The 55,551-nt window shown below is 74.6% G+C and carries 52 protein-coding genes and 1 pseudogene (2 of these 53 cut by a window edge); 30 read left to right on the top strand and 23 right to left on the bottom strand.

Going from position 1 to position 55,551, the window contains the following annotated elements:
• The 14 genes from ACZ42X_RS21585 to rfaE2 all read left to right on the top strand — a co-directional run.
• Positions 1-848: the 3' end of a S9 family peptidase gene (locus tag ACZ42X_RS21585; protein ID WP_468292367.1), read on the top strand. The gene continues 1,213 nt to the left of window position 1, outside the view; 848 of the gene's 2,061 nt are visible here — the last part of the coding sequence; its start codon lies beyond the left edge, outside the window; its stop codon occupies positions 846-848.
• Between the two features lie 146 nt (positions 849-994).
• Positions 995-1,996 (top strand): glycosyltransferase family 2 protein, encoded by a 1,002-nt coding sequence (locus ACZ42X_RS21580; RefSeq protein ID WP_468292363.1) that lies wholly within the window; start codon positions 995-997, stop codon positions 1,994-1,996.
• Positions 1,993-2,541 carry a D-glycero-alpha-D-manno-heptose-1,7-bisphosphate 7-phosphatase gene (locus tag ACZ42X_RS21575; RefSeq protein ID WP_468292360.1) on the top strand — a complete coding sequence of 183 codons (549 nt, stop codon included), beginning with the start codon at positions 1,993-1,995 and terminating at the stop codon, positions 2,539-2,541. Before ACZ42X_RS21580 ends, ACZ42X_RS21575 begins: the two co-directional genes overlap by 4 nt.
• Positions 2,538-3,548, top strand: coding sequence for a glycosyltransferase family 9 protein (locus ACZ42X_RS21570; RefSeq protein WP_468292357.1), 1,011 nt, complete (start codon positions 2,538-2,540; stop codon positions 3,546-3,548). The genes ACZ42X_RS21575 and ACZ42X_RS21570 overlap by 4 nt, the downstream gene beginning before the upstream one ends.
• Complete coding sequence (locus ACZ42X_RS21565) at positions 3,545-4,495, top strand: glycosyltransferase family 9 protein (RefSeq protein WP_468292354.1); 951 nt, start codon at positions 3,545-3,547, stop codon at positions 4,493-4,495. Before ACZ42X_RS21570 ends, ACZ42X_RS21565 begins: the two co-directional genes overlap by 4 nt.
• Positions 4,492-5,358, top strand: coding sequence for a glycosyltransferase family 2 protein (locus ACZ42X_RS21560; RefSeq protein ID WP_468292351.1), 867 nt, complete (start codon positions 4,492-4,494; stop codon positions 5,356-5,358). Before ACZ42X_RS21565 ends, ACZ42X_RS21560 begins: the two co-directional genes overlap by 4 nt.
• A complete protein-coding gene (locus ACZ42X_RS21555) occupies positions 5,355-6,251 on the top strand; it encodes a glycosyltransferase family 2 protein (RefSeq protein ID WP_468292349.1) in 897 nt (298 codons plus the stop codon). Before ACZ42X_RS21560 ends, ACZ42X_RS21555 begins: the two co-directional genes overlap by 4 nt.
• Positions 6,252-6,273: 22 nt before the next feature.
• A complete protein-coding gene (locus tag ACZ42X_RS21550) occupies positions 6,274-7,368 on the top strand; it encodes a carboxylate-amine ligase (protein WP_361423550.1) in 1,095 nt (364 codons plus the stop codon).
• Between the two features lie 185 nt (positions 7,369-7,553).
• On the top strand, positions 7,554-8,537 hold the full coding sequence (locus tag ACZ42X_RS21545; RefSeq protein ID WP_468292347.1) for an NAD-dependent epimerase/dehydratase family protein: 984 nt from the start codon (positions 7,554-7,556) through the stop codon (positions 8,535-8,537).
• Positions 8,538-8,634: 97 nt separating this feature from the next.
• Positions 8,635-10,302, top strand: coding sequence for a carbamoyltransferase family protein (locus tag ACZ42X_RS21540; RefSeq protein WP_468292345.1), 1,668 nt, complete (start codon positions 8,635-8,637; stop codon positions 10,300-10,302).
• Positions 10,303-10,318: 16 nt separating this feature from the next.
• The gene (locus ACZ42X_RS21535) at positions 10,319-11,284 is read left to right on the top strand and encodes a glycosyltransferase (RefSeq protein ID WP_468292341.1); all 966 of its coding nucleotides are present in this window, start codon (positions 10,319-10,321) and stop codon (positions 11,282-11,284) included.
• A complete protein-coding gene (locus ACZ42X_RS21530) occupies positions 11,281-12,564 on the top strand; it encodes a glycosyltransferase (protein WP_468292338.1) in 1,284 nt (427 codons plus the stop codon). The genes ACZ42X_RS21535 and ACZ42X_RS21530 overlap by 4 nt, the downstream gene beginning before the upstream one ends.
• A gap of 81 nt (positions 12,565-12,645) precedes the next feature.
• Positions 12,646-13,323: a D-sedoheptulose-7-phosphate isomerase gene (locus ACZ42X_RS21525; protein ID WP_468292335.1), complete on the top strand. Its 678-nt coding sequence runs from the start codon at positions 12,646-12,648 to the stop codon at positions 13,321-13,323.
• 5 nt (positions 13,324-13,328) lie between these two features.
• A complete protein-coding gene (gene rfaE2, locus ACZ42X_RS21520) occupies positions 13,329-14,729 on the top strand; it encodes a D-glycero-beta-D-manno-heptose 1-phosphate adenylyltransferase (RefSeq protein ID WP_468292451.1) in 1,401 nt (466 codons plus the stop codon).
• 46 nt (positions 14,730-14,775) lie between these two features.
• On the opposite strand, the gene ACZ42X_RS21515 is transcribed toward rfaE2, so the two are convergent.
• Positions 14,776-15,072 carry a hypothetical protein gene (locus tag ACZ42X_RS21515; protein ID WP_468292332.1) on the bottom strand — a complete coding sequence of 99 codons (297 nt, stop codon included), beginning with the start codon at positions 15,070-15,072 and terminating at the stop codon, positions 14,776-14,778.
• Positions 15,073-15,195: 123 nt separating this feature from the next.
• Between ACZ42X_RS21515 and ACZ42X_RS21510 the strand changes: the two genes are divergently transcribed.
• Complete coding sequence (locus ACZ42X_RS21510; RefSeq protein WP_468292330.1) at positions 15,196-16,038, top strand: alpha/beta fold hydrolase; 843 nt, start codon at positions 15,196-15,198, stop codon at positions 16,036-16,038.
• 74 nt (positions 16,039-16,112) lie between these two features.
• Here the strand turns inward: ACZ42X_RS21510 and ACZ42X_RS21505 are convergent, their stop codons facing one another.
• On the bottom strand, positions 16,113-16,445 hold the full coding sequence (locus ACZ42X_RS21505; protein ID WP_468292327.1) for an RICIN domain-containing protein: 333 nt from the start codon (positions 16,443-16,445) through the stop codon (positions 16,113-16,115).
• A gap of 382 nt (positions 16,446-16,827) precedes the next feature.
• Between ACZ42X_RS21505 and ACZ42X_RS21500 the strand changes: the two genes are divergently transcribed.
• Entirely contained in the window at positions 16,828-17,262 is a 435-nt protein-coding gene (locus tag ACZ42X_RS21500) for a glutamate synthase central domain-containing protein (RefSeq protein ID WP_468292448.1), read from the top strand.
• Between the two features lie 15 nt (positions 17,263-17,277).
• Here ACZ42X_RS21500 and ACZ42X_RS21495 read toward each other — a convergent pair whose 3' ends face one another.
• On the bottom strand, positions 17,278-17,427 hold the full coding sequence (locus ACZ42X_RS21495) for a hypothetical protein (protein WP_468292324.1): 150 nt from the start codon (positions 17,425-17,427) through the stop codon (positions 17,278-17,280).
• Positions 17,428-17,474: 47 nt separating this feature from the next.
• Entirely contained in the window at positions 17,475-18,710 is a 1,236-nt protein-coding gene (locus ACZ42X_RS21490) for an MFS transporter (protein ID WP_468292321.1), read from the bottom strand.
• Between the two features lie 419 nt (positions 18,711-19,129).
• On the opposite strand from ACZ42X_RS21490, the gene ACZ42X_RS21485 reads away from it, so the two are divergent.
• The gene (locus ACZ42X_RS21485; RefSeq protein WP_468292317.1) at positions 19,130-19,858 is read left to right on the top strand and encodes an SDR family oxidoreductase; all 729 of its coding nucleotides are present in this window, start codon (positions 19,130-19,132) and stop codon (positions 19,856-19,858) included.
• 74 nt (positions 19,859-19,932) lie between these two features.
• Here ACZ42X_RS21485 and ACZ42X_RS21480 read toward each other — a convergent pair whose 3' ends face one another.
• The 4 genes from ACZ42X_RS21480 to ACZ42X_RS21465 all read right to left on the bottom strand — a co-directional run bounded on the left by ACZ42X_RS21480 (position 19,933) and on the right by ACZ42X_RS21465 (position 27,078).
• Positions 19,933-20,964: a DNA topoisomerase IB gene (locus ACZ42X_RS21480; protein WP_468292314.1), complete on the bottom strand. Its 1,032-nt coding sequence runs from the start codon at positions 20,962-20,964 to the stop codon at positions 19,933-19,935.
• A gap of 94 nt (positions 20,965-21,058) precedes the next feature.
• Positions 21,059-21,397: a DUF3140 domain-containing protein gene (locus ACZ42X_RS21475; protein WP_468292311.1), complete on the bottom strand. Its 339-nt coding sequence runs from the start codon at positions 21,395-21,397 to the stop codon at positions 21,059-21,061.
• 80 nt (positions 21,398-21,477) lie between these two features.
• Entirely contained in the window at positions 21,478-23,898 is a 2,421-nt protein-coding gene (locus tag ACZ42X_RS21470; RefSeq protein WP_468292308.1) for a SpoIIE family protein phosphatase, read from the bottom strand.
• Positions 23,899-24,069: 171 nt separating this feature from the next.
• Entirely contained in the window at positions 24,070-27,078 is a 3,009-nt protein-coding gene (locus ACZ42X_RS21465) for a SpoIIE family protein phosphatase (protein WP_468292306.1), read from the bottom strand.
• A 201-nt stretch (positions 27,079-27,279) separates the two neighbouring features.
• Here ACZ42X_RS21465 and ACZ42X_RS21460 point away from each other — a divergent pair, with 201 nt between their 5' ends.
• On the top strand, positions 27,280-28,320 hold the full coding sequence (locus ACZ42X_RS21460) for a MurR/RpiR family transcriptional regulator (RefSeq protein WP_468292303.1): 1,041 nt from the start codon (positions 27,280-27,282) through the stop codon (positions 28,318-28,320).
• A gap of 306 nt (positions 28,321-28,626) precedes the next feature.
• Here ACZ42X_RS21460 and ACZ42X_RS21455 read toward each other — a convergent pair whose 3' ends face one another.
• Positions 28,627-28,854 carry a DUF5133 domain-containing protein gene (locus ACZ42X_RS21455; protein WP_361423500.1) on the bottom strand — a complete coding sequence of 76 codons (228 nt, stop codon included), beginning with the start codon at positions 28,852-28,854 and terminating at the stop codon, positions 28,627-28,629.
• A gap of 241 nt (positions 28,855-29,095) precedes the next feature.
• Between ACZ42X_RS21455 and ACZ42X_RS21450 the strand changes: the two genes are divergently transcribed.
• From ACZ42X_RS21450 to ACZ42X_RS21440, 3 genes are all read left to right on the top strand, one after another.
• Complete coding sequence (locus ACZ42X_RS21450; protein ID WP_361423497.1) at positions 29,096-29,287, top strand: DUF2795 domain-containing protein; 192 nt, start codon at positions 29,096-29,098, stop codon at positions 29,285-29,287.
• A gap of 316 nt (positions 29,288-29,603) precedes the next feature.
• Positions 29,604-30,539, top strand: a complete 936-nt coding sequence (locus ACZ42X_RS21445) for a glycosyltransferase family 2 protein (protein ID WP_468292300.1) — start codon at positions 29,604-29,606, stop codon at positions 30,537-30,539.
• The gene (locus tag ACZ42X_RS21440) at positions 30,536-31,039 is read left to right on the top strand and encodes a GtrA family protein (RefSeq protein ID WP_468292297.1); all 504 of its coding nucleotides are present in this window, start codon (positions 30,536-30,538) and stop codon (positions 31,037-31,039) included. The genes ACZ42X_RS21445 and ACZ42X_RS21440 overlap by 4 nt, the downstream gene beginning before the upstream one ends.
• Here ACZ42X_RS21440 and ACZ42X_RS21435 read toward each other — a convergent pair.
• The 4 genes from ACZ42X_RS21435 to ACZ42X_RS21420 form a co-directional block, all read right to left on the bottom strand.
• Positions 31,014-32,567 (bottom strand): DUF6056 family protein, encoded by a 1,554-nt coding sequence (locus ACZ42X_RS21435; protein WP_468292294.1) that lies wholly within the window; start codon positions 32,565-32,567, stop codon positions 31,014-31,016. The genes ACZ42X_RS21440 and ACZ42X_RS21435 overlap by 26 nt on opposite strands.
• A gap of 112 nt (positions 32,568-32,679) precedes the next feature.
• A complete protein-coding gene (locus ACZ42X_RS21430) occupies positions 32,680-33,525 on the bottom strand; it encodes an ATP-grasp domain-containing protein (RefSeq protein WP_468292291.1) in 846 nt (281 codons plus the stop codon).
• 35 nt (positions 33,526-33,560) lie between these two features.
• On the bottom strand, positions 33,561-34,286 hold the full coding sequence (locus ACZ42X_RS21425; RefSeq protein WP_468292288.1) for a class I SAM-dependent methyltransferase: 726 nt from the start codon (positions 34,284-34,286) through the stop codon (positions 33,561-33,563).
• A gap of 56 nt (positions 34,287-34,342) precedes the next feature.
• Positions 34,343-34,945: an NADPH-dependent FMN reductase gene (locus ACZ42X_RS21420; RefSeq protein WP_468292285.1), complete on the bottom strand. Its 603-nt coding sequence runs from the start codon at positions 34,943-34,945 to the stop codon at positions 34,343-34,345.
• Positions 34,946-35,091: 146 nt separating this feature from the next.
• Here ACZ42X_RS21420 and ACZ42X_RS21415 point away from each other — a divergent pair, with 146 nt between their 5' ends.
• Positions 35,092-35,946 (top strand): helix-turn-helix transcriptional regulator, encoded by an 855-nt coding sequence (locus ACZ42X_RS21415; RefSeq protein WP_468292282.1) that lies wholly within the window; start codon positions 35,092-35,094, stop codon positions 35,944-35,946.
• A gap of 5 nt (positions 35,947-35,951) precedes the next feature.
• Here the strand turns inward: ACZ42X_RS21415 and ACZ42X_RS21410 are convergent, their stop codons facing one another.
• Together ACZ42X_RS21410 and ACZ42X_RS21405 are read right to left on the bottom strand one after the other, a co-directional pair.
• Positions 35,952-36,305: a hypothetical protein gene (locus ACZ42X_RS21410; protein WP_468292279.1), complete on the bottom strand. Its 354-nt coding sequence runs from the start codon at positions 36,303-36,305 to the stop codon at positions 35,952-35,954.
• Complete coding sequence (locus ACZ42X_RS21405; RefSeq protein ID WP_468292276.1) at positions 36,254-37,753, bottom strand: MFS transporter; 1,500 nt, start codon at positions 37,751-37,753, stop codon at positions 36,254-36,256. Before ACZ42X_RS21405 ends, ACZ42X_RS21410 begins: the two co-directional genes overlap by 52 nt.
• Positions 37,754-38,921: 1,168 nt before the next feature.
• Here ACZ42X_RS21405 and ACZ42X_RS21400 point away from each other — a divergent pair.
• The 4 genes and pseudogenes from ACZ42X_RS21400 to ACZ42X_RS21385 all read left to right on the top strand — a co-directional run bounded on the left by ACZ42X_RS21400 (position 38,922) and on the right by ACZ42X_RS21385 (position 42,244).
• Positions 38,922-39,941 carry a hypothetical protein gene (locus ACZ42X_RS21400; RefSeq protein WP_468292273.1) on the top strand — a complete coding sequence of 340 codons (1,020 nt, stop codon included), beginning with the start codon at positions 38,922-38,924 and terminating at the stop codon, positions 39,939-39,941.
• A gap of 13 nt (positions 39,942-39,954) precedes the next feature.
• Complete coding sequence (locus ACZ42X_RS21395) at positions 39,955-41,040, top strand: hypothetical protein (RefSeq protein ID WP_468292270.1); 1,086 nt, start codon at positions 39,955-39,957, stop codon at positions 41,038-41,040.
• Positions 41,041-41,597: 557 nt separating this feature from the next.
• Positions 41,598-41,726, top strand: a pseudogene (locus ACZ42X_RS21390) (IS5/IS1182 family transposase); the annotation flags it as partial.
• 113 nt (positions 41,727-41,839) lie between these two features.
• Complete coding sequence (locus ACZ42X_RS21385) at positions 41,840-42,244, top strand: hypothetical protein (RefSeq protein ID WP_468292267.1); 405 nt, start codon at positions 41,840-41,842, stop codon at positions 42,242-42,244.
• 15 nt (positions 42,245-42,259) lie between these two features.
• Here ACZ42X_RS21385 and ACZ42X_RS21380 read toward each other — a convergent pair whose 3' ends face one another.
• Positions 42,260-45,028 (bottom strand): SpoIIE family protein phosphatase, encoded by a 2,769-nt coding sequence (locus ACZ42X_RS21380; RefSeq protein WP_468292264.1) that lies wholly within the window; start codon positions 45,026-45,028, stop codon positions 42,260-42,262.
• A 236-nt stretch (positions 45,029-45,264) separates the two neighbouring features.
• On the opposite strand from ACZ42X_RS21380, the gene ACZ42X_RS21375 reads away from it, so the two are divergent.
• Complete coding sequence (locus tag ACZ42X_RS21375) at positions 45,265-45,951, top strand: carbonic anhydrase (protein ID WP_468292445.1); 687 nt, start codon at positions 45,265-45,267, stop codon at positions 45,949-45,951.
• Positions 45,952-45,995: 44 nt separating this feature from the next.
• On the opposite strand, the gene ACZ42X_RS21370 is transcribed toward ACZ42X_RS21375, so the two are convergent.
• From ACZ42X_RS21370 to ACZ42X_RS21345, 6 genes are read right to left on the bottom strand one after another with little or no spacing between them, the layout of a single operon-like run.
• Entirely contained in the window at positions 45,996-46,628 is a 633-nt protein-coding gene (locus tag ACZ42X_RS21370) for an alpha-ketoglutarate-dependent dioxygenase AlkB family protein (protein ID WP_468292261.1), read from the bottom strand.
• 58 nt (positions 46,629-46,686) lie between these two features.
• Positions 46,687-47,760, bottom strand: a complete 1,074-nt coding sequence (locus ACZ42X_RS21365; protein ID WP_468292258.1) for a serine hydrolase domain-containing protein — start codon at positions 47,758-47,760, stop codon at positions 46,687-46,689.
• Positions 47,757-48,674, bottom strand: a complete 918-nt coding sequence (locus tag ACZ42X_RS21360) for a DUF6895 family protein (protein ID WP_468292255.1) — start codon at positions 48,672-48,674, stop codon at positions 47,757-47,759. Before ACZ42X_RS21360 ends, ACZ42X_RS21365 begins: the two co-directional genes overlap by 4 nt.
• Entirely contained in the window at positions 48,671-49,624 is a 954-nt protein-coding gene (locus tag ACZ42X_RS21355; RefSeq protein WP_468292252.1) for a DUF6895 family protein, read from the bottom strand. The genes ACZ42X_RS21360 and ACZ42X_RS21355 overlap by 4 nt, the downstream gene beginning before the upstream one ends.
• Positions 49,621-50,301: a hypothetical protein gene (locus tag ACZ42X_RS21350; protein WP_468292250.1), complete on the bottom strand. Its 681-nt coding sequence runs from the start codon at positions 50,299-50,301 to the stop codon at positions 49,621-49,623. The genes ACZ42X_RS21355 and ACZ42X_RS21350 overlap by 4 nt, the downstream gene beginning before the upstream one ends.
• 12 nt (positions 50,302-50,313) lie before the next feature.
• Complete coding sequence (locus ACZ42X_RS21345) at positions 50,314-50,499, bottom strand: hypothetical protein (RefSeq protein WP_361423454.1); 186 nt, start codon at positions 50,497-50,499, stop codon at positions 50,314-50,316.
• A 258-nt stretch (positions 50,500-50,757) separates the two neighbouring features.
• On the opposite strand from ACZ42X_RS21345, the gene ACZ42X_RS21340 reads away from it, so the two are divergent.
• Positions 50,758-51,993 (top strand): hypothetical protein, encoded by a 1,236-nt coding sequence (locus ACZ42X_RS21340; protein WP_468292247.1) that lies wholly within the window; start codon positions 50,758-50,760, stop codon positions 51,991-51,993.
• Between the two features lie 240 nt (positions 51,994-52,233).
• On the opposite strand, the gene ACZ42X_RS21335 is transcribed toward ACZ42X_RS21340, so the two are convergent.
• Positions 52,234-54,111, bottom strand: coding sequence for a glycoside hydrolase family 15 protein (locus ACZ42X_RS21335; RefSeq protein WP_468292244.1), 1,878 nt, complete (start codon positions 54,109-54,111; stop codon positions 52,234-52,236).
• 711 nt (positions 54,112-54,822) lie between these two features.
• Here ACZ42X_RS21335 and ACZ42X_RS21330 point away from each other — a divergent pair.
• Positions 54,823-55,365 carry a hypothetical protein gene (locus ACZ42X_RS21330; protein ID WP_468292241.1) on the top strand — a complete coding sequence of 181 codons (543 nt, stop codon included), beginning with the start codon at positions 54,823-54,825 and terminating at the stop codon, positions 55,363-55,365.
• Positions 55,355-55,551 carry the start of a glycosyltransferase gene (locus ACZ42X_RS21325; RefSeq protein ID WP_468292238.1) on the top strand. Its footprint extends 913 nt past the window's final position, so 197 of the gene's 1,110 nt are visible here — the first part of the coding sequence; it begins with the start codon at positions 55,355-55,357; the stop codon falls past the right edge of the window. Before ACZ42X_RS21330 ends, ACZ42X_RS21325 begins: the two co-directional genes overlap by 11 nt.

Genomic DNA, 55,551 nt, shown 5'->3' with positions numbered 1-55,551 from the left:
ACGGCGGGGCGCCCGTGCGCACGCCGTGGTCGTCGCGGGACGAGGACGCCGTGCCGGCGGGGCGGCCGCCCGTGCGCCCGGTGCCGGTGCGCCTGACGGCGCGCGACGGGCTGGAGCTCGGCGGCTGGTACTACCGGGCGCCCGGGCGCGCCGACACGGACCCGGCGCCGTGCGTGCTCCATCTGCACGGCGGGCCGGAGGAGCAGGAGCGGCCGGTGTTCGAACCGCTGTACCACGAGTTGCTGGGCCGGGGCCTGGACGTCTTCGCGCCCGACGTGCGCGGCTCCTCGGGCTACGGGCGGTCCTTCGTGGACGCCGATCTCGGTACGGGGCGGTTCGCCGCGATCGAGGACGTCGCCGCCTGCGCGGCGCACGCGGTGCTCAGCGGGCGCGCCGACCCGCGGCGGCTGGCCGTGATGGGCCACTCGTACGGGGGCTACCTCACGTTCGCCTCGCTGGTGTGGCATCCGGAGCTGTTCCGTACGGGGATCGCGGTGTGCGGCATGTCGGACCTCACCACGTTCTTCGCGGGGACCGAGCCGTGGCTCGCGGAGTCGGCCGCGCACAAGTACGGCCATCCGGAGCGGGACCGTGAGCTGCTGCGGGCGCTGTCCCCGATGAGCCGGATCGACGCGCTGCGGGTGCCGGTGCTGGCCGTGCACGGGGAGCACGACACGAACGTACCGCCGGGCGAGTCGGAGCAGTTCGTGCGGGCGGCGCGCGAGCGGGGGCTGACGGCGGAGCTGCTGACGCTGCGCGACGAGGGCCACGAGTTCCGGCGGGCGGACAGCCGGCGGCTGTTCCGCCGGGCGGCGGGCGACTGGCTGGAGCGGCACCTGGGCGAGTGAGCAGGGGAACGGCACCTGGGCGAGTGAGCCGGAGCGCGGGCCGGCCGAGCCCCTGCGACGCGCCCTGTATGTGCATAAAGTGAGGGAAGGTGGGCATTCCGTACGTCGCTACGGAACCGATCACCCGGAACTGGAGGCGCAGACGCATGATTCCCCCGCTCGCCTCGTACGCCGTGGTCGTCCCCACCATCGGACGGCCCTGCCTCGCCGACTGCCTCGCCGCGCTCGCCGCGAGCGCGGGCCCCGAGCCGAGTCAGATCGTGCTCGTCGACGACCGCCCCGCGCCGGGCGGCGAGGACCTGCCGCTCGGCGCGCTGGGCCCGCTCGCGGACCGCGCGATCGTGCTGCGCAGCGGTGGGCGCGGCCCGGCCGCCGCCCGCAACACCGGGATCCGCGTGGTGGACGAGCCGTGGACGGTCCTCCTCGACGACGACGTACGGGTGAGCGCGTACTGGCGCGAGCAGCTGGCGCGCGACCTGGCGGAGGCCTCCCCCGACACCGGTGGCGTCCAGGGCGTGCTGGAGGTGCCGCTGCCCGCGGGCCGCCGCCCCACCGACTGGGAGCGCAACACGGCGGGCCTGCGCGACGCGCTGTGGGCGACCGCCGACATGGCGTACCGCACGGAGGCGCTCAAGGCCGTCGGCGGTTTCGACGAGCGCTTCCCGCGCGCCTTCCGTGAGGACGCGGACCTGGCGCTGCGGATCCTCGACGCGGGCTGGCTGATCCGGCGCGGCGAGCGGCGCACCGAGCACCCGGTGCGGCCCGCCGATCGGTGGGTGTCGGTGCGGGTGCAGCGGGGCAACGCCGACGACGCGCTGATGGCGCGGCTGCACGGGCCCGGCTGGTGGGAGCGGGCCTCGGCGCCGCGCGGGCGGATCCGGCGCCATGCGGCGGTCACGGCGGCCGGGCTCGGCGCGCTCGTGCTGGCGGCGGCCGGGCGGCGGCGCGCTGCCGCGCTGACGGCGGCGGGCTGGCTGCTGGGCACGGCGGAGTTCGCGCGGGCGCGGATCGCCCCGGGGCCGCGCACGGCCGACGAGATCCTGACGATGACCGTGACCAGCGCGGTGATCCCGGCGGTCGCGACCTGGCACCGGCTGAGCGGCGCGGTGCGCCACCGGGGGGCCGGGGGCTGGGACGGCACCCTGTGAACCGCCCGGGGCCGCTCCCGGCCGCCGTGCTGTTCGACCGCGACGACACGCTGGTGGTGGACGTGCCCTACAACGGCGATCCGGAGCGCGTGCGGCCCATGCCGGGCGCCCGGGAGGCGCTGCGGATGCTGCGTGACCGGGGCGTGCCGGTCGGGGTGGTGTCCAACCAGTCCGGTATCGGGCGCGGCCTGCTGACCGAGGCGGCCGTACGGGACGTCAACGCCCGGATCGACGCGCTGCTCGGGCCGCTGGACGCCTGGGTGCACTGCCCGCACGCGCCCGAGGACGGCTGCGGCTGCCGCAAGCCGGCGCCCGGCTTGGTGGTCGAGGCGGCGCGGCGGCTGGGCGTCCGGGCCGCCGACTGCGTGGTGATCGGCGACATCGGCGCGGACATGGGCGCCGCGCGGGCGGCCGGGGCGGCGGGGGTGCTGGTGCCGACGGCGCGGACGCTGCCCGAGGAGGTGGCGGTCGCGCCGTGCGTCTGCCCGGACCTGCTGAGCGCGGTGCGGTACGTGCTGGGGAACCACCTGAGGAGGCCGTCATGAGGGCTCTCGTCGTCCGGCTGGACAGCTTCGGGGACGTCGTCCTCGCCGGGCCCGCCGTGCGCGCGGTCGCGCACCGCGCCGACCGGGTGGCGATGCTGTGCGGGCCGCGCGGCGCGCCGGCCGCGCGGATGCTGCCGGGCGTGGACGAGGTGCTGGTCTGGGATGCGCCCTGGGTGGGCTTCACGCCGCCGCCCGTGGACCGGGCGGACGTCGACCGGCTGGTGAACCGGATCGCCGCGGCCCGCGTGGACCGGGCGCTGATCCTCACCTCGTACCACCAGAGCCCGCTGCCGGCCGCGTTGCTGCTGCGGATGGCGGGCGTACGGCACCTCGCGGCCGACAGCGTGGACTTCCCCGGGTCGCTGCTGGACGTGCGCCACCGGCGGGCGCCGCACGCCCATGAGGCGGAGGCGGCCCTGGACCTGGCCGAGGCGGCCGGTTTCCCCCGCCCCCCGGGCGATGACGGGCGGCTGCGGGTCCGCCACGCGGCGGGCGGCGCGCCCGAGCTGACCGGGCCGGAGCCGTACGTGGTGGTCCATCCCGGCGCGAGCGTCGCGGCCCGCCGGTGGAGCCCGGCCCGCTGCGCCCAGGCGGTACGGCTGCTGGCCGCCGCCGGCCACCGGGTGGTGGTCACCGGCGGGCCCGACGAGCGGGAGCTGACCGCGCTGGTCGCGGGGAGGCACGGGCTGGACGTGGGCGGCCGGACACGGCCGCCGGAGCTCGCGGCGGTGCTGGCGGGCGCGGGGGCGGTGGTGACGGGCAACACCGGGCCGGCGCATCTGGCGGCGGCCGTCGGTACGCCGGTGGTGTCGCTGTTCTCGCCGGTGGTGCCCGCGGAGCGGTGGGGCCCGTACGGGGTGCCGCACGTGCTGCTGGGCGACCAGCGGGCGCCGTGCGCGGACAGCAGGGCGCGGGAGTGCCCGGTGCCGGGCCATCCGTGTCTGAACGAGGTCACCGCGGAGGACGTGGTCGCCGCCGTGGAGAAGCTGCTGGAGGCGGACGAGTGAGCCGCCCGGTGCCCCGGGTGCTCGTGCTGCGGGCGCTCGGGCTGGGCGACCTGCTGACGGGTGTGCCCGCGCTGCGGGCGCTGCGGCGCGCGTTCCCGGGGCACGAGACGGTGCTGGCCGCCCCGGCGCAGCTCGCGGAGGTCGCCGCCGCGACGGGGGCGGTGGACTCGCTGCTGCCCGCCTCGGCGCCGGGGCGCGCGGTGCCGGTACGCCTGGACTGGCCGGGCCCGCCGCCCGAGGTGGCCGTGGACCTGCACGGCAAGGGCCCGTCCAGCCATCTGCTGCTGCGCAGGCTCCGCCCGGGGCGGCTGCTGGCGTTCGCCCATCCGGGCACGCCGGAGATCGCGGGCCCGGAGTGGACCGCCGACGAGCACGAACGCACCCGCTGGTGCCGCCTGCTTCAGTGGTACGGCATCCCCGCCGACCCCGGCGACCTGCTTCTCCCGCCGCCGCCGGGCCGCTCCCCCGCCCCGGGCGCGGTCGTCGTCCACCCGGGCGCCGACTCCCCGGCCCGCCGCTGGCCCCCGGACCGCTATGCGGCGGTGGTCCGCGCCCTGCTGGACCGGGGGCATCGGGTGGCCCTGACGGGCGGCCCGGGCGAGGACGCGCTGCTGGACCGGATCGCCGCCCCCGGCCTGGAGGTGTTCCGCGGCGGGCTGCCGTACGCGCGGCTCGCGGCGCTGGTCGCGGGGGCGCGCGCCGTGGTGAGCGGGGACACCGGCATCGCGCATCTGGCGGTGGCGTACGGGACACCCTCCGTCACCCTGTTCGGCCCGGTAGCGCCTGGATTGTGGGGTCCGCCCGAGGGTACGCGGCACGTGGCGTTGTGGCACCCGGGTCCGCCCGGCGATCCCCATGGGCGCGAGCCGGACCCGCAGCTGTTGCTCATCCGTCCGGCCGACGTCCTCAAGGCCCTCTCCGACCATCCGGAGGTGACCCGCCCGTGACCCGCATCAGCGTCGTCGTGATCACCCGCGACCGCCGGGAGCAGCTGCTGCGCACCCTGGAGCGGCTGGCGGCGCTGCCCGAGCGGCCACCGGTGATCGTGGTCGACCACGCCTCCGCGGACGGCACCCCCGAGGCGGTCCGGCGGCTGCACCCGGACGTCACACTGCTCACCCCCGGCCGCAACCTCGGCGCGGTCGGCCGCACCCTGGGCGTACGGCACGCGCGGACGCCGTACGTGGCGTTCAGCGACGACGACTCGTGGTGGGAGCCGGGCGCCCTCACCCGCGCCGCCGACCTGTTCGACGAGCACCCCCGGCTCGGGCTGGTCGCGGCCCGGATCACGGTGGGGCCGGACGGCGGCCCGGACCCGCTCAACGGCATGCTGGCCGCGTCCCCGCTCGGCCGGGCCCCCGATCTGCCGGGCCCGCAGGTGCTGGGCTTCCTGGCCTGCGCGGCGGTCGCCCGGCGCACGGCGTACCTGGAGGCGGGCGGCTACCACCCGGTCCTGTTCTTCGGCGGCGAGGAGACCTGCCTCGCCTACGACCTGGCGGCGCGCGGCTGGGGCGTGTGCCACTGCCCCGATGTGATCGCCGTGCACATGCCGACCGGCGGCGTACGGGCCGGGCGCCCGGCGCGGCAGCTGCGCAACGCCGTGCTGACCGCCTGGCTGCGCCGCCCGCTGCCGGTGGCGCTGCGGCACACCCGCGCTCTGGCCGCCGACGCCCGGCGGAACCCGCAGGCGCGGGCGGCGCTGCGGGAGCTGCTGGAGCGGCTCCCGGCGGCGCTGCGGGCCCGCAGGCCGCTGCCGGCGGCCGTGGAGGCGGCGGCCCGCCGCCTGGATCTGGAAGGAGCCGTGGCGTGAGCGATGCCCGCACGACCGTCGTCGTCATCACCCACAACCGGCGCGAGGAGCTGCTGCGCACCCTCGGCAAGCTGGCGCGGCTGCCGGAGAACCCGCCGGTCATCGTCACCGACAACGCCTCCACGGACGGCACCGCCGAGGCGGTCCGCCGGCTGCACCCGGACGTCACGCTGCTGACCCCCGGCCGCAACCTCGGCGCCGTCGGCCGCAACCTCGCGGTACGCCGGGCCCGTACGCCGTACGTCGCCTTCTGCGACGACGACTCGTGGTGGGAGCCGGGGTCGCTGGGCCGCGCCGCCGACCTGCTGGACCGGCACGAGCGGCTGGTGGCGGTCACCGCGCGGATCCTGGTCGAGCCGGACGGCCGGGAGGACCCGATCGTGGCCGAGCTGCGGGACTCGCCGGTGCCGGGGCCCGGCTGGCTGCCCGGGCCGGCGCTGGGCTCGTTCCTGGCGGCGGCGACCGTGCTGCGCCGGGACGCGTTCCTGGAGGCGGGCGGGTTCCACGAGCGGCTGTGGCTGGGCGGCGAGGAGGAGCTGCTCGCCACGGACCTCGCCACGCGTGGCTGGTGGCTCGCGTACGTGTCCGACCTGACGGTGCATCACGCCCCGTCGCGCGCCCGTGACGCGACGCTGCGGCGCGTACACGGACTGCGCAACACGCTCTGGTTCTGCTGGCTGCGCCGCCCGGTGGGGCCCGCGCTGCGCAGGACGCTGGACCTGGCCCGGACCGTGCCGCGCGACCGGGCGTCGCTGCGCGCGTTCGGCCTGGCGCTGGCGGGGCTGCCGTGGGTGCTGCGGGAGAGGCGGGTGGTACCGCCGCCGGTGGAGGCGCGGCTGGGGGCGCTGACCGAGGCCCAGCGCGAGTCGACGGCGCGGCGTTATGTCGGCTGAGGAGGCGGGTACCCGGCCCTCCATGATCACCATTGGGGTCGAGGAGGAGTACCTGCTGGTCGACCCGGTCACCTGCCTGCCGGTGCCCCGCGCGGAGCAGGTGCGGGCGGCGGCCGGCCTGGAGCCGATCCTCGACGACCAGGAGGTGCAGTCGGAGCTGCTCCAGGCCCAGGTGGAGGTCGCCACCCCGGTCTGTACGGACCTGGAGGAGGTGGGCGGCCATCTGCTGCGGCTGCGGCACGCGCTGGGTTCGGCGGCGGAGAAGAACGGCTGCCGGATCGCGGCCTGCGGCACCGCGCCCTTCCGCGAGACGGCGCCGGTCCCGGTGACCGAGAAGGCCCGCTACCTCGCGATGCGCTCCCAGGCGCCGCAGCTCGTCGCCGAACAGCTGGTCAACGGCATGCACGTGCACGCGGCGGTGCCCGACCGGGAGATGGGCGTGGCCGTCCTGAACCGGATCCGGGTGTGGCTTCCGGTGCTGGTGGCCATGTCGGCCAACTCTCCCCTGTGGGACGGGCGGGACACCGGGTTCGCCAGCTGGCGCACCGTGATCTTCGGCCGCTGGCAGGTGGGCGGGCCGCCGCCCCGCTTCGCCGACCTCGCCGACCACGAGCGGCGGGTGCGCGCCCTGCTGGACTCCGGGGTCATCACCGACACCGGCCAGCTCTACTGGCAGGCCCGGCTGTCCGACAAGTACCCGACGGTCGAGGTCCGCTGCGCGGACGTCCAGCTGCGGGTGGACTCGGCGGTGATGTTCGCCGGTCTCGTACGCGCCCTGATCGCCACGGCCATCCGGGACGAGAAGGCGGGCGAGCCGGTGCCGGAGATCGCGCCCGAGCTGCTCCAGGCGGCGAACTGGCACGCGGCGCGGCACGGGCTGAGCGGGCTGCTGGTCGACCCCGAGGGCACGGCCCGCAGGGCGGGCGACGTCCTCGCCCGGCTGCTGGACACGCTGGCGCCCGCGCTGGCCGAGGCCGGTGACACCCGCGAGGTGGCCGCGCTCGTGCACCGGCTGCTGCAGCAGGGCACCCCGGCGGACCAGCAGCGGCGGGTGCTCGCCGAGGGCGGGCTGCCCGCCCTGGCGGAGCTGCTGACCACGGAGACCGTCGCGCCCTGAGAAGTTCCGAAACCCCCTGGTCAGCGCCCTGCCCAGCGGCGTGAGGGCATCGTTTTCACGCTCCGTGAACCACTCGGACGGCCTATACCACCGCGCCCCGCGCCCCCGTTCGGCCGAGCCTGGTCGCAGACGCAGGGGGGACCGGTACGTCGTCGTCCTCGGTTCGCACGCACGGAGGAGATCGAATGAACACCGCTTCCTCACGCAGCGCTTTCTCCCGCAGCTGGGAGCATGCCGTCGTCACCGGCGGCGCCGGTTTCGTCGGCTCGCACCTGTGCACCGCCCTGCTGGACTCGGGCACGGCCGTCACCTGCGTCGACGACTTCAGCACCGGGCGGCCGGAGAACATAGCCGAGCTGCGCGGCCGCCCCGGCTTCACCGTGGTGGAGGCGAACGTCGCCGAGCCGTTCACCGTCCCGCACGACCCCGACCTGGTGCTCCACTTCGCCTCCCCGGCCTCCCCCGCCGACTACCTGCGCCTCCCGCTGCACACGCTGGAGGCCGGCAGCCTCGGCACCCGCCACGCGCTGGCCCTCGCCCACCGCGCCGGCGCCCGGTTCCTCTTCGCCTCCACGTCGGAGGTGTACGGCGATCCGCAGCAGCACCCGCAGAACGAGCGGTACTGGGGCAACGTGAACCCGGTGGGGCCGCGCAGCGTGTACGACGAGGCCAAGCGGTTCTCCGAGGCGCTGACCACCGCCCACGCGGAGGCGCTCGGCACGGACACCGGCATCGTGCGGCTGTTCAACACCTACGGCCCGGGGATGCGCGGCCACGACGGGCGGGCCGTGCCCACCTTCGTACGGCAGGCGCTGGCCGGGGAGCCGCTCACCGTCACCGGCGACGGCCGCCAGACCCGGTCCCTGTGCTACGTCGACGACACCGTGCGCGGCATCCTCGCGGCGGCCGCCCACGGGCTGCGGGGTCCGGTGAACATCGGCAACCCGGACGAGATCACCATGCTGGAACTGGCCCGGCTCGTCATCGAGTTGGCCGGTTCGGCGTCGGAGGTCCGGTTCATCGAGCGGCCGACGGACGACCCGGCGGTGCGCTGCCCGGACATCACGCTCGCCCGCGACAAGCTGCAGTGGGAGCCGCGCGTCGGCGCCGAGGAGGGGCTGCGGCGCACCATCGACTGGTTCCGCGCCCAGGAGGTCACCCGCGCCTGACCGGCCGCGGACCCCCACGCGAACGCGAACGCCCCACCCCCACCCCCGATTCGCACCCCCGAATCGCACCCCGACTCGCCGAAAGGCCAGGGACGCCATGCGCATTCTCGGAATCAACGCCCTCTTCCACGATCCCGCCGCCGCGCTGGTCATCGACGGACGGACCGTCGCCGCCGCCGAGGAGGAGCGGTTCTCCCGGCGCAAGCACGGCAAGCGTCCGGTGCCGTTCTCCGCGTGGGAACTGCCCGAGAAGGCCGCCGCCTGGTGTCTGGAGCGGGCCGGGCTGCGCCCGAAGGACCTGGACGCCGTCGCGTACTCCTTCGACCCCGAACTCGCCCGCCCGACCGCCGAGATGGGACTGGACGACCCGTGGGACCACCTGCGGATCACCTACGCCCGTGAGGCGCCCGGCTTCCTGAAGACCGCGCTGCCGGGCCTGGACCCGGCCACCGTGCGGTTCGTGCCGCACCACATGGCGCACGCCGCCTCCGGCGCGTTCGCCGCCGAGGGCGCCGACATGTCGTCGGTGCTGGTCCTCGACGGCCGCGGCGAGCGGGCCTCGCACCTCGCGGCGCGCCGCGTCCACGACCGGCTGGAGGCGCTGTACGCGCAGGACCTGCCGCACTCGCTGGGCCTGGTGTACGAGGAGCTCACCGAGCACCTCGGATTCCTGCGCTCCTCCGACGAGTTCAAGGTGATGGCGCTCGCCTCGCACGGCAGGCCCCGGATGCTGCCCGAGCTGCGCCGGTACGTGTACCCCACCGGCGACGGCGGGTTCCACGCGACCGGGGTGCCGTGGGCGGAGCTGTGCCCGCGCCGCCGGCCCGACGAGGCGTGGACGCAGGACCACGCGGACATCGCCGCCAGCGCGCAGGCCGTGCTGGAGGAGACGCTGCTGGACCTGGTGCGCTGGCTGCACGGCCAGACCCACGACCGGGTGCTGACGCTCGCCGGGGGTGTGGCCCTCAACTGCGTGGCCAACTCCCGCATAGCCCGCGAGGGCCCCTTCGACCGGGTGTGGGTGCAGCCCGCGGCCGGTGACGCGGGCACCGCGCTGGGCGGCGCGCTGCTGCTGGCCGCGGGCGGCGGGGACGACCCCGCGCCGATGCCCGGTGCCGACCTGGGGCGGGAGTGGTCGGACGCGGAGCTGGGCGCTTGGCTGAAGACGGCCGCGGTGCCGTTCGACCGGCCGGCGGACATCGCGCAGGCCGTGGCGGAGGCGCTGGCGGACAACCAGATCGTCGCCTGGTTCCAGGGGCGTTCGGAGTACGGGCCGCGGGCGCTGGGCCACCGGTCGCTGCTGGCGCACCCGGGGCACGCAGGCAACCTGGAACGGCTCAACGACGTCAAGGGGCGTGAGCAGTTCCGGCCGGTGGCGCCGATGGTGCTCGCCGACCGGGCCGCCGAGATCTTCGACGGCGTCCTGCCGAGCCCGTACATGCTCTTCGTGCACGACGTGGCGCCCGAGTGGCGCGACCGCATCCCGGCGGTGGTGCACGTGGACGGCACGGCGCGCATCCAGACCGTGGACCGGCAGGCCGAGCCGCTGGTGGCGCGGATGCTGAGCGAGTTCGAGCGGCTCACCGGGCTGCCCGTGGTGGTCAACACCAGCCTCAACACGGCCGGGCGGCCGATGGTCGACGACCCGCGCGACGCCCTGGAGTGCTTCGGCTCCTCCCCCGTCGACCTGCTCGCCATCGGGCCGTACGCGGTCCGGCGCGGCGCCTTCTTCTCCGACGACGCCTCCCGGCGCCCGTCCCGGTGACGGCGGGAGGGACGGCATGAACATCCTGCTGTGGCACGTGCACGGTTCCTGGACGACGGCGTTCGTCCAGGGGCCCCACACCTACCTGGTCCCCGTGACCCCCAACCGCGACGCGGACGGGCTCGGCCGGGCACGCACCTTCTCCTGGCCCGACTCCGTACGGGAGGTCACGCCCGAGGAGCTGCGCGAGGCGCCGGTCGACCTGGTGGTCCTCCAGCGGCCCCACGAACCCGCCCTCGCCGAGCGGTGGCTCGGCGGGCGGCGGCCGGGACGTGACATACCGGCCGTCTACCTGGAGCACAACGCGCCGGACGGGAACGTGCCGGAGACCCGGCACCCCTTCGCGGACCGCGACGACCTGACGCTGGTCCACGTCACCCACTTCAACCGGCTGTTCTGGGACAACGGCTCGACCCGCACCGAGGTGATCGAGCACGGGATCGTCGACCCCGGCCACCTGTACACCGGCCGGGTCGCACGGGCCGCCGTCGTCGTCAACGAGCCGGTGCGACGCGGCCGTTACACCGGTACGGACCTGCTGCCGGCGCTGTCCGAGGCGGCGCCGCTGGACGTCTTCGGGATGCGCACCGAGGGGCTGGCCGCCCACCTGGGCCTGCCCGAGGAGCGGTGCCGCACCGCCGACCTGCCGCAGCGCGAGCTGCACGCGGCGATGGCCGAGCGCCGGCTGTACCTGCACCCGGTGCGCTGGACGTCGCTGGGGCTGTCGCTGCTGGAGGCCATGCACCTGGGCATGCCGGTGGTGGCCCTGGCCACCACGGAGGCCATCGAGGCCGTGCCGCCCGGTGCCGGGACGCTCTCCACCCGGCCCGAGGTGCTGGCGCGGGCGGCCCGCCGCTATCTGCACGAGCCGGAGGCGGCGGCCGAGGACGGGGCGCGGGCGCGGCAGGCGGCGCTCGAACGGTACGGACTCAAGCGCTTCCTGGACGACTGGGAGCGCGTGATGACGGAGGTGCGCTCATGACATCGGCATCCACATCGGCACCGCTGGGCGGCGACGGCACCCTGGGCGGAACCGGGCCGGGGGCCCTCTCCATCGCGCTCGTCTCCGAGCACGCCAGTCCCCTGGCCGCGCTCGGCGGCGTCGACGCGGGCGGCCAGAACGTGCACGTCGCGCGCCTGGCGGGCGCCCTGGCGGACCGCGGCCACCGGGTCACCGTCTTCACGCGGCGCGACGCCGCCGATCTGCCCGACCGGGTGCCGCTGCGCCCCGGTGTGGAGGTGCGCCATGTTCCCGCCGGCCCCCCGGAGCCGATCCCCAAGGACGAACTTCCGCCCCACATGCCCGCGTTCGGCCGCTACATGGCCTGCGAGTGGCGGGGCCGGCCGCCCGATGTGGTGCACTCGCACTTCTGGATGTCGGGCGTCGCCTCCCTCCAGGCGGTCCGCGGGCTGCGGGTGCCGCTGCTGCACACGTACCACGCGCTCGGCACGGTGAAGCGGCGGCACCAGAGGGACGCCGACACCAGCCCGCCGCAGCGCGTCGCGTGCGAGCGTGAGGTCGGCATGGGCTCCGACCGGGTGATCGCCACCTGCCACGACGAGGTCCTCGAACTGGCCCGGATGCTCATCCCCCCGGACAAGGTCGCGGTCGTGCCGTGCGGCGTCGACACCGACCAGTTCCGGCCCGACGGGCCGGTCGCCGAGCGGAACCCGGCCGTGCGGTACCGGCTGCTCCAGCTGGGCCGGCTGGTGCCCCGCAAGGGCGCCGCCGTCTCGGTCGAGGCGCTCGGCCGGCTGCCCGACGCGGAGCTCGTCATCGTCGGCGGCCCGGCGCCGCACCTGATCGACCAGGACCCGGAGGTACGCCGGCTGCGCGAGCTGGCCCGGGACGTCGGCGTCGCCGACCGCGTCCGCTTCACCGGCGGCGTGGGCAGCGAGGACGTACCGCCGCTGCTGCGCAGCGCCGACGTGGTGCTGTGCCCGGCGGACTACGAGCCGTTCGGCATCGTGCCGCTGGAGGCCATGGCCTGCGGCCGGCCCGTCGTGGCCAGCGCCGTGGGCGGCCAGCTCGACACCGTGGCCGACCCGGCGACCGGCCGACTCGTCCCGCCCCGCGACCCCGAGGCGCTGGCCGCCGCGGTCGCCGACCTGCTCGCCGACCCCGAGCGGCGCGCCGCGTGCGGCGAGGCCGGGCGGCGGCGGGTGCTGAGCCGGTACGGCTGGGCGCGCGTCGCGACGGCCACGGAGGCGGTGTACGGCGCGGTGCTCGCCGCGCGGAACGCCGTGACGGAGGTGGCCTGAGTCCCCTTGCCCGCTGGTGATCCTTCGAAGGAGGTGCGGGACCGGCCGTCGTCCACCCGGACGCGGTACGCCCGAAAGCCCATGACAGGTCCGACAGATCCCCTTGCTTCTCTCGCACTCGAGGCCGCGCGGCACCACTGCCAGTCGCTGCAGGACGCGCTCGGCCGCTTCCGCCGGCAGAACCTGGACCGGATCGTTCAGTGGGGCGGCGAACTCGCCGCCGTGCTGCCCGTGGGCGGCCGGCTGCTCGCCGCGGGCAACGGCGGCAGCGCCGCACAGGCCCAGCACCTCACCGCCGAACTGGTCGGCCGCTACCAGGAGGAGCGGCCCGCCTACTCCGCGATCTCGCTGCACGCCGAGACCTCCAGCGTCACCGCGATCGGCAACGACTACGGCTTCGACCAGGTGTACGCCCGCCAGGTCGCGGCCCACGGCCGGCCCGGAGACGTCCTGGTCCTGCTCTCCACCTCCGGCCGCAGCGCCAACCTGATCGCGGCGGCCGTCACCGGCCGGGCGGCCGGGCTGCGGGTGTGGGCCCTCACCGGCCCCGGGCCCAACCCGCTCGCCGAGGCGGCCGACGAGGCGCTCAGCGTCGACGCCGACTCCACGGCGACCGTCCAGGAGGCCCATCTGCTCGCCGTGCACCTGCTGTGCGAGTGCTTCGACGCGGCGGTCGCACCGGTGGCCGAGGCCGCCGGGCGGCCGTCGCGGGCGGCGGGCGCGGCGGCGCCCGTCGCGGCCCATCGGAGGATGTCATGACCGGACTGACCGGACGCAAGCCCCTCGTCGTCGTCGGCGACGTACTCCTCGACGAGGACATCGAAGGCGTCGCCAGCCGGCTCGCGCCGGACGCCCCGGCGCCGGTCGTGGACGTCACCGGAGACCAGCGCCGCCCGGGTGGCGCGGGCCTCGCGGCGGCGCTCGCCACCCGGGGCGGCCGTGACGTGGTCCTCGTGACCGCGCTCGGCGACGACCCCGCCAGCGAAGCCGTACGCCGCTCCCTGCGCGGCCGCGTCCGCGTCGTGGAGCTGCCGCTGAACGGCACCCTGCCCGTCAAGACGCGGGTGCTCGCCAGTGGCCGGCCCCTCGTACGCATCGACCGCGGCGGCGGCGATCCCGGCGAACCCGACGGCGCCGTGCGCCAGACCCTCGCCGACGCGCAGGCCGTGCTCGTCGCGGACTACGGGCGCCACACCGCGAGCGCGGTACGCGAGCACCTCGCCGCCGTCGCCCCCAAGGTGCCGGTGGTCTGGGACCCGCACCTCAAGGGCGACGCGCCGGTGCCCGGCTCCCGCATCGTCACGCCGAACGCCGCGGAGGCCCGCGCCCTGTGCCGCGGCGACGGCGACTCCCTGCGCGCCTACGCCGAGCGCGGCGCCGATCTCGCCGAACGGTGGCGCGTGGCCACGGTCGCCGTGACCCTCGGCGAGCGCGGCGTCCTGCTGACCCGGCCGGGCGCCGGTACGCCGATGCTGGTCCCGGCGCCGTACCGCGCGGAGGGCGACGCGTGCGGCGCGGGCGACTGCTTCGCCGCCGCGACGGCCGCGGCGCTCGCCGACGGGGCCCTGCCGGAGGAGGCCATCCAGCAGGCGGTCGCCGAGGCGGCGGCGTTCGTCGCGGCGGGCGGCGCGGGCAACCCCGCCCTGTGGCGTACGCCGCCGCCGGCCCACGCCCGCGAGCTGCCCGAGACCGACGCCTTCACGCTGGCCGAGCGCGTCCGCGCGCAGGGCGGCACGGTCGTCGCCACCGGCGGCTGCTTCGACCTGCTCCACGCGGGGCACGTCGGGCTGCTGGAGAGCGCGCGCGGCATCGGCGACTGCCTCATCGTCTGCGTGAACTCCGACGAGTCCGTCGCCCGCCTGAAGGGCCCCGGCCGCCCGCTGAACCCCCTCGCCGACCGCGTCCGCGTCCTCGCCGGGCTCGGCAGCGTCGACGCGGTCGCGGTCTTCGACGGCGACACCCCCGTGGAGCTGCTGAGCCGGCTCCGCCCGGACGTCTGGGTCAAGGGCGGCGACTACTCCGCCGAGGACCTCCCGGAAGCGGACACCCTCCGCACCTGGGGCGGCCAGGCGGTGGTCCTGCCGTACCTCGACGGCCGCTCGACGACGCTGCTGGCCCGCCGCGCGGCCGAAGCGGCGACGCCGATCCGGCCCCCGGGCCGGTGACGGGCGTGCGGGGCGGGGTGCCGGACGGGCCCCGCCCCCGCACGCGTCAGACCGTGGGGCGACGGCGGGCGCGGAGCTTGTGGACGCCCTTCACGGCGTAGACGGCGGTCACGAGCGCGAAGCCGACGGGGGCGAGCCAGAACCAGGATTCCGTGACCACGACGCTCAGCAGGAGGCCGCCGAAGAGGAGCAGGCTGCCGACGGTCTCCAGCAGGTCGAAACGCGCCGTGGAGCGCACCGCGGGGTCGGTGCCGCCCATCCGGCGGACGATGGGCACGAGGGCGAGCGCCTGCAGGACGGCCAGGCCGACGAGGGTCCACAGGAGCCAGTCGGGTATGTCCACGCCGCGCACTGTACCGCCCGCCCTGCCGCTGCTCGCTCCCCGCCTTGGAGCGATGAGTTCGGGCGGCGGCGAGGGTCTGCCCTGACATGACCCACCTCACCGCCGGCATCGGAGCGTGATCCGATGACCACTGTCCACGTCGATGACATCACCTTGGGCGTCGAGTCGTTCGGTGACGACGACGCTCCGCTCGTCCTGCTCGCGGGCGGGACGACGATGCTCTCCTGGCCCGACCCGCTGTGCGAGCGCCTCGCCGCCGGCGGACGCCGTGTAGTGCGCTACGACCTGCGGGACAGCGGGGAGTCGACGACGGCGAACCCGGAGGCGCCCGGCTACACCCTGCGGGACCTCGCCGCCGACGCGGCCGCCCTCGCCGACGCGCTCGGCGGGCGGCCCGCGCACCTCGCGGGTATCGGCGTCGGCGGGATGGTCGCCCAGGTGGCCGCCCTCGACCATCCGGGCGCCTTCTCGGCGCTCACCCTGGTCGGCACGCGTGCGGTTGCGCCCGGCCCGCCCGACGGCGACCTCCCCGACCACGACCAGGTGACGATGCGCCGGCTGTTCGCGCGTCCCATGCCCGACTGGACCGACCGCGAGGCGGTCGCGGAGTTCGCCGCCGCCGGCGCGGAGATCCTCGGCGACGACCCCGCCGCCGCGCGCGCAGTCGCCGCACGCGTCTGGGACCGCACGCCCGGCGCCACACCCCCGGTCCACATGGCCAACCAGCTGGGCATGGTGTTCGCCAGGCTGGACTGCGCACCCCGCTGGCGCGAGCGCCTGCCCGCGATCGAGGTTCCCACGCTGGTCGTCCACGGCCGCCGCAACCGGTTCTTCCCGGTCGGCAACGGCGAGGCGATCGCACGCGAGATCCCCGGGGCACGGCTGCTCGTCCTCGACGACGCCGCCACGGCGATCCCCGACGCGGCGGTCGGCGAGGTGACCGAGGCGATGCTCGCCCTCGGGTAGGGGACGGCCGCGCCCGCGCCAGGGCCTCGCCACCGACGGCACACTTCGCCGTCGGTGGCGTGCCGGTCTACGGGTTACGACAGCTGGTTCCACAGCTGGTTGTCGCCGTAGTGGCACCCCCACTGCGTGGCGTCCGTTCCATTGGCCGTACTCCAGCCGGGCATCTCCAGGCACTTGCCACTGTGGTGGTTCTGGAGGTACTCGATCTTCCCGGACCACCCCATCCCGCCCCACTGCTGGTTCGCGCCGCCCGTGCAGTCCCACTGGCGGCCGACCGCCCGGTCGCTGGTGCTCCAGTCCGCGATCTCGAGGCAGAGCCAGCTGTGCGCGTTCTTGAGGTGAATGCCCTCCAGGGCAAGGCGCTTGTCATAGCCCCCAGGGCGGAGGCGTTCGAGGCGGCAATCCACTCCTCCGGTGTCTCCCCGGCTTCCCGGCGGCCGCCGGGGCGGAACAGAAACTCTCCACCGTGAGCGGGAAAGTCGGCGCTGAGGAGCGCGACGAGTCCTGCGTCGTCGCGGGCGACGATGACGGAGGCGTCCGGTGCGCTGGTGTCTGTGCTGCGGGTGCTCATGGGGCGCGAGCGTAGGGCTCAGCCGCGCACCATGACGGTGAACGGGACGTTCATGACGCCCGGGTGGGCGACGCGGCATCCGTGATAGCCGTGGTCGGCGCACTCGCGCGCCGGCCGGACTGACGCCCCCGCGGGCCTGCTCCGCGCCGTCGGCGCGAGCCACCGTCCAGTCGCGTTGGCCGCCCGTCTCGCTGATGAACTAGGGTGCGGGCGTGGACATGCGGACGGCCATCGAGGACCTGGCGGAGGAAGCCGAACGGCTGATCCGCGACGGAGCGTGGGTCGTTTCCCTCGCTGACCAGAACATCGCCGCGAAGGCCGCCGCCGACCTGCAAGCAGCCATCGGCACTTCGCAGTTCCAAGAGAGCCTTCCCGCCGTGGACCGGCTGGAACGTCTGCGGGAAGCGCTCGCCGCCCTGGCCATCGCCCTCGCCCACGTTCACGGACGCCTGGCCTGGTTCATCGGCGCAGCCGCCACGGCATTCACGCCCGTCCTGCACTGGCGCGCCCTGCCCGCCGACGACGGCTCCACCTTTGGTGCCGTCCCGGCGACCCTCCAGCAGTACGCGGAAGCCGAAGAGGCAGCCCGTCGGCTCCAGCGCACCCTCGCCAGCATCACGGCCGCCCAACGCTCCGCCGACCGGGAACCATGACCGCCCGGAAGGGACCTAGGCGTCGGTGGCCGTGCGCAGGCTCATTGCGTGGATCTCGTCGCCGTCCTCGAACAGCGTCACCCGCTCGACGCCACCGGCACCCAGCTCGCCGACAGCGCAGGTGATCTGCTCCGCTGTGCCCTCGCAGGGCGAGGTGACCGTCACGCGTAGGACGCGAGGTCGGCCGCCCCGGCGGCCGCGTACTCGCGGCGCTACGCCGCCGTGCTCAGGGCCGGGCGGGACGTGAGGGTCTCCGTGTGGACCAGTACCGGCGCGGGTGTGCGGCGGCGGTGCAGGAAGTGGCCCGTGGCGATGGCCGCCGTGATGAGGAGGCCGCCCGTCACCAGGGCACCGCGGGCGCCGGCGAGCTCCATGAGGAGGCCGAGGGCCGGCGGGGCGAGGAGGGACCACACGGTGCGGATGCTGTTCCAGACGCCGAGCACGCGGCCCCGCATGTGGGCGGGCGGGTCGGTCTGGAGGACGGTCGTACCGGCGGTGTCGGAGATCGACTCGACGACGGCCATCGGCAGGACGAGCACCAGGAGGACGGCGAGGGAGGGCGAGAGCCCGGCCAGGACCTGGAGGAGGGCGCCCGCCGTGGCCATGAGGCCGACGAGGCGGACCGACGGCTTGCGCAGCCGCGCACCGAGGACCGCGCCGACGATGCCGCCGACGGCCAGGACCGTGGAGACCGTGCCGAAGGCCCCGGCTCCGCCGGCGAGCGGGCCGGTGACCAGGACGGCGAGGGTGAGCCCGTAGTTGCGGCCGAAGATCGCGCTGATGCCGCTGATGCCGGCGAGGGCGACCAGCCGCGGGCGGCGCGCGAAGAAGGCGAGGCCCTCGCGTGCCGTCATGTCGTCGCGCGGCTCGCGGACGGCCGGCGCCGCGGCGGCGGGCGTGGCCTTGACCGGCCGCAGGAAGGGGATGACCGCGGCGACGAAGAGGAAGGACACGCCGTTCGCGGCGTACGCGGCGGCCGTGCCGAAGACGCCGACGGCGAGCCCCGCGAGGCCCGCGCCCGCGAGGCGGCCCGCGTTGTGGACGAGGGAGCCGACGCCGATCGCCGAGGGAACGTCCTCCGGGCGGACGAGGTCGTTGCCGAGCAGGGAGCACGCGGGGCCGTCGACGGTGGCGATGAGGCCGGTCACGGCGGCCAGCGCCATCAGGACGCCCACGTTGAGCTGGTCGAACGCGACGAGGAACGCCGTCACGAACGCGACCGCGCCCAGCAGGGCCTGGCTGACGGCGGCGGTCAGCTTCCGGGGCCAGCGGTCGACGGCGGCGCCGCCCGCGAGGCTCATCAGCAGGCCGGGCGCGGCCTGGACGGAGAGGGACAGGCCCGTCGCGGCGGCGGAACCGGTGATCTGGAGGACCAGCAGGTTCTGGACGGTGAGCTGCATCCACGTACCGGCGTTCGAGACGAAGTTCGCCACGGACCACCAGCGCATGCTGCGGTACGTGAGCGAACGCCAGGGGGAACGGTCGGCAGGGGCGGCGGAAGGCGTGGCGGAAGACGCGGAGGAAGAAGGCACAGGAGAGCTACTCGGTGACGAGCCGGTGGACTCGGATGGCGGAATCGGCGGAAGAGAACGACGCGTGCTGCTCTGCACGGCCGGTCCACCGGATCTGTCTGCTGCTGCGCACCTCGTCAGAGGCGGCTCCACAGCGTGGACCATGGTGGCAGAAGTGCTGGTGGGACGCGGGGGCCTCCCGGCGCGCCCGGGGGCGTCAGCGCCCGCTGATATACGCGCTGACCTGGGCTTACGGCACTTCTGGTGTGCTTGCTCACAGTGACCGTCCGGCATGCCGAGCGTAGTGGCGCAGGCCACAGTGGAGGGAGCAGGACTCGGCAGGAGGAGGCACGGACATGGGCAGGGTCGACCTTCGGGGCAAGCAGGCGCTGGTGACGGGCGGCGCGCGGGGGCTGGGTGCCGCGATCACCCGGAAGCTGGCGGGGGCGGGCGCGTCCGTCCTGATCGCGGACGTCCGCAAGGAGCAGGCCCGCGAGCTGTGCGAGGAGCTGGAGGGCGCCGCCCGGTTCGTGGAGCTGGACGTACGCGACGCGCGGGCGGTCGCGGAGGTGTTCACGGAGCTGGAGGCGGACGGCGGGCGGGTGGACGTGCTGGTGAACAACGCCGCCGTGGACGTCTCCAAGCCGATCGAGCACCTGACGGCCGACGAGGTGACCCGGGTGGTGACCACCAACCTGCTGGGCCCGATGTACCTGTGCCTGGAGACCTACCGCCGCATGGTCGCCCAGGGCGGCGGCCACATCGTCAACATCCTGTCGACGGCGTCGAACCGCACCTGGACGGAGGCGGGCCCGTACTCGGCGGCGAAGACGGGGCTGCGGGCGTTCACGCACACCCTGTTCAAGGAGGCACAGCGGGACTGCCCGGGCATCGGGGTCACCGGGATCATCGCGGGCGGCATGGAGACGCAGTTCATCCTGGAACGCTTCCCGGACGCGGACGTGTCGCTGCTCCAGAGCCCGGACATCGTGGCGGACACGGTGCTGTACGCCCTGTCGGTGCCGGAGACGAGTGCCGTCTCCGAGCTGGTGGTGGTGCCGCGCAAGGAGCCGTCCTGGCCGTGAGCCGACCCGGCGCGGAGCCGACCCGGCGCGGAGCCGACCTGGCCGTGAGGCCTGGTGGGCCGTTCCGGTCGTGATCAGGCCGGCGGCGCCTGCCCGGTCCGCAGCATCCGCAGGACGGCCCGCTCGGCGGTGCCCTGGGTGGCGGGGATGCCGTACGTGGTCTCGTCGCCGAGGTGCGGCAGCGCCGCGGCGACCGTGATCCCCTCCTCGTACAGCTCGATCACGCGCGGGTTGATGTAGGACGCGCGGCAGACGGCGGGGGTGTTGCCGAGGTACGCGGAGACCTCACGCGCCGCGCGGGCGATGGCGCGGCGGCGGGCGGTCTCGCTGCGGGCGACGGGCTGGGAGACGGCGAGCGCGATGGCGGCCATGACGGTGGCGTGCCAGGTGCGGAAGTCCTTGGCGGTGATCTCCAGCCCGGCCAGTTCCCTCAGGTAGGCGTTGACGTCGGCGCCGGTCACCTCACGCCAGGCGGGGCGTTCCCAGTAGGCGAAGAGCCGGTCGCCACCGCCGCGCCGGCGCATCAGGGCGGTCAGGCTGCGGCAGGTGGCGGGGTCGGCGACGGTCTGGATGAGCTCGCGGCCGTGTTTGCCGGGGTAGGTGAAGACGACCGCGCCGCTCTGGCAGCGGGAGTGCTCGCGCAGCAGGGTGGTCAGGCCGTAGCTGTTGTTGAGTTCGACGTAGCGGTCGCTGCCGATGCGGAAGAAGCCGAGGTCGAGCAGGCGGACGGCGGTGGCGAGGACCCGCTGCCGGGTGAGCCCGCGGTCCCCCAGGTGGCCCTCGACGGCCTCGCGTACGGCGGGCAGGGCTTCGGCCACGTCGAGGACGTGGTCGTGTTTGGCCTGCTCCTGCTCGGCACGGAACTGGGGGTGGTACAGGTATTGGCGGCGGCCCGCGGCGTCGGTGCCGACGGCCTGGAGGTGGCCGTTGGGGCGGGCGCAGATCCACACGTCCCGCCAGGCGGGCGGGATGACGAGCGCCTTGATCCGGGCCAGTTCGGCGGGGTCGCGCAGCGGGGCGCCGTGGGCGTCGAGGTAGCGGAAACCGCGCCCGTGGCGGACGCGGGTGTAGCCGGGGTCGGTGGGCCTGCTGTGGCGGAGACGCAAGGCACCTCCTCGGACGCCGCCGAAGGATCCGCGGGCGCCGGTGTGGGGTTGGGGGGTCGAGGGGGTGTGGGGTGGCGGGGCCGGGGGGCGGGTCCTACACGGGCTTCAGCGGGTCGTGGCCGATGTCCATCAGGCCGTGGCGCCATCCCTCACCGCCGGCCGTGGGCTCCATGTCCGGGCCGCGCTGGGAGCGGACGACCTCGCAGACCCGCCGCATGACCTCGACATCGTCCTCGGTGAGGTCGGTACGCCGCTTGCCGAGGATCTCCAGGACCCGCCGGCCCATGGCCTTCCCCGACTGGTCGGGCACGACCTCGGTCTCCTCGCCGGCCGATGCGACGTTCAGCCACTCCTGCAGCTCGCGCGAGGTCATGTTCACGACGGTGTGGAACTCCTCCCACAGTTCCGCACTGATCTGATCGGACGCTGCCATGACGTGCCTCCTGGCGTTCCTCCCGACATCGCGGACGACTCCCGGGTTTCCGGCGCCGACCGGACACAAACGTCACCGCGTCACGGCGGGAGCGTCTGCTCGGCCCAGATCGTCTTGCCCGTGGCGGTGTAGCGGGTCCCCCACTGCTGGCTCATCTGGGCGACGAGGAAGAGGCCGCGCCCGCCCTCGTCCTCGCTGCCGGCCCGGCGCAGGTGGGGCGAGGTGTGCCCGGTGTCGGAGACCTCGCAGATGAGGGTGCGGTCGCGGATGAGGCGCAGCTGGACGGGCCCGGCGGCGTACCGGATGGCGTTGGTGACGAGTTCGCTGACGACCAGCTCGGTACTGAAGGCGACGTCGCCGTCGTAGCCCCAGGCCCCGAGCTGGCCGGTGGCCAGGGCCCGGGCGCGGCCCACCATCTCGGGGCTGTCGGCCAGCTCCCAGGTGGCGACCTGGTGGGTGTCGAGGAGGTGGGTGCGTACGAGGAGGAGGGCGGCGTCGTCGTCGACGGGGCCGGGCAGCAGCGTGGCGACGGCCCGGTCGCACAGGTCCTCCAGCGGGCGGCGGTGGTCGGCGAGGACGGTGCGCAGGGCGCCGAGCTCGATGTCGCGGTCCCGTTCGCGGCCCTGGACGAGGCCGTCGGTGAAGAGGGCGAGGAGGGACCCTTCGGGGAGGGTGAACTCCGCGCCCTCGAAGGGCAGGCCGCCGAGGCCGAGGGGCGGCCCGGCGGGCAGGTCGGGATAGGTGACGGTGCCGGTGGTGGGGTCGACGAGGGCGGGCAGCGGGTGGCCGGCGCGGGCCATGCTGCACCGTCCGGTGACCGGGTCGTAGACGGCGTACAGGCAGGTGACGCCGAGGGCGGCGTCGTCGGGCGCCTCCTCGCGGCCGTGCGGGACGGCCATCTGTTCGTGGGCGCTCTGGGTGATGAGGTCGTCCAGCCGGGTGAGGAGCTCGTCGGGCGGGAGGTCCAGCTGGGCGAGGACGCGGACGCTGGTGCGCAGCCGGCCCATGGTGGCGGCGGCGCGCAGCCCGTGGCCGACGACGTCGCCGACCACGAGCCCGACGCGCTTGCCGGAGAGGGAGATGACGTCGAACCAGTCGCCGCCGACGCCCGCCTTGATGTCGGCGGGCAGGTAGCGGTAGGCGAGCTCCACTCCGGTGAGCCGGGGCAGGCTGCGGGGCAGCAGGCTGCGCTGGAGCATGAGCGCGGCGGTGTGCTCGCGGGTGTAGCGGCGGGCGTTGTCGATGCAGACGGCGGCGCGGGCGACGAGTTCGTCGGCGACGGGCAGGTCGGCCGCGCCGAACGGGTCGGGGTGGCGGTCCCGGGTGAAGGTGACGACGCCGAGGGGGACGCCCTCGGTGCGGAGCGGTACGACGAGCCGGGAGGCGGCGGGGTCCGCGTCCGGCGGGGTGTCGAGGACGGGGCGGCCGGTGGCCAGGCAGCGCGCCTGGGGCGAGTCGGGCGGGTAGTCGACCGGGTGGCGTGCCCCCGGCGAGGGCGGGGGTGTGCCGTCGACGGGGCCGCCCCAGACGCGGACGACTCGCCGGGCGGGCGCGGTGCCGGGGCTGGGGTGGTCGCCTTCGAGGACGGCGTCGAGGAGGTCGACGGTGACGGCGTCGGCGAACTGCGGGACGGTCACCGCGGACAGCTCCTGCGCCGTGTGGACCATGTCGAGGGTGGTGCCGACGCGGCCTCCGGCGCGTACGAGCAGGTCGAGGCGCTGCTGGGCGAGGTAGCGGTCGGTGATGTCGACGGTCTCCTCGCACACCCCGAGGGTGGCGCCGGTCGCGTCCTGGAGGCGGTAGTACGAGCACGACCACACGTGGTCGTGGAGGGGGTCGACGGGCGGGCGGCCGCGGTAGTGGAGCTCTATGACGGGCTCTCCGGTGCCGAGGACCCGCCGCATGGTCTCCTCCAGCGTGGGCGGGTAGCCCAGGGAGAGGATCTCGCCGTCGGCGACCATGTCGTCGGGGCGCAGGCCCGCGTACTGGGCGGTGCCCATCTCCTTGAACAGGGCGTGGTTCGTCCAGACGACCCTCAGGTCGGTGTCGTAGATGGCCAGGCCGACGGGCGACTGGGTGGCGAGGCCGCGCAGCATCGACTGGAGGGCCTCCCAGTGCTCGGTCTCGTCGGCGTCGGCCAGCGCGAGGAGCCGGGCGGGGCCGGTGTCGGCGCCCGGGCCCTCGGTCGTGTGGAACAGCGGGAGGGTCGCGGTGGTCACGCGGATGATGCGGCCGTCGTAGTGGCGCATGTGCAGGATCTGGCGGCGTGCCTCGGAGGCGCCGGGCAGCCGCGCGGCCATCCGGTACGCCCCGGCGCGGTCCACGACGAGATTGCCGATGGGGCGGCCCACCGCTTCCCGGGCCGGGTGGCCCAGCAGCGCCTGGGCCGCCGGGCTCCAGCCGACGACCGTGCCGTCGGCGTCCAGGACGGCGGTCGCCGCTCTCGTCACGTCGAGGGGGCCCCGGAAGTCGGCACCCTCGGCTGCGTTCACCGCGCTCATGGCACCTGCCTTCGTCGTCTCCTCATGCTCGCCCGGCCCCGGGGAGCGCACAACCGCGCTCACTCCACACGGGGCTCGGCCCGGCTCTCCGACGGCCCTCGTCGCCTGGTGGGCCCGTCTCCGGCCGGCCGCGCCGTCCCTGCCCCCGGCGGAGTGAGCGCCGGAAGAGGCCTATGTGCGGGAGGCCAGGAGGAGGGCGATGTCGTCGGGGCGGTCGGCGGCCGTCGTCGCCTCGCGGACGAGCCGGTCCGCCACGTCGGCCAGCGAGCCGGTGGAGACCGACGCGAGGGCGCCGCAGAGGCGCTCGATGCCGAGGTCGATGTCGGTGCCGGGCTGCTCCACCAGCCCGTCGGTGAAAAGCGCGAGGACCGCTCCCGGTGGCAGGCGCAGTTCGGTCACCGGGTACGTGGCGTCCGGGGCGACACCGAGGACGACGCCACCGGGCAGGTCGAGGACCTCGACCCGGCCGTCGGGGTGGCGCAGCAGCGGCTGCGGGTGTCCGGCCCGTACGGCGCGGGCGGCGCCGGTCTCCGGGTCGAGGTCGACGTAGCAGCAGGTGGCGAACTGACCGGGGTCGAGGTCGATGAGGAGCCGGTTGGTGCCGCTCATGATCTCCTGCGGGTCGTGCCCGCTGAGCGCGAAGGCGCGTACGGCGCTGCGCAGTTGGCCCATGGTCGCGGCGGCGGCGACCCCGTGGCCCTGGACGTCGCCGATCACGAGCGCGACGCTCCGGCCGGTCTCGGTCACGTCGTACCAGTCGCCGCCGACCTCCATGCCCTGGGTGCCGGGCAGGTAGCGCGCGGTGATCTCGACGTTCCGCAGCCGCGGCAGGCGGTGCGGCAGCAGGGCGCCCTGGAGGCCGCGGGCGAGTGCCGCCTCGGAGTCGTAGCGCTGGGCCCGCTTGAGGGCCTGGGCGATGAGGCCCGCGAGCGCCGTGAGGACCGTGCGCTCCTCGGGGCTGAAGCCGCGGGGCTGGTCGAACCCGAGGATGCAGGAGCCGATGGGCCGGCCGGAGGCGATCAGCGGCAGGAAGGCGCGGGCGCCGACGTGGGCGTCGAGGGGGATGCCGGGGTAGGCGTGGGCCAGGCGCTGCATCGACTCGAAGAAGAGGGGCCGCCCGGAGGTGAGGGTCTCCACGCCGGGCAGCCGCGCGTCGAGGCCGACGCCGTCGAACCGGTCGAGGAAGCCCTGCGGGAAGCCCGTCTCCCAGGCCAGGTGGAGATGGCGCTCGCCCAGGAGGTAGATCGCGAGCTGGCGGCCGCCGAAGGCCGGCAGCAGTTCCTCGGTGACCACGGCGGAGACCTGGCGGATGGTGACGGCCTCGGTCAGCGCGATGGCGAGGGCGACCGGGCGGTAGAGGACGGAGGCCCGGTCGGCCGGCGAACCGAGCCCGGCGCCCAGGGCCCCGCCCGCGCCGCCCAGGCCCGCGCCCAGACCGGCGCCCGGCGCGGTGACGGAGCCCGGGGTGTACACGGGCTGCTCCTCGGCGGTGAGGGTGATCGTCAGTCCGTCGTGCCCGGGGTGGAGGGAGACCGCCAGCCAGCGGTCCGGGGCACGGTGGGCCATGAAATGTACGGGCTCGTCCGACAGGAGCGCGGCCCGGAAGTGGTCCTCGTGCGCGGGCTGCCCCAGCCACGCCACCTCCTCCCACAGGACCCGTCCGACCAGCCGGCCGTGGTCCAGGCCGAGCAGGGTCTCGGCGGTGCGGCTTGCGTAGGTGACCCGGCCGAGCCTGTCGACGGCGAGCATGCCCCGGGGCAGCCGGTCGGCCGCCGCGGCGACGAGCGGTCCGGTGCCGGCGTCGACCAGGGTGCCGGAGAGGCGGCGGCCGCCCGCCGGGCCGCCGTGGGCGGACAGCTCCAGGAGGCAGGGCCGCCCGTCGGGTCCGCGCAGCCAGATGCCACGGGTCGCGGGTCCTGGCCGCTCCCCCGCGTTCCCGGTCTCCGCCGCGTCCCCCGTCTCTCCCCTCTCCCCCGTCGTCTCTCCCCTCTCCGCCGTCTCTCCAGTCTCTCCGGTCTCCGCCGTGTGTGCCGTCTCCGCCGTGTGTGCCGGCCCTGCTGTCTCCGCCGTCTGTGCCGTCGCCGTCTCTCCCGTCGTCGCCGTCTCTCCCGTCGTCGCCGTCTCTCCCCTCTCGGCCCTGTGTGCCGCCTCCGCCGGCCCTGCCGTCTGTGCCGTCCCTGTCATCTGTGCCGCGAGCGCCCACAGTCCGTACGCGTCCTCCGGCGACAGCCGTCCCGCCAGGGCCTCGATGGTGCCGGGGAAGCCGTCGGGTCCCTCGCCGCCCAGGAGGGAGCGCAGCCCAGCGTCGGCCGTGACGGCTCCGCTGCCGATGTCCCAGTCGAGCCGGCCGACGCGCACCGGTGCCGTCGTGCCCGTGGGCGGCTGTACGCAGACGGGCTCGTGGTCCCACGCGACGTCGGCGCCCCGCCGCGCGAGGTCCGCGAGGCGGGCGCCGAGGCGCCGCGCGACGCTTTCGGTGCGGTGGCGGTCGGCCGCGTCGACGGGGCGCCCCGGTGTGGCGGCGCGCAGCACCACCAGCACCCCGAACTTCTCGCGGCCGGAGGCGACGGGCGCGTACAGCGACCCGAAGGGGAACGGCAGCCCCGCCATCAGCTGCGGGAAGCGGCGCATGGCGTCCTCGGCGTCGGAGAGGGCGACGGTCCGGCAGGAGCGGTACGCCTCGGCGATGGGGAAGGGCCGGTTCACGTGCATGCGCCACCAGGGCCGGAAGAGCGGGCCCGGCAGCCCGCACAGCACCGCGAGCCGCAGCAGCCCGGCCGTCCGCGAGCGCAGATAGACGGCGCCGGCGTACCCGCCGGCGGCCTCGACGGCTCCGACGACGGCCTGCGCGGCGACCAGGGACGGCTCGTCGACGGGCCGCCCGGTGGCCGCGGGCCCGGCGCCCCGGCCGCGTCCCGCGTCGGCCGTCCACCCGCCGCCCGGCCCGCCGGATGCGCGGCCGCTCCCGGTCGTGTCCTCGACTCCGCCCGCGTGCCCGCCGCCAGCGGCCGGTGCACCGCCCGGCCGCGCCTCCGCGCCGGCCGGGCGGTGCGCGGGGCGCGGGGCCGGGCCGCCGGTCTCGGGGGCGCGCAGCCGGGGCGGGGCGTCCGGCGGCGGGGCGGGGGCTTCCCCGTCGGGCCGGAGCCGGGAGCCGGGCTCGCCGTGCGGGCCGTCTGCCATCGTCGTCCCACCTCTCAGCGGGAGCCGGCCCGCGGGGTCACGGCGCCGCGACCCCGCGCCGTACCGGGGGGACACACGGGACACCCCCAGGATGCTCCCGCCGGGCCCGGTCGCGCACATCGGTGGGCGCTCCGGCGGCCGGAGGCCGTCGAGGGAGGTGAAGTATGTTGAGGACGATCGGGACTGGAAGGAGGCACGCCGGTGCCATCAGGGCAGCAGGCACGCGCACAGGCGGCCGCGATCAGGCCGGGGCGGCGACCCTCCGGTGGCCGGAAGGGCCCGGCCGAGGCGGCCCAGCCGGGCGGGTCGGCGACGCCGTCCGGGCCGGGCGAGCCGGCGGAACCGGCCGAGCCGGACCGGCGGGACGCGCGGCCGGAACGGGACGAGCGGCAGGCGCCCTCGGACCGGGTGCTGGCGCTCTTCGGCGGCCACCGCCTCTCCCCCGCCCAGCGGCGCATCGCCCAGTACATGATCGACCACCTCACCGAGGCCGCGTTCCTGTCGATCACGGATCTCGCGGAGCGGGTCGGGGTCAGCCAGCCGTCGGTGACCCGGTTCGCCACATCCCTCGGCTACAGCGGGTTCCCGGCGCTGCGCGAGGCGCTGCAGCCCATCGCCCTGGGCGCGGTCGCCGGGGTGCCGGACACCGGCGACGAGGTCCGGCGCAACGAGCTGCAGGCGGCCATCGACGCGGAGATCGAGAACCTGGAGGCGCTGCGCCGTGCGGTGGCGGACCCGGGCCAGATCCTCGACGTCGGCCGGGAGCTGGCCGGATCCGTACCGCTGACGGTGTTGGGCCTGCGCATCTCGGTGTCGCTGGCGGAGTACTTCGCGTACGCGGCGCGGCGCATCCACCCCGACGTCCGCCTGGTGACCCGGGGCGGCAGCGTCGCCTATGACGCGCTGCTGCAGTCCAAGGAGGCGGGTGGCACCTGGGTGCTGGCGTTCGCGATGCCGCGGCACGCCAAGGAGACGCTGGCCGCCATGCGGGCGGCGCGCCGGACGGGGCTGCGGATCGCGCTGATCACGGACCTGACGCTGGGGCCGCTGGTCGACGAGGCGGAGGTGACGCTGACCGCCGGGACCGGATCACGCCTCGTCTTCGATTCGTACGCGGCGCCCGGGGTGGTCGCGGCGTCCGTGCTCCAGGCGATGGCCGACGCGCATCCGGAGCGGACGCAATTGCGGCTGGAAGGGTACGAACAGGCCGCCGAACAGCACAGTTTCTTCCTGGACGACTGACCCCCGCCGACGTCCGACGGACGCCTCGCCGGGGGTGTTTTCACGCCACCGGCTCGCATGAAATTTTTCATGCACTTGCTTACTCGACGGTAAATATATTTACTTCTCGAACGGCCGGGACCGAGCACGTCGGTCATCCGGTACACCCCTCTCAAGGCCTCTGACAGGGCCTTGGGCCGGACACCCTCGATCGGCGCTCCCTCCTCGCGCCGGTCCCGCGGTGTCCCGCCGGGCACTCCGTCTCCCCTCGGATGCCCGTGGCGGCCCCGGTCAACCCCTGGACCGGGGCCGCCTCAATTCGGCCGGTCAGGTACTTGCGGCCGTGGCACTTGCGGCTGTGGCGGCGAGCCTGGCGCGGGCCGCGGCCAGCGCCTGGTCGAGCTGCCGGGTGCCGGTCGTCACGCAGAGCGTGTACGTCACGTCGTCGAGCCGGCGTTTGAGGTCGGGGGCGATCGACAGCCCCTGAGCGGCGGCACACAGGGATTCGTAACGGGCGACGAGCTCCTGAAGCACCGCGGGATGCGCCAACAGCATGAACGTACCTGCCTTTCCACGCCACACAGCACACAGAGGGAGGGATGCCGATGCCGGCCTCCCGAGGCCGGGTGCGCCAGTCCCGCGACCGGGACGCCATCCCCGCACTTGGATGTGCCCGCGCCGTCCGCTCCTCAACCGACATTGTGATGCAACCGTGACGGATCCGCGCAGCGTGGACACACAAGGCGATTGTCCGCTTTCCGGTGATGTTTCCCCTTTAGATGGGTATTCGTCGCACATGAACGTGAACCCCATCGAAATGCAGAAGGCCCTCGGCGGCGTGCACTACCCCGCGTCGAAGAAGGACATCGTCGGCACGGCGCAGAAGCACAAGGCCAGCCGGGAGGTCATGGACGCGCTGAAATCGCTGCCGGAGAAGGACTACGACTCGCCGGCCGCCATCAACAAGGAGGTGGGCAGGGAGTCCTGAACGGGCCTGAGCAAGGGAAGACCTCCGCCCCGCCGTCCCCGCCCCGCGGGGAGCGGGGCGGAGGCGTGCCCGGGTCGCCTCCACCGCCCTCACCCGAGTGGACGGCGTGGGGCGGTACGGGCAGTACGGCCGCGATCCACTGGACCCAGCGCGCGCCGAAGTCGCCCGCACGGCCAGGCAACCACGACGAGCCGGTTGTCATCTTCCCTGAACGGTGGGCACGGATCATGCGGCCCGCCGACCGCACACCGGTGCATGGAGTGAGTAGGTAATGGTCCATATTTCAATCGTCGTTCCGTGTTTCAACGAGAGTGAGGTGATCGACACCTTCCACACCGCGCTGGCCGCGGCTCTCGAACCCGCCGACGCCACCTTCGAGGTGTGTTACGTCGACGACGGAAGCGGCGACGAGACCCTGGACCGGCTGCGCGCGCTCGCGGCGACGGACCCCCGCGTGCGCTACACCTCCTTCAGCCGCAACTTCGGCAAGGAGTCCGCGATGCTCGCCGGCATGCGCATGTCGCGCGGCGACGCCGTCGTCCTCATGGACGCCGACCTCCAGCACCCGCCGGAGCTCGTCTCCCGCATGCTGGAGCTCCACCGGCACGGCTACGACCAGGTCATCGCGCAGCGCGACCGCACCGGCGAGGGCGCGGTGCGCAAGGCGTTCAGCCGCACCTACTACCGTCTGGTGCGCCGCTTCATGGACGTCGAGATCGCGGACGGCGCGGGCGACTTCCGCCTCCTGTCGCGGCGCGCGGTGGAGGCGATCCTCTCGCTGCCGGAGAGCAATCGTTTCTCCAAGGGGCTCTTCTCCTGGATCGGCTTCGACACCGTCAGCTTCACCTACCAGAACGTCGAGCGGGCCGCGGGCCAGTCCAAGTGGGGCGGCCGGCGCCTGCTCAACTACGGCATCGACGGCCTGCTCTCCTTCAACAGCCGCCCGCTGCGCCTGGCCATCCACACCGGTCTGTGGCTGTTCCTCTCGGCGTTCGCGTACGCGCTGTGGATCATCGCCAACGTCCTCCTGGACGGCGTCGACACCCCCGGTTACGCGACGCTCATCACCGCCATCGTGGCCCTCAGCGGCATCCAGCTCGCCACGCTCGGTGTCATCGGCGAGTACGTGGGGCGGATCTACCACGAGTCCAAGCGCCGGCCGCACTACGTCGTGCGGGAGACGAACGAGCCCGCCGCCGCGCGCGCCGCGGCCCCGCTGGAAACCGCCGGCCGCGCCCGGCAGGAGACGTGAAGCGGAGCACGGGCCACCCCAGGCGGCGCCGCTCGCCGAGCGGGCGCGGCGCCGCCCTGCGCCAGTTCGCCACCTTCGCCGCGATCGGGCTGGCCAACACGGCCGTCTACTACGCCGTGTACGCCACGCTGAACCTCTGGCTGCCCTACCTCGCGGCGCACGTCGTGGGGTACGCGGTCAGCGTCGTCGGCTCGTTCCTGCTCAACTCGTACGTCACGCTGCGTACGAAGCCCACCTGGCGGGCGTTCGCCCGCTACCCGCTCTCCGGCGCGGCGAACGTCGTGGGCAGCGGCGTCCTGCTGCACCTCGCCGTGAGCCGGCTCGGCATGGACGAGAACCTCGCGGCGCTCGCGGCGGGGGTCGCCGTCACCCCGCTCTCCTTCGTACTGGCCCGGTGGGCCATCACCTCCGGGGCGGCCGCGACCCGTCGGGCCGGGCGCCGGGCCGGGCCGCAGCCGCCACCGGAGGCCGGGGTCACGGAAGCCGCGGCGCGTAAGTGACCTTGTCGAGGTGGTAGTAGTCGGCGACGCACTGGGCGGGCCAGGTCTTGCGCCCGTGGTCGCCGAACGGCTCCAGCATCTTGCCGACCGACAGCGGTGTGTACGGGGCGGTCCTGGCGCCGTTCCCGGCCTGCTCGCGCAGGTAGCGGTCCTGGTGGTCCCACTTCTGCGCCCGCACCTTCATGTCGTGGCCCAGGTGGTACAGCGGCACGGCCATCCCCGCCACGGACACCGCGCAGACGGCGGCGGCCAGCGCCATCACCAGGCCGTTGCGGCCCGGGCCCCGGTGGGCCTCGCCGACGTCGCCGCCCTCGCCGCCGCGCAGGCGCAGCGCGCGGCCGATCAGCGCGCCGGCGCCGGCCAGCAGCAGGACGTACACCAGCAGGTAGTCGTTCCAGGTCCGCTCGGTGCGCACCACCCGCTCGCCGAAGGCGGGGTAGGTGATGACGGTGCACAGATAGCCGCAGGCGAGGAAGGTGAGCGCGCCGAGCGCGGTCAGCAGCAGCGGGCGGCACGGCATCAGGGCCGGCCGGTGACCCGCCCGGCGCCGGGCCAGCAGGCCCAGCAGCACGCCGGCCGCGACGACGCCCACGTACTCCCAGGTCGTCAGGATGGTCTCCAGGATGCGGACGTACGCGCGCAGCGAGGCGATCAGCGACTCGGGGGCGAGCATGGAGACGGTCTCGGCGTCGTAGCGCTGGCGGCGGTTGCGCGAGCCGGGCGAGGTCACGAGCAGGATCGTGCCGATGGCGACGCCCGCCATGCCGGTCAGCGCCCAGACGCGCACGTAGCGGCGGATCCGCTCGGCGAAGAGGAGCGGGGCGAACAGCACGGCCACCGCGAGGACCACCAGGGCGACGACCGACGCCTCCTCGGAGAGCGTGCCCATGAAGACGCCCGCCACCAGCACCACGGCGAGCGCGGCGATCCGGCTCCGGCGGCTCCCGGCGCCGTACCGCAGCAACGGCAGGGCGGCCGCCGCGGCCAGCACGGGGGCCAGCGTGTGCGACACGGAGGCGGCCGGCCAGTAGAAGGTCTTGTACGTGTTGGGCGTGGCGAAGAGGAAGGCCGCCGTGATCATCGAGGCGGCCAGCAGCGGCACGCCGCGCGGCGCGGTGCGGCCGGTGGCGCGCAGCGCGTACACGGTGACGGCCCACAGCAGGACCAGCATGAGGACGCCGCTGACCACGGCGTACCACTGGTGGCCGGCGACCGGGGCCTTGGCGTACACCCCGACGAGCAGGCCGTTGGCGATGCGCCCGTTGTCGGTGACGTAGAACTTCTCGACGAGGCCCCAGACGCCCCCGTCGCGTACGACGGGCAGGAAGCACCACTCGTCGGCGCTGGGGCGGACGTAGCGGCCGAGGTAGGAGGCGACGGCCAGCAGGCCGAGGGGCAGCAGCGCGAGGCCCGTCGCCCAGAGCGTGGTCCAGGGCCGGGGTGGTCTGCCTCCGTCCTTCTCCCGGCCCGGTCCCGGGCTGTCGCCCGGGTCGCCCGGGATGGTGACACTCGTTGCGCCGACGGACATGCTGTGTTCACTGCCTCTCGAAAAACTACTGGTGCGACACCCAAGAGGGGATTTCTCGCGGTGCCGTTTCCATTCGCCCGGACGGATTCGGGGAGCGCAACCTCAGGCGGGGTCAGACGGACGAGGTTGCGCCGAGGAGGCGGCGCAGGGACGCCGTCATCTCCGTGACGAAGGAGTCGCGCGTCTCCTCCCCGACGAGGTCGAGGGAGAGGTACGGATTGAGGTCCTCCAGCTCGACCAGGAGGAGGCCGCCGTCGGGGGCGCGGCAGGCGTCGACGCGCTGGATGCCGTGGTCGATGGCGTTCCAGTCGACGAACCGCTGGGCGAAGGCCAGGTCGGCGTCGGTGGGCTGGTACGGGACGAGCTCCCAGCGCCGGTCGGTGCGCGGCGCGTACAGGGCGTACTGGAAGGCGCGGTCGACGAAGTAGAACGACACCTCGTAGGCGAAGTCGACGCGCGGCTGGACGAGGATGTCGCCGTAGGCGAGGTGGGGCAGCCGCTCGCGGGGGACGAACTCCAGGCCGATGGAGTCCGCGCCGAGCCGGGGCTTGACCGCGTACGTGTCCGCCTCGGGCAGGCGGTGCAGGTCTTCGGGGCGGTCGGCGGTGGGGATGACGGGGTATCCGGCGGCGGTCAGGTCGAGGAGGTACCGCTTGCCGGCCATGTCGCCCTTGCCGGTGAGCTGGTTGTAGACGGGCACGCCCTCGGCGAGCGCGCGGGCGCGGAAGGCGTCGTACGCGTCCTGGTGGTGGAGGACGGGGCCGCTGTTGCGGACGACGACCGCGTCGAAGGCGCCCATGAGGGCGGCGGCGTCGCGCGGGTGGCACAGGGCGAGGTCGAAGGTCTCGCGGAGCCGGGAGGTCAGGAAGACGTCCTCGTCGCAGTAGCGTCGGCCGCGGGCCTGGTAGGCGAGGTCGGTGACGTACAGCAGACGGGGGCGGGGCACGGCGGCGGGCACGTTTCTCCTGGTCAGGTCGGGGTGGGGGACCCAACCTACCGGCGTGCGACCACCAGTCGGCAGCGGGGCGTCCCGTCGGCGCGGGTGCCGAGGGAGGGGAGCGCGGTCAGGCCGGTGGTGAAGCCGGCCCGGTCGAGGTCGCGCAGCACGTCGGGGAGGCGGAAGGTGCGGTAGTACATGACGAAGCGCGGCCGCCACAGCAGGTTGCGCACCCGCATCGCCAGGTCGAAGCCCCACAGCGCGAGGTAGGGCCGGGAGCCGACCGGTGGGGGCGCCGGGACCGGGAAGGCGAAGAGGCCGCCGGGGCGCAGCGCGGCGTACACCTCGCGGAAGAGGACGGGGCGCTCGCGGGGCAGGAAGTGTCCGAAGGCGCCGAAGCTCACGGCGAGGTCGAACGCCGGCCGGAACGGCAGCGCGCGGGCGTCGGCGCGCACCCAGCGCTGCCGGGGTCCGCCGGGGGTGTCCGGGTGGGCGGCGCGGGCCTGGGCGAGCATGCCGGCGCTGAAGTCGACGCCGGTGACCTGCTCCTCGCAGACCTCGCGCAGGACGCGTACGCCCGCGCCGGTGCCGCAGCAGACGTCGAGGCCCGTACGGAACGGCCCAAGCGGCCGCAGGGCGTCGGTGACCGCGTCGAGCAGCCGGTCGGAGGTGCGGAACGGCGTCTGGTCGAACTTCGGGGCCAGCAGGTCGTAGCCGTGCTCGGTGGAGGACAGCGCCTGGACGGCGAGTTCGCGGAGGGTCGGGCCCTGGGGTGTGAACATCGCCGTCCAGCGTATCCGCGCGCGGCGGTCGCGGGGTGGCGGTTACCGGGCGGCGCTCACCGGGCGGTGTAGGGGTGCTCGCGGCGGGCGTGGCGGAGGACCGAGCCCCACCAGTGGAGCTGGTCGAGCATCACCTTCGCGGCGGCGTCGTGCTCCTCGGGGTCCCTGAGGTTGCCGTCCTCGTCGAAGAGGAGGTAGTAGCGGGGGAAGCTGACGTAGTCGCGGACGGTGTGGGCGTGCAGTTCGCCGAAGACCTGGCGCAGCTGCTCGATGGCGAGGAGGCCGCCGCTGGCTCCGCTGTAGCCGACGAAGCCGATCGGCTTGGCCTGCCATTCGCTGTAGTGCCAGTCGATGGCGGCCTTGAGGGAGGCGGGGAAGCTGCGGTTGTAGTCGGGCGTGACGACGACCACGGCCTCCGCCTCCGCCAGCCTGCGGGTGAGGTCCGCCATGCCGGCCGGGCGGGGCATGTCGGGGTCCATCGCCGGCGGCACCGGCGGCAGCGCAAGCGGCAGTTCGACGTCGGCGAGGTCGATGACGTCGGCCTCGAACCCGCTGTGGAGCGCGGCCTGTTCGGCGAACCAGCGGGCGACGACGGGGCCGAAGCGGCCGTCCCGGACACTGCCGACGAGGACCGCGAGGCGAAGGGGCTGCGAAGACATGGGAAGGCTCCTGGTGGGTCGGGATGGGTGACCGGTGCGGTCACGACTCCCAACCTGCCGTGGCGGGCGGGCACCAGGAAGGCCGGGCTGAGACTGGTAGGGACAGGGCCACCCTCCGGGCCGGTGCGCTTGCTACCTTCGGCCGGGTGAGCGACAACGAACTGGGCCTGTTCCTGCGTACGCGCCGCGAGGCCGTCACCCCCGCCGCGGTGGGTCTGCCCACCGGGCCGCGCCGCCGCACGCCGGGACTCCGCCGGGCGGAGCTGGCCACGCTGGCGGGGGTGAGCGTGGAGTACGTGACGCGTCTGGAGCAGGGCCGCGACCGGCATCCGTCGCCGCAGGTGGTGGCCGCGCTGGCGGAGGCGCTGCGGCTGACGGCGGCCGAGCGGATACACCTGCACCGCCTGACCAAGGGCGCGGACCCCACCTCGATGTGCGGCGCTTCCGCGCCACCGGTGCTCACGGTCCGGCCGACCGTACGGGCGCTGCTGGACCGGCTGGAGCCCGCCCCGGCGGTGCTGCTGAACCGGATCGGCGACCTGCTGGCCTGGACGGCGGGGTACGAGGCGCTCGCCGGACCCCTCGGCATGCTGGACGGCGCCCCGCCGAACCTGGCCCGGTTCGTCTTCGCCGACGAGCGGGCGCGGGAGGCGTTCCCCGACTGGGACCGGGTCGCCGACGAGCAGGTCGCCGCGCTGAAGCAGGGGCCGTTCCGGGCCGACCCGCACGTGGCCGCGCTCGCGGACGAGTTGGGCGTGACGGCCGGGGCGGAGTTCACCGAGCGGGTCGGCAGGCTTCCCGGGCTCCCGGCGGCCACGGGCATCACCCGCGTGGAGCACCCGGAGGCGGGGGCGCTGCGCCTGGCGTACGAGACGCTGGAGCTGCCCGCCGACGACGACCAGCGGCTGGTCGTGCACCTGCCGGCGGACGACGCCACCGCGGCGGCGCTGGACGGCCTCAGCGGGCGCCGCCCGGGCGCGCTGCGCGCGGTGTCGGCGTAACGGGCCTACCGGGTCTCGGCGCCGACCGCCGGGGCCTCGGTCAGTGACCACCAGTCGAGCTTGAACTCCCGGGCGAAGTCCGGGTGGTCCTCCCAGTGCCGGGCGATGCCCCGCAGGACGTCCCAGTTCTGCTCCAGGGCCTGGTCGATGACGCCGCGCAGCTGCGGTTCGGCCGTGGCCCGCCGCTCCACCAGGCCCTTCACCGCCGCGGCGGCCAGCGCGGTGTTCCGCAGGGCGCGCAGGGCCCGCGAGGTGTCGTCCATCCCGAAGCCGTGCTCGCTGCCCGTCTCAGGGTCGAAGAGCGGCGTCAGCCGCGCTTCGACGAAGGCGTTGATCCGGTCGAAGTGCCGGGCGTCCATGGGGGCTCCTTGTGTGCGTGCGCCGAGGTCGACGCCCGAGCATAGACGCCCCGGCCGGCCGGGCCTGCGGCCTCCCCAGAGGCCCGCGCGACGAGCAGGAGGAACGCTCCGCAGGCCGCGACGAGCAGCCATCCCGGGCGCGACGCGTCGGCGAGGCCTCCGGGCTCGGCGCCGGCGACCAGCCCGCCCGCGGCGGCGACGCCGACCGCCGCGCCGACCTGGCGGGCGGTGGAGGTGACGGCCCCCGCCACGCCGGCCCGCGAGGAAGGCAGCCCGCTGACGGCGGTGTTGGTGAGCGGCGCGTTGGCGAAGCCGAACCCGACGCCGATGAGCAGGTGGGCGAGGAGCAGCAGCGGGACGCTGGTGTCCGTGCCGGGGTACGCCATGCACAGGCCGCCGGCCGCGGTGAACGCCCCTGCGAGGACGAGCGGGCGGCGTGGTCCGCGCCGCGCCACCAGGCCGCCGGACCACGGGGCGCAGAGGGTGGCGCCGAGCGCCATGGGGAGGGTCGCGGCCCCGGCCTCCAGCGGCGTCCAGCCGCGGGTGTGCTGGAGGTGGAGCGTGGTCAGCAGCAGGGTCGTGTTGAGCGCGACGAACACCGCCACGGCGCCCAGCACCGCCGTGGTGAAGCGCGGCCGCCGGAAGAGGGCGAGGTCCATCAGGGGCTCGGTGCTGCGGAGTTCGACCCGGATGAACGCGGCCGTCGCCGCCGCGAGCGCGGCGTAACCGGCGAGCGCCCAGGGCGAGGTCCAGCCGACGCGGGGCCCTTCGATGAGGACGCCGACCGCGAGGCACAGCACCGTGGTGAGCAGGACCTGGCCGGGCAGGTCGAGCCCCCGGGCCCGCTGCCCGCGGGACTCCGGTACGAAGAGGGCGACCAGGACGAGGGCGGTGACGACGACCGGGGCGTTGACCCAGAACACCGAGCGCCAGCCGAGCGCCTCGACGAGCGCTCCCCCGGTGACCGGGCCGGCCGCCATGCTGAGTCCGAAGACGGACGCCCACACCCCGATCGCGCGGGCCCGCTCCCGGGGGTCCGGCATCGCGTTCACCACGATCGCCAGCGCCACGGGGCTCAGCATGGAGGCGCCGACGCCCTGCAGCGCCCGGGCCGCGACGAGAAAGCCGAGCGAGGGGGCCACCGCGCAGGCCAGGGAGGCGACGCCGAAGACGACGAGTCCGGTCCGGAAGACCCGGCGGCGGCCGAAGCGGTCGGCGAGCGCGCCGGAGGCGATGAGGAGGGCGGCCAGCACCACGGTGTAGGAGTCCACGACCCATTCCAGGCCGCGGGTTCCGACGCCCAGGCCCCGGCCGATTTCGGGGAGGCCGACGTTGACGATGGTGGTGTCGAGGCCGACGAGGAACATGCTCAGCGCGCAGACGGCGAGCACCGTCCAGCGTGCGCGCGCGCTCAGTGGGGGGTGTTCAGCCAGGGGTGCCGTGGCCATGGGGCCGCCTTTCCGTCCGCCGGTCTCGTCTGCCGTGTCGTCTGCCGGCTCATGCTGGAGCCGGGCGGCGGCGGTGACCAAGCGGTGTTGCCGTTGCGGCAACGGGCGTTTCCGGGGCCGGGGAGCGTCTTGTCGATCATGTGTCGAGCCGGACGAGGCTGCTGTCGAGGGTGAGGGCGGCGACGTAGCGGCCGGACGAACTCCCACTCGCAGGACCGAAGGTCGAGCCGTCTTCGGCGCCGGGCATCCGACTGGCGACGTACCGACGGTTGAGGCTTCCGAAGGTTGGCGAGGTGCGGCTGCACGACTCCGGCAAACGCCTGGGCCTGTCGATCTCGGTGTCAGAACCCTCGCCGCCGCCTCCCAGCCTCTCGACCGGATGACCCGGCCAGCGTCCTGATCGCCAACCCGAGGCACCTGGCCCGCGCCGAGCAGCGGCTGGTGAGGGCTCAACGGGCTCTGGCGCGTGCGGAGAAGGGCTCGCGGCGGCGCGAGTTCAGTCACCCGGGCTGTACCCCCTGCAAGGGACATCGCGGATGGTCGCCGCTGCGATGGGTACGCAGTTCGCCGACAGCCAAGCGACAGCGGAAGGCGCGAACCGTGCAAGCAAACGTCGGAGACCAGATCGTCATGACCATGAACTAGCGCACTGTCGTCCTCGCCGGTGGGGCCGGTCACGAGCCGGTCACTCAGCGGGCGGTGCGGTCCACCGCGCTCCGCCACACGACCCCTGCCCTATTCGACGGGTCGCTCACCGGGCCGATCGGCGGGCCGCCCGGCACAGCGCGTGATCTTTACGAGCGGGCTCGACCGGTAACCCCGGCAACATCGCTCCCACGGTGCACGCGAATGGACCCGCCTTCACCTCCCCTTACAGGCGGTAAGGGCAAGGCTCTTTCCGAAAAAGCTCTGTGAAGCGTCAATTGCCAGCGCCCGGACAGGGGTCACCGGGCGCAGGACTGGGGGCGCCGGCTACCGGACAGGGGCGCCTTTCGCACCTCTGGCTGCGCGTCGCACCCCGTCGGCCTCAGCGGCAGCAGGCCAAGGGTGGAAGACAGTTTGTCTTCGGGTTCGCGCCGTCTCAGTCGGCGGCCGGGAACAGGGGTGGCGTGGGCAGTCCCTCCGGCGTGTGTCACGATCTCCCCCAACCTGTGGGGGGTGTTGCTGAATGGCGCAGGACATTGCGCTGCGGCCGGTGGTGGATCCGGCCCTCGAGGACTCGGAGCGCGCGCTGCTGGAGAAGTCCACCGACGGACTCTTCCCGGCCACGCTGCCGCTGCCCGAGGAGCCGGGGCTGGGCGGCCGTACCAAGGCGGACATCTGGACGGCCCTGGGGGCCTCCGCGGTGTGCGCGCTACTGCCGGTGACGATCCTGTGGGCGCTGATCGGCGTGTGGCCCGGCCTGGCCGTCGGGCTCGCGGCGCAGGCCGGGCTGATCTGGGTCGGGGTCCAGTTCGGGTTCGAGGCGTTCATCCTGACCGTCGTGGGCGTGCACCTGCTGGCCTGGCTGCTGATCGTCGTCCTCGGCTGCGGGACCGACGAGCGGCAGCGGGTGGCCCGGCTGCGCCACGGCCGCTACTACCTGGCCGAGGACTTCGGCGACGACTCCCTGCGCGAGCTGCTGGGCCACTCGCCGCTGCGCCGGATGGAGCGCGCCCAGGCCGCCGTGACGGCGGTACTCCAGTCGCAGGTCGACCGGGACGGGCTGCTGGACGACATCGCCAACGACGTGACGCTGCCGGCCCAACAGTACGAGATCGCCCAGCGCCTGGCCGAGCTGACCCGGCTGGCGCGGAAGGTGCGCACCGCTGCCGGGGACGCCTCCGGCTCGCGGGTGGAGGAGGTGCTGCGGACTCAGCGGCAGGCGCTGCGGCTGTCGTCGAGCGCGCTGGAGGAGCGGGTGGAGGCGCTGGAGCGGTACGCCGAGAACACCCGCGCGGCGGACGCGGCGTACCGCGAGTGGGAGGCCGTACGAGAGCTGGAGCAACTCGGCGAGGACATGCACGAGCTGGTGGTGAACACGGTGCGGGACGAGCTGGCCGTCGCCGAGATCGAGGGGCTCGCCGACCGGTCCCGGCTCCAGGACCTGCACCGGATGCTGGACGAGGCGCGGGAGGCGGGGCTGCTGGCCACGCGGTTCGCCGACGAGCCGGCCGACCGCCGGTCCGGCGACAGCGGCCGGGCGTGAGGGGGAGGACGACATGACGCAGACATCCCAGCCGCGACGCGAGTTCCACTCCGGCCGCGGCAAGAAGACCTTCGACCGGATCCCGGGCGGGTTCTACCTGGTCGGCGCCCTGGTGATCCTCTTCGAGGTGGTCACGCTCGGCGCGGTGGGCCTGGCCCTGGCCGTCGGCGGCCCGAGCGACGACGGGGCATCCCCGGACAAGGAATCCCGGCGGGTCGAGGTCACCTACATCGCGACGGGCGACCACCCCTCGGTGAACCTCACCGTCGGGGAGGCGAACGGCGACCACGAGCCCCACGGGGTCGTCATCCTGCCGTACCGCAAGACCGTCGAGCTGGCGGCTGGTGCCGACTTCTATCTGGACGTCAGAAGCCGCGAGGACCAGAAAGGGGGCACTCTCACGTGCACCGTGCTGGTCGGCGGCAAGGTGGTCCAGCAGGCGCACAGCACACCGGACTCCTCGTCCACCACCTGCGCGGGCAGCACCGCGGACGCCCCGCAGCGGGGCATCCCCGTGCCCACTCTCACCCCCGGCGCCTCCCCACTGCCCGAGGAGCGGCGGCTCACCGGGACCGTCAAGGTGCCGGACTACCCGGGCGAGGGCTCGCCGGTCATCGGCACCGTCACGGACTCCTCCCTGGAGTACGCGGAGCTGGGCGGCACGTGGGACCGGAGCAAGACGCTGGATCCGGTCTTCGATGGCTTCACCCGCAAGCAGGAGGGGCGCCAGCGCGCACTCGTGAAGTCCACGCAGGTGGACGAGGACATCATGGCCGCGGCCGGCGGCACCGGGGAGCTGCGGGGCGTGGCGGGCGCGGTGATGGACGAGCGGCGGCGCTACGAGTACCCCCGCGACCAGGCGATCCTGGTCGACGTCGCCTCGCAGCCGCTGAAGGTCGACGGACATGACGCCTGGCTGCTGGTCAGCGAGATCCACTTCCACAAACGCGGGGTGCCGTCCACGATGGACCTGAACGCGGTCCTCGTGGTCGACACCGGGCGGGTCCGCCCCTCGGTGCTGTGGGTCGTACTGCCGGAGACGGACAAGAAGCTCTGGCCGGACCTAAACACTCTGGTCGCATCCGTCCAGGTCCGCTGACCTGCACCGATACGGGACGGGCCCGGGACGCGACGCGTCCCGGGCCCGTCCGGTAGAGCGCGACGCCGGCCGGGCACGGCATCGAGTCGGCGGCGACCAGGTCGACGAGTGTGCCCGACGCACGGGTGCGGTGCCAGACGATCGTGCAGTAGCGCGAGCGGAGCCACTGCTCCACGTGCTCGTACGTGGTGGCGGTGGCCGGCCATCCGTAGAGTCGTGCGACGTTCAGGCGCAGCACCTCGCGGTCGCGCTGGGCGGGGACTGCCTCGCGGATGTCGGGACGTTGCGGGCCGACACGGGTACGACCCGATACGCTTCTTCACCCGAAAAGTGCTTCTTCCCATGCAGCCAACAGGACCCTCGACAAGTCCCATCGTTGCAGGTCAGGAGCACTCTCCGTTTATTTGATCAAGCCTCGGACACCCCACCTCGTGAAAGCGCGAGGCGAGAAGGGCGGATGCCTGCACCGCCCTCCCTCACGTTGCAGCGGCCACCGGGCGGGATCTGCGGGGCATGGGGTCCCCCAACCATTGGGGTTGGCTCAGAAGTGCACACACCTGCGCGCCGCCCAGGCGAAGGCGGACGCGGCCGGTGACATCGAGTGGGTGGTGTCGGTCGACTCAACGATCATCCGCGCCCACCAGCACGCAGGCGGACTGACCAGCAAGACCCACCTCGCCTGCGACGCGGTTCGCCGAACAGGCACTGCCCCGCTGAGCTTCGTTGCCGACAGCGGGCTGCCAGGCCGCGGCCAATGTGCCGACATCACCACATGACGCCGCCTGGCCACGGTTTGGTGGTGTCGCTGGTGCTTGCGCTGCTGCTGGGCGCCCTGTCGCTGCTGGTCATGGTTCCGGCGGACCGGCATCTGCGTTCTTTGCACGACGGCAGGCGGGCTGACGCGACGCTGACGAGGAGCGGCTCTTGCATGCTGGGGGGATGCCGGGTCGCGTTCGAGGCCGATGGCCGGACGGTGGTGGCGGCCTTGCCGGCCGGCAGCGGAGGCGGCAGGGATTCCGTGGGCACGCGCATGACCGTCCGATACCAGGCGGACGATCCTCGGGTAGCGGCCCGCGAAGACGACGTCGATGGCGGCGGGGCAACGGTGCTGGCCGTGGTGTCGGGCGGGGTCGCCCTGCTCTTCCTGGCGATGTCGGTCGCGATGGCCCGCTTCATGGCGCGGCAGCGGCGCGCTCGTATCTGACCGGAGATTCGCAGGCTAGAGCGGGTCGACGTCCAGGAGGTCGAGGAGCACTGCTCCCTCGGCGGCCGTGTCCGGGCGGGTGGCGTCGGGGGGCGGCTGCTCCGCCCAGATGACCTTGCCCTGGCCGGTGTAGCGGGTGCCCCAGCGTTCGGAGAGCTGGGCGACGAGGAAGAGGCCGCGGCCGCCCTCGTCGGTGGTGGCGGCGTACCGCAGGTGCGGGGAGGTGCTGCTGGTGTCGGAGACCTCGCAGGTGAGGCCGCGGTCGCGGAGGAGGCGGACGTGGACCGGCGGGGAACCGTAGCGGATGGCGTTGGTGATGAGCTCGCTGAGGATGAGCTCGGTGGTGAACGCCAGCTCCGACAGGCCCCACTCCTCCAGTTGCCGGGCGGCCTCGGCGCGGATCTTGGCGACGGCTCCCGGGTGGAAGGGCACGTCCCAGTCGGCGACCTGGTCGGGGCCGAGGGCGCGGGTGCGGGCGATGAGCAGCGCCACGTCGTCCTTGGGGTGGGCGGGCAGCAGCGCGTCGCAGACGGCCCGGCAGCTGTCGTCGGGTGTCCGGTCGGGTACGGCGAGGGCCTGGCGCAGCAGTTCGAGGCCGACGTCGATGTCGCGGGTGCGGTCCTCGATGAGGCCGTCGGTGTAGAAGACGAGCTGGCTGCCTTCGGCGAGGGTGAGTTCGGCGGTTTCGAAGGGGATGCCGCCGAGGCCCAGCGGCGGCCCGGCCGGGAGGTCGGGGAACTCCACGAGGCCGTTGGGGTGGACCAGGGCGGGCAGCGGGTGTCCGGCGCGGGCCATCACGCAGCGGCGCGAGACCGGGTCGTACACGGCGTACAGGCAGGTGGCGCCGGTCATTCCGGCGTCGGGCGGTCCGCAGGGCAGCTCGCCGTCGACGGGGTCGCGGTCGTCCTGGTCGATGCGGCCCACGAGGTCGTCGAGGCGGCCGAGGATCTCGTCGGGCGGCAGGTCGAGGGTGGAGAAGTTGTGCACGGCGGTGCGCAGCCGGCCCATGGTGGCGGCGGCGTGCAGGCCGTGGCCGACGACGTCGCCGACGACGAGCGCGACGCGGCTGCCGGGCAGGGGGATGACGTCGAACCAGTCGCCGCCGACGCCGGACTGGGCGGGCAGGTAGCGGTGGGCGACCTCCAGGGCGCTCTGCTCGGGCAGGGCGCGCGGCAGCAGGCTGCGCTGGAGGGTGACCGCCATGGCGTGTTCACGGGTGTAGCGGCGGGCGTTGTCGATGCAGACGGCGGCGCGGGTGACCAGCTCCTCGGCGATGGAGAGGTCCTCGTCCTCGAACGGCTCGGGCTTCTCGGAGCGCCAGAAGTTCGCCACGCCCAGCACCACTCCCCTGGCCTTGAGGGGGACGGCGATGAGCGAGTGGATGCCGTACGCGACGATCCGGCCGGCCCGCTCCGGGTCCTGTGCCTGCCAGCCGGGGGCGCGGGCGAGGTCGGGCACCAGCTCGGCGCGGCCGCTGCCGTACCCGCGGGCCTGCGGGGTGGAGGGCAGGAAGCCGATCATCTTGCCGCGCGGGTAGAGGGGGTGGTCGTCGCGGATGCCGGCGACGGCGGTGCGGCGCATGTCGGCGCCGGTGCCGGTGGGCTCCTCGCCGCGCAGCACCGCGTCGGCGAGGTCGACGGTGACGAAGTCGGCGAAGCGCGGGACGGCGACCTCGGCGAGCTCCTCGGCGGTGCGGACCACGTCGAGGGTGGTGCCGATGCCGACCCCGGCGTCGTACAGGAGGTTCAGGCGCCGGGCGGCGCCCTCGGCGCGGCCGCTGAGGGCGCGGAGCTCGGTGGTGTCGCGGATGGTGGCGACGGTGCCGGCGGGGCCGCCGTCGAGGTCGGTGGGCCGCTGGTTGACGGCGAGGAGCCGGTCGGCGGCGAGGACCACCTCGTCGGTGGCGACGCGGCCGGAGGCGAGGAGCGCGGCGACGCCGGGGTCGAGGCCCGGCAGCTCGGGGATGGGGCGGCCCTCGGCGTCGGGCGGCAGCTGGAGGAGGCGTCTGGCCTCGTCGTTGGCGAGGAGGAGGCGCCCGTCGCCGCCGACGATGACGACGCCTTCGCGTACGGCGTGGAGCACGGCGTCGTGGTGTTCGTAGACGCGGGTCATCTCGGCGGGGCCGAGGCCGTGGGTCTGGCGGCGCAGCCGTCCGGCGACCAGGGCGGTGCCGGCGGTGGCGAGGGCGAGGCCCGCCGCGCTGGTGGCGAGGATGACGGGGAGCTGGCGGTTGACCAGCCCGGTGACGTTCTTGACCTGGAGTCCGGCGGAGACGAGGGCGATGACTCGGCCGTTCTCGTCGCGTACGGGGACGATGGCCTGGACCTCGTCGCCGAGGGGGCCGGAGACGTCCTCGGTGTGGACGCGGCCGGCCACGGAGGGCTCTATGGTGCCGACGAAGCGCTCGCCGATCCGTTCGGGCTGCGGGTGGGTGTAGCGGGTGCCGTCGGTGTCCATGACGACGATGAAGTCGACCCCGGCGCGTTCGCGGGCGGCTTCGGTGAGCGGCTGCAGGACGGCGGAGGGGTCGGGCGCGGCGAGGGCGTCCTCCATGCCGGGCGCGTGGGCGAAGGACTCCGCGACGGCGACGGAGCGGTTGCGGGCCTCGCGGTCGCTGTCGGCCCGCGACTGGAGGACGAGGGCGAGGACCGCGCCCAGGACCAGCAGCACGACCAGCGCCACTTGCAGGACGAATACCTGCCCCGCGACGCTCCGCGGACGCCTGTCGGCCAGTGACCGAACCGAGGCTCCACGGAATCGGTCGCGAACGTTGACCACGCTCATTTGTAACACCGCATCCGGCCCGGGGACCATGGGTGACCTTTCGCCGCCGAACGGACACGGGCGGTCATCGGAGTCCAGGATTCGCCCAACTCCGGGCCAACGGTGGTCAAAGAGGGCCTGAAGTACCGCTGTGGCGGGCCTACCGTGCGGCCGTGACCTCGATATCGAAGGATGACGCGACAGCGGCGGACGAGGCCCGTGGCGGGGGCGCGCGACACCGGTGGACGCGGCGCGGAGTGCTCCGCGGCGCGCTGGGCGGGGGCGCCGCGCTCGGCACCGCCTCCGGTCTCGGCCTCGCCCTCGCCGGGCCGGCCGGCGCGGCGGGCGCCCCGGTGAGGCCCTCGACGCCCGCCGCCGCGCTGCGCGAGCTGACGCGGGGCAACCGGCGCTGGCGCACCCGGCACCAGACGCACCCGCACGAGGCGGCGGCCGACCGTACGGCGGCCGTGTCGGGCCAGCACCCCTTCGCCCTCGTCCTCGGCTGCATCGACTCGCGCGTGCCGCCCGAGCTCGTGTTCGACCAGGGGCTCGGGGACCTGATGACGGTTCGTGCGGCTGGTGAGGTGCTGGACGAGGCGGTGCTCGGCAGCGTCGCGTACGGCGTCCTGGAGCTCGGCATCCCGCTGGTGATGGTGCTGGGGCACCAGTCCTGCGGCGCGGTGACGGCCGCGGTGCGCGCGGACGAGACGGGTGAGCAGCTGCCCGCGCACATCGCGTACGTCGCGGAGCAGATCCGCCCGGCCATCGACCGGAGCCACAGCGGGCAGGCCCGCGTCGACGCGACCATCACGGCGCAGGTGCGGCTGGTACGGGACCGGCTCGCCGGGGAGCCGGATCTGGCCGGCGCGGTGGCGGCGGGCCGGCTGGCCGTCGTCGGGGCGCGCTACGAGCTCATGAGCCAGCGGGTCCGCCCGGTCGTCTGACGCGTCGGCCGGCGGGCTGCGGGGAGGGTCCTCGCGGAAGCGGCTCACCCCACGCCCCGCGGCCGGAACTGGATGCTGATCCTGGGTCCCACGTCCCGTGTGGTCTTCGGGATCGCGTGTTCCCACGTCCGCTGGCAGGATCCGCCCATCACGACGAGGTCGCCGTGGCCGAGGGGGAAGCGCAGCGACGCGGCGCCGCCGCCGCGGGGCCGGAGCGCCAGGTCGCGCGGTTCGCCGACCGACAGGATCGCGACCATGGTGTCCTGGCGTGCGCCGCGGCCGGTGCGGTCGCCGTGCCAGGCGACGCTGTCGCGGCCGTCGCGGTAGTAGCACAGGCCGGCCGTGGCGAAGGGCTCGCCCAGCTCGGTGGCGTAGTGCGCGGAGAGCGTGGCGCGGGCCTCTGCGAGGACCGGGTGCGGCAGGGGGTCGCCGGCGCCGTAGAAGGCCAGCAGGCGCGGCACGGTGACCTCGTGGTCGTACATCTGCCGCCGTTCGGCCCGCCAGGGGACGTGGGCGGCGAGCTCCTCGAACAGGGCGTCGGCGCCGGTCAGCCAGCCGGGGAGCAGGTCGATCCACGCCCCCTCGGTCAGGGCGGTGCGCCGTACGCCGCCGAGCGGTCCGAGGCTGATCTCGTCGCTCTGGTCGAAGAGGGATCCCTGCATGTGCTGCCGTGCCATGGTGTCCAGCCTAGACCGCAATCGAACAGGTGACCTATTGCAGTGACCTATTGCGTGGTCACGGCGTCCCGTACAGGAGTCCGTACGCAGTCGCCACGAACGTGTCCCGGAGGCGGATGCGACGCGTGGCGAGCGCGGCCACCGCCGTCCCGGTGTCGGGGCGGAAGCCGATGAAGGCCTGCTGACCGCTGGTCGCGCCGGCGTGGAAGTACATCGGTCCGTGGTCGGTGGGGTGCCGGAACCAGGTCAGCGTGTGGACGTGTCGGTGGCCGACCCCGCGCCGCAGCAGCGGGCGGCGCACCGCGCTCAGCGCGTCCCCCAGCGGGGTGCCCTCGGGGCGCAGGTGCGCCTCCAGGAAGGTGAGCAGGTCGTGCGGGGTGGCCCGGACCGCTCCGGCGGGCTGGAAGCCGCCGGTCCGCAGTCCGGGCACCGGTGTCGCACCATCGGCGCGGTGCCCGGTCGCGTCGGTGCCCGGGGCCCCGGCGGGGTGCAGCGCGGTGCCGGTCAGGCCGAGGGGGTTCATGATCCGTCCGGTCAGCAGCTCCTCCCACGGGGTGGCGGTGGCCGCGGCGAGGGTGTGGCCGAGGACGGAGACGCCGAAGTTGGAGTAGCGCCAGCGGGTGCCGGGGCGGTGGCGCGGGGGGCGGCGGCTCAGGAAGGCCCGTACGACGCGCTCGGGCGGGTAGTGGGCGTAGGGGTTCGTGTGCCAGTGGGGCAACGCCTGCCGGTAGAAGTCGCGGGGCAGCGCGGGCAGTCCGGAGGTGTGCGTGATCAGGTGCGTGAGCGTGATGGCGGACCGGTGTCCGTGCGACCGGCCCGGGTCCAGGTGGGCGGCGGCCGGATCGCCGCCGCCGACCACGCCGGTGCCGATGAGTTCGGCCAGCAGCAGCCCCGTGTACGTCTTGGAGGCCGACCCGAGCTCGTACCGCAGCCGGTCGCGCGGCACGGGCGGGGGCGGGGCGGAGCCTCCGCAGCGGACGGTCCGGAGGCCGTCCCGGGAGACGGCGAAGACCACGTCGGGCGCGTCCACGGCGCGTACGGCCTCGTCGAGCCGCGCCGCCACGTCCGTCGCGCCGCCCGCGTCGCCGCCGCCGCCCGTGTCGTCGAGCAGCGTCCCCGTGTCCGCCGTCATGCGTCGGCCATCCGGGCGAGGGCGCGGGAGGTCGCCAGCACGGAGGCGAAGGCCGCCACCAGCGTGGAGTGGTAGATGACGTCGAAGACGTCGTCGGGGTCGCCCTCGGGCATCTCCCGCACCGCCGGCATCGCCCCGTCGGGCTGCTGGGCCGCGGCGAACCCCTCCCAGGCGGCCGCGTCCAGCGTGGGGCTGGGCAGGCAGGCGTCGACGACGAGGAGTTCGCCGAGCAGGTCCCAGCGGCGCAGGTCCAGCCAGTCGTCCAGCCAGACCGGCAGCCAGGTGTCGAGGTAGGCGGCGATGCGCGGCGGCAGGCCGTCGGGCCGCTCGCCCCAGTCGGTGAGGTGGAAGACGGTGTGGGTGATGTCGTACCCGGTGCGCGCCTCGACGGTCCACGGTTCGGGGGTGTTGCCGAGCCAGGTGCGGGCGAGGGCCTCGCCCTCCTCCATGCCCGGCAGCAGTCCGAAGCGGCGTTCGCACGCGGAGAGGCCGAGGCGCCGGACCGGCTGCAGCTCGCGGGCGGCCCAGCTGCCGAGCCGGTGGTTGAGCCGGACCCACTCCTCCATCTCGGGCTGGCGGTAGCCGAGTTCCCGGAACGGCAGGTAGACCTCGAAGGGGACCGGCGACTGCGGCTCGCCCCGCTGTCCGCGCACGAGCATCCGGCCGCCGTCCAGGGCCACGCGCCACGCGTGGTCGAGCAGCCGGCGGACGAGGTCGGTCTGGCGGGAGCCGGAGACGCCCTCGCGGAACAGCACCCGGCCGATCACGGCGAGTTCGCCGATCGGTTTGAAGCGCTCCAGGAACCCGCCGACCTCCGGGTCGGTGTCCGTCTCCAGCCGGAACCCGTCGCGGTGGGCGTACAGCCACTCGACGGCGCCCACGCCGACGGAGTGGATGAGGCGCGTGCTGGTCATGACGGTCCCTCCGGTCCGGCGCCGTCCTCCGCGAGGCGCGCGAGGGTCAAGGCCGCGGCGAAGGCCGCCATCAGGGTCGAGTGGTAGCGGTGCGCGAAGCCGTGGGGCAGGGCCGGGCGGTGGCGGGCCGGGCCCACCTCCACCAGGGCGCCCGACGCGTCCTGCGCGCCCGCCACTTCGGCCCACGCGGCCGTGATCGCGGCGCGGTCCGGCGGGCGCGGCAGGCTCGCCGCCACGGCGAGGAGTTCGCAGCTCAGGTCCCACTGCCGGTCGTCCAGGCAGGTGTCGAGCCACGAGGGGAGCCAGGTCTCCAGGTAGTCGGCGAGCCAGTGCGGTACGCCCTCGGTCGCACGGCCCCAGTCGGTGAGGTGGAAGACCACGTGGGTGGTGGCGTATCCGGCGGTCGTCTCGAAGAGCCAGGGCTCCGGGAGGGCGCCCAGCCACGTGCGCCCGAGGGCCGCGGACATCTCCTCGTGGCCCGGGAGTCCGGTGCGCCGCTCGGAGTTGAGGACGCTCAGCAGCCGCGTCGGGTGCTGCTCGGTGGCACGCCAGCCGCGGGTGCGGGCGACGGCCGAGGCGAACTCCTCGTACCCCGGGTGCCGCAGGCCCGCCGAGGCGAACGCGGCGTAGATCTCCAGCGGGTACATGGCGCACGGCTCCAGCCGCTGCAGGTCGAGGAAGAGTTCTCCCTCACCGGTCTCGCGCCAGGCGAAGGCGAGCAGGTCGGCGGCCGCGTCGTGGAGGGGGGTGCCGGGCGGGCTGTACCGGCGTACGCAGACGCAGACCTGGGCCAGTTCGCCGAGCGGTTTCCAGATGCGGTTGACGTCGGCACCGGGGTCCAGCGCCGAGTCGCCCAGCCGGAAGTCCGCCCGGTTGCCGGAGATCCAGCCGAGGGCCGCCTCGCCCACGCCCCGGAGGTCGACCCCCCGGAGGCCGACGGCCGCCGTCACACCGGCGCTCCGGCACGCAGCAGCCGTGCGGCGCGTAGTTGCAGCGCGACGCGCGGGTCGGTTCCGCCCATGAGGGCCACGAACTCCAGCCCCGTGTCCAGGGCCAGGGTGTCCGGGACGCCGTCGAGCAGGGTGAGCCAGCGGCCCGCTCCGGCCGCCTGCAGCCAGTCGCGGCGGCGTACGGCGCGGACGAAGCCGCGTGCGACGTCCACCGGTCGGCGGGCGGCCGCGCGGGCCACCCCGGAGTCGGTGCCGGGGACGGCGAGTGCGGCGAGGACGGCGAGCTGGTGGGTGAGGACCTGCCAGGGGGCCACGTCCAGCCAGGTGGTGTCCGGCTCGGCGCCGTCCAGTCCCAGGGTGCGGCGCATGGCCCAGTGACTCCACCGCGAGGTGGGCGAGGCGTCGGGCGCGGGAGGGAAGCCACGTACGGCCTGCTCGAAGGCGGTCAGGTCGCCGGGGGCGGGCGCGGTGCGCAGGAGGACGCTCGGCAGCACGGTGTCGGCGCCGAGGACGCGTACCGCCGCGAGTCCGAGCCGGTCGGCTCCCTCCGCGTCGGTGGCGTCGACGACACCCTCGACCACCGCGAAGTGGTCTCCGCCGTTGAGGGCGGAGACCACGCGCGAAGCAAGCTCCCTCACCGCGCCCGTCAGACGGGTGGGTGTTTCAGGCTGCTCCATTCAGCCCCTCCGTCAGCCCTTCTTGGGCCGGGGAGTCGGGGGCGCGAGCAGGAGTTTGCCCTCGCCCTGGAGGAGGGCCAGCCCCGCGCATTCGTAGGTGTCGCGGTAGAAGCCCTCTGCTTCCACCGGGTTGAGTTCGGACTCGATGTCGGCGTCCAAGACCGTAAGGTCCCGGACTTCTGGCTCGATGGCTGACATGCCACCATCCCCTTCACAGGAGGAATGCAGACTTCCACTTCTAGTGGACCGCGGCCGGACAAAAGGTGCAAATCAACTGAAAGGCCAACTACATCACCCTGTGAATGTGCGCCTTTCAACCACCCCGCCGACCCCAAGTGGCGCCGCAGCCGCCCCTCTTCTGCCACTCCCGGATGGCGCAATGGGGCGAAATGCCTCTTAGATGAGGCAACGACACGGTGTGTGCCTCACCGAACGTTCGGCGAATGGAGCCGCGCCATGACCACCGACCATCCGACAACTCCCCCTACCCCTCCCCCGGTAGGCCCCCCGGACGCGCCGCTGACCTCGCCTCCGGCCTCATCCCCCGCACCGCCGCCGGCCTCCTCGGCGCCGGCCTCCTCGGCGCCGGGCCCCGAGAGCCCGCCCCTCCCGGCGTTCCCGCCGGCTCCGCAGACGGCGGCGGCTCCGGCCGCCGCACCGCCCCCGGCTGCCGCTCCGGCGCCGGAGGCCGCTGCGGCGCCGGAGGTCCGCGCCTACCGGGAGGACCCCGAACCCCCGGAGGACCGTGCCCCCCAGAAGCAGGAGCCCACGGCCGGGAAGCCGGCCGGCGACGGCACCGACGAGCCCATACGCACCCTGCTCTGGACCGCGGCCACCTACCGGCCGCTGGAGGAGGTCGCCGCGCTGGTGAGCCTGCTCAAGCGCACCAAGCAGGTGGCCAGCCCCGGCGACGAGGCGCTCCGCGCGGCCGCCGTGGCCCGGCCCCTGGAGGAGGTCCGGCAGCTGGTCGCCATGCTGGGAGAGCCTCCGCACAACCTCGACGAAGCGGGCACGACCCTGCGCGCCGCGGCCGTCGGCCGCCCCATCGAGGACGTCGCCCAGTTGGTGGACATCCTCGGCACGGAGGACGGTGGAGGCTGGCCGCGCAGCGCCCGGGACGCCGAAGGCGCCCCGCGCGCCGAGGGCGCACCCGCCCCCGACGGAACCGGAACGGCCGCGGCCGCCGCCCGGGGCATGGCCCCGGAACCCGGCGGCGGACCGGCGCCCGTACCCACCGGCCAGCGCCGTACCACCTCGCGGCGCGGCGACGACGCGGCCTCCGCCGCCCTGCGTTCCGCCCTCCGTTCGGGCCTGCGCTGGCCCGTGGCCGTCGTGCTGCTCGTCTGCGGACTGCTGCACCTGCCCACCGACCTCGTCGCCCTGCGGTCCGGGGGCAGCGCCGGCCTGCTGTCCTTCGCCGTCACCGTGCTCTGCCTGGGCGTGGGCGGCTGGGTCGCCCTGCGCGACACCGCCCGGGTCTGGGCCGCTGCCGCCGCGACCGGCATCGGAGTCGTCGCACTGCACGCCATGGCGGGCGTCGGGCACCTGAGCCTGCTGGAGGGCAGCCTCGGCGGCTCGTACGCCTGGGCCGGCGCCGCGGCGGTGGCCTGCGCCGCGCTGGCGACGGCGCTCGCCGCCTCGGCGCTGCTGCGCCGGCCGCGAGCCGCCGACGCGCCGACCGGCGGCGGCTGAGGCGGGGGCCCGGGACATCGGCCCAGTCGGCCGCCGGGACAGGCCCTAGGGCCTGTCTTTCGGATCAGGCCGGATCAGGGAGCGGGGTCTGGTGCATGGGGTCTCCCCAGGCCCCTTGGGGCCGAGGGGACGGATCGCAAGGCGGAGGGAGGAGCCACTGCGGAGCATTGGCGACCGACGACAACGCAGCGAGGCGCGGTGCCAGACCCCGCGAGCCCGGCAAGATCCGGAAGACAGGCCCTAGGCCACCGTCGCGCGGGAGCGGGCGCTCCGGTGCCCGTTCCCCGCGCGGCTGGCGGAGCGGGTGCCGTACAGGGCGAACGCCGTGTTCACCAGGGCGACATGGCTGTACGCCTGCGGGGTGTTGCCGAGCTGGCGGCGGGTCACCGGGTCCCACTCCTCGGAGAGGAGGCCGACGTCGTTGCGTACGTCCAGGACCCGCTCGAAGACGTCGCGGCCCTCCTCCCAACGGCCCGTCAGGGCGAGGGCGTCGGCGTACCAGAGGGAGCAGGCGAGGAAGGTGCCCTCGCCGCCGCACAGCCCGTCCACCTCGTGCACGTGGCTGTCCGTCTCGGCGTACCGGCGCAGGAAGCCGTGGTGCTCCAGGGCGCGTGCCGCCTCCAGGGTCCGCCGCAGCCGCTGGTCGTCGGGGGGCAGGAAGCCGAGCCGGGGCAGCAGGAGTGACGCCGCGTCGACCCGCCGCGAGCCGTAGTACTGGACGAAGGAGCCCTGTTCGTCGTCCCAGCCCCGCCGGAGCACGTCCTTGCGGATCTCCTGGCGCAGAGCGCGCCAGCGCTCCGCCGAGCCGCGTACGCCGGCGACCCGGGCCATCCGCACGGCGCGGTCCGCGGCGACCCAGGACATGATCTTGGAGTGGACGAAGTGGCGGCGCGGGCCGCGTACTTCCCACAGCCCGGCGTCCGGCTCCTGCCAGTGCCGTTCCAGGTGGTCCATGAACGAGGCCACGAGGTGCCACACCTGCGCGTCGATCGGCACTCCGGCGCGCAGCGCCGAGTACACGGTGTTGAGGACCTCGCCGTAGACGTCGAGCTGGAGCTGGCCGACGGCGGCGTTGCCGAAGCGGACCGGGCGGGAGCCCTCGTAGCCGGAGAGCCACGGCGCGGACGCCTCGGCCAGCCGGCGCTGGCCGGCCAGCCCGTACAGCGGCTGGAGATCGGACGGTTCCCCCGCGATGGCGCGCACCAGCCAGTTGGTCCAGGCGGCCGCCTCGTCGCGGTATCCGGAACGCAGCAGGCACGACAGCGTGAAGGTGGAGTCCCGCAGCCAGCAGTACCGGTAATCCCAATTCCGTTCCCCGCCGAGGCATTCGGGGAGGGACGAGGTGACGGCGGCGACGATTCCGCCCGTGGGCGCGTACGTCAGCGCCTTGAGTGTCATGAGGGAGCGGAGAACGGCATCCCGCCACGGTCCTTCGTACCGGCACGCCGACGCCCAGTCACGCCAGAATTGCAGCGTGTGGCGGAGGGCGGAATCGGCGTCCGTGACGGGGGGTTCGACGACGTGGGAGGGGCTCCAGCACAGCACGAAGGTGACGGAGTGGCCCGCGGGTACGGAGAACTCGCAGGAGGTGCTGTCCTTGGTGACGGACGTGGCGACGCCGGGGCCGGCTTCGAGGAAGGCCGCGTCGGGCCCCGCGACGGCGGCCGCGGTGCGGGCGCCGAGCGTCCGGCTCCACGGCACGATCCGGCCGTTGTCGAAGCGCAGCCGCAGGTCGCCGCGCATGGCGACGCGGCCGGCCAGGCCTTCCACGCGGCGGATGATCCGGGGCAGTCCACCCCGGCCGGCCGGGCCGCCGCCTCCTCGGGGCGGCATGAAGTCGGTGACCCTGACGGCTCCGCCGGCGGTCTCCCAGACCGTGTCGAGGACGAGCGTGTCGTCGCGGTAGGAGCGCCGGGAGCAGGTGCCCGTGGCGTCTGCGGGAGCGCGCGCGGGGGCGATCCGCCAGCGGCCGTTGTCCTCGCCGCCGAGGAGCGCCGCGAAGCAGGCGGGTGAGTCGAAGCGGGGCAGGCACAGCCAGTCGATCGCCCCGTCCCGGCCGACGAGTGCAGCCGTCTCGAGGTCTCCGATGAGGGCATAGTCTTCGATTCGCCCTGCCATGAGGCGAATTCTAGTCCCGCTTCCGAAGCGGATTTCAAGGCGTCGCGGATTTCAAGGCGTGGCGGGCAGCGCACGCACCGGATATGTTCCCGGCGGGCTCCATACTTTTCCCGGCCCTTTCAGCTGCGTGATTGACCGGACAAAACGCGCGTGCTAAAGGTGGATATTCAGCAGGTCATTTCCTGGCAGGCACCTCGCAGGAAGAGGTCCATCGTGTCCTCGTTCCCGGCCGGCCACTGTCCGGCGCCGTTCGCTCCGCACCCGCTGCGGCGGGCGACGGACTGGCCTGCCGCCGCGGGTTCCCGGAGCCGTTCCTCCGCGGCGCCCCCCACGGGCCCCGGTGCCGCATGCCCGGCCCGTAGGGCCTCCGACCGGCTGGTCCTCGCCGCCACCGCACGCCGCGCCGCCGTACGCCGGCCGTGTGCCGCACCCCGCCGCCGCCGGGCCCGTGTGGTCCCGCACCCGGCGGGCTCCCGTCGCCGGGCGGACGACTCCGACGGCCCAGGCGATCCTGACGACTCAGGCGGTTCAGGCACCTCAGGCACCTCAGGCGGCCCAAGCCGCTCAAGTAGCTCAAGTCGCTCACGTAGCTCAGGCGGCTTTGCCGACCGCGCTCGCGCGGCGCTCGCACGCGCGGCGCTGAACCCGTCTTTCCCTCCGGCCCGGGACCTTCCGGGCCGTGCACGGACACGGAGCCAGTGGGGGGCCACCGTGGCCGTCGTCTCCATCCCCCGGACGCGCAGGGCCCGCACGGTGGGCGGTACCGCCGCCACCGCCGCCGTGGCCGCTGTGGCCGCGCGTCCGGCGGGGACGGCCACGGTGCTGTTCTTGGCGGTCGCCGCCGTGCTCCTGTTCCACGCGACCGAGGTCGCGGTCGCGGTCGGGTGGCCGCGGGGCTCCGGGCGGATGCGGTCGCCCGCCCGCGCCACCGGCGGGGAAGCGGTGCCGCGGCCCGCCGCCGCCGTACCGGTGTCCGTTCCGGGGCTGGACGGCACCGGCGCGGGGGCGGGGCCCGGTATCGCGGCCGTGCCGTTCCGGGTCCGGCGCCCACACCGCCGGGCCGGGAACGGCGGGCGCGCCACCCCCGGCCACTGCACTCCCGGCCTCGTCCCCGGCCGGCGCACCGAGCCGCCCCGCCCGTCGCCGATCACCAGAGCGCCGCCGCCTCCGGCGCCGGGCGGGGTCGAAGAGACCGGCGCGTGGTCCCACGGCCCAGCCGTCCTGCCGGGAAGGGAGCCCGGCCATGGACGCTAGAGCCCGCAGGCCGCGCGTCCTGCTGCTCACCGGCGTGCCGCTCGACGGGCGGAGCGACGCGGACACCGAACTGGCCGCCGCCCTCCGGGAGTCCGTGCCGGGCGTCGAGTTCACGTGGTTCGCCCGGTGGCCGCGCCGCGGCGCGCCGCGGCGCGATCCCCGCGTCCCGCCCGGGCGGGCGGTGCC

This window comes from Streptomyces sp. NPDC030862 (assembly GCF_055571835.1).
The sequence above is the reverse complement of the archived record's forward strand: the minus strand, read 5'-3'. Positions and strand labels throughout refer to the sequence as shown.

Excerpts from the sequence above, each read along its gene's own strand:
- ACZ42X_RS21580 (WP_468292363.1), top strand. The coding sequence starts at position 995 with ATGATTCCCCCGCTCGCCTCGTACGCCGTGGTCGTCCCCACCATCGGA.
- ACZ42X_RS21570 (WP_468292357.1), top strand. The coding sequence starts at position 2,538 with ATGAGGGCTCTCGTCGTCCGGCTGGACAGCTTCGGGGACGTCGTCCTC.
- ACZ42X_RS21550 (WP_361423550.1), top strand. The coding sequence starts at position 6,274 with ATGATCACCATTGGGGTCGAGGAGGAGTACCTGCTGGTCGACCCGGTC.
- ACZ42X_RS21545 (WP_468292347.1), top strand. The coding sequence starts at position 7,554 with ATGAACACCGCTTCCTCACGCAGCGCTTTCTCCCGCAGCTGGGAGCAT.
- ACZ42X_RS21540 (WP_468292345.1), top strand. The coding sequence starts at position 8,635 with ATGCGCATTCTCGGAATCAACGCCCTCTTCCACGATCCCGCCGCCGCG.
- ACZ42X_RS21535 (WP_468292341.1), top strand. The coding sequence starts at position 10,319 with ATGAACATCCTGCTGTGGCACGTGCACGGTTCCTGGACGACGGCGTTC.
- ACZ42X_RS21530 (WP_468292338.1), top strand. The coding sequence starts at position 11,281 with ATGACATCGGCATCCACATCGGCACCGCTGGGCGGCGACGGCACCCTG.
- ACZ42X_RS21525 (WP_468292335.1), top strand. The coding sequence starts at position 12,646 with ATGACAGGTCCGACAGATCCCCTTGCTTCTCTCGCACTCGAGGCCGCG.
- ACZ42X_RS21510 (WP_468292330.1), top strand. The coding sequence starts at position 15,196 with ATGACCACTGTCCACGTCGATGACATCACCTTGGGCGTCGAGTCGTTC.
- ACZ42X_RS21500 (WP_468292448.1), top strand. The coding sequence starts at position 16,828 with ATGCGGACGGCCATCGAGGACCTGGCGGAGGAAGCCGAACGGCTGATC.
- ACZ42X_RS21490 (WP_468292321.1), bottom strand. The coding sequence starts at position 18,710 with ATGCGCTGGTGGTCCGTGGCGAACTTCGTCTCGAACGCCGGTACGTGG.
- ACZ42X_RS21485 (WP_468292317.1), top strand. The coding sequence starts at position 19,130 with ATGGGCAGGGTCGACCTTCGGGGCAAGCAGGCGCTGGTGACGGGCGGC.
- ACZ42X_RS21475 (WP_468292311.1), bottom strand. The coding sequence starts at position 21,397 with ATGGCAGCGTCCGATCAGATCAGTGCGGAACTGTGGGAGGAGTTCCAC.
- ACZ42X_RS21470 (WP_468292308.1), bottom strand. The coding sequence starts at position 23,898 with ATGAGCGCGGTGAACGCAGCCGAGGGTGCCGACTTCCGGGGCCCCCTC.
- ACZ42X_RS21465 (WP_468292306.1), bottom strand. The coding sequence starts at position 27,078 with ATGGCAGACGGCCCGCACGGCGAGCCCGGCTCCCGGCTCCGGCCCGAC.
- ACZ42X_RS21455 (WP_361423500.1), bottom strand. The coding sequence starts at position 28,854 with ATGCTGTTGGCGCATCCCGCGGTGCTTCAGGAGCTCGTCGCCCGTTAC.
- ACZ42X_RS21450 (WP_361423497.1), top strand. The coding sequence starts at position 29,096 with ATGAACGTGAACCCCATCGAAATGCAGAAGGCCCTCGGCGGCGTGCAC.
- ACZ42X_RS21435 (WP_468292294.1), bottom strand. The coding sequence starts at position 32,567 with ATGTCCGTCGGCGCAACGAGTGTCACCATCCCGGGCGACCCGGGCGAC.
- ACZ42X_RS21425 (WP_468292288.1), bottom strand. The coding sequence starts at position 34,286 with ATGTTCACACCCCAGGGCCCGACCCTCCGCGAACTCGCCGTCCAGGCG.
- ACZ42X_RS21420 (WP_468292285.1), bottom strand. The coding sequence starts at position 34,945 with ATGTCTTCGCAGCCCCTTCGCCTCGCGGTCCTCGTCGGCAGTGTCCGG.
- ACZ42X_RS21410 (WP_468292279.1), bottom strand. The coding sequence starts at position 36,305 with ATGGACGCCCGGCACTTCGACCGGATCAACGCCTTCGTCGAAGCGCGG.
- ACZ42X_RS21405 (WP_468292276.1), bottom strand. The coding sequence starts at position 37,753 with ATGGCCACGGCACCCCTGGCTGAACACCCCCCACTGAGCGCGCGCGCA.
- ACZ42X_RS21400 (WP_468292273.1), top strand. The coding sequence starts at position 38,922 with ATGGCGCAGGACATTGCGCTGCGGCCGGTGGTGGATCCGGCCCTCGAG.
- ACZ42X_RS21395 (WP_468292270.1), top strand. The coding sequence starts at position 39,955 with ATGACGCAGACATCCCAGCCGCGACGCGAGTTCCACTCCGGCCGCGGC.
- ACZ42X_RS21380 (WP_468292264.1), bottom strand. The coding sequence starts at position 45,028 with ATGAGCGTGGTCAACGTTCGCGACCGATTCCGTGGAGCCTCGGTTCGG.
- ACZ42X_RS21370 (WP_468292261.1), bottom strand. The coding sequence starts at position 46,628 with ATGGCACGGCAGCACATGCAGGGATCCCTCTTCGACCAGAGCGACGAG.
- ACZ42X_RS21365 (WP_468292258.1), bottom strand. The coding sequence starts at position 47,760 with ATGACGGCGGACACGGGGACGCTGCTCGACGACACGGGCGGCGGCGGC.
- ACZ42X_RS21360 (WP_468292255.1), bottom strand. The coding sequence starts at position 48,674 with ATGACCAGCACGCGCCTCATCCACTCCGTCGGCGTGGGCGCCGTCGAG.
- ACZ42X_RS21350 (WP_468292250.1), bottom strand. The coding sequence starts at position 50,301 with ATGGAGCAGCCTGAAACACCCACCCGTCTGACGGGCGCGGTGAGGGAG.
- ACZ42X_RS21345 (WP_361423454.1), bottom strand. The coding sequence starts at position 50,499 with ATGTCAGCCATCGAGCCAGAAGTCCGGGACCTTACGGTCTTGGACGCC.
- ACZ42X_RS21340 (WP_468292247.1), top strand. The coding sequence starts at position 50,758 with ATGACCACCGACCATCCGACAACTCCCCCTACCCCTCCCCCGGTAGGC.
- ACZ42X_RS21335 (WP_468292244.1), bottom strand. The coding sequence starts at position 54,111 with ATGGCAGGGCGAATCGAAGACTATGCCCTCATCGGAGACCTCGAGACG.